The sequence below is a fragment of the Thalassoroseus pseudoceratinae genome (genome assembly GCF_011634775.1).
Lineage (GTDB): Bacteria > Planctomycetota > Planctomycetia > Planctomycetales > Planctomycetaceae > Thalassoroseus > Thalassoroseus pseudoceratinae.
In genome coordinates this window covers 980,414-1,038,084 of record NZ_JAALXT010000002.1, presented here as the reverse complement: position 1 = coordinate 1,038,084, position 57,671 = coordinate 980,414, and the positions used below count along the sequence as shown (strand labels likewise).

43 protein-coding genes (2 of these 43 running past the window's edge) are annotated in these 57,671 nt (G+C 53.3%); 24 read left to right on the top strand and 19 right to left on the bottom strand.

What is annotated here, in order from left to right:
- A protein-coding gene (locus tag G6R38_RS09545; RefSeq protein ID WP_166823461.1) for a spermine/spermidine synthase domain-containing protein crosses the window boundary here: on the top strand, positions 1–42 show its final stretch. 3,117 nt of this gene lie to the left of the window's left edge; the window shows 42 of its 3,159 coding nt (coding positions 3,118–3,159); the start codon falls outside the window, past its left edge; it ends in the stop codon at positions 40–42.
- Positions 43–48: 6 nt separating this feature from the next.
- Here the strand turns inward: G6R38_RS09545 and G6R38_RS09540 are convergent, their stop codons facing one another.
- Positions 49–855, bottom strand: coding sequence for an HAD family hydrolase (locus G6R38_RS09540; protein ID WP_166823457.1), 807 nt, complete (start codon positions 853–855; stop codon positions 49–51).
- A 250-nt stretch (positions 856–1,105) separates the two neighbouring features.
- On the opposite strand from G6R38_RS09540, the gene G6R38_RS09535 reads away from it, so the two are divergent.
- The 4 genes from G6R38_RS09535 (at position 1,106) to G6R38_RS09520 (ending at position 7,548) form a co-directional block, all read left to right on the top strand.
- Positions 1,106–3,013, top strand: coding sequence for an Hsp70 family protein (locus tag G6R38_RS09535; protein WP_166823454.1), 1,908 nt, complete (start codon positions 1,106–1,108; stop codon positions 3,011–3,013).
- Positions 3,014–3,037: 24 nt separating this feature from the next.
- Positions 3,038–4,150 carry an o-succinylbenzoate synthase gene (gene menC / locus G6R38_RS09530; protein ID WP_166823451.1) on the top strand — a complete coding sequence of 371 codons (1,113 nt, stop codon included), beginning with the start codon at positions 3,038–3,040 and terminating at the stop codon, positions 4,148–4,150.
- An 84-nt stretch (positions 4,151–4,234) separates the two neighbouring features.
- Positions 4,235–5,698, top strand: a complete 1,464-nt coding sequence (locus tag G6R38_RS09525) for a sulfatase family protein (protein ID WP_166823448.1) — start codon at positions 4,235–4,237, stop codon at positions 5,696–5,698.
- 5 nt (positions 5,699–5,703) lie between these two features.
- Positions 5,704–7,548: a sulfurtransferase gene (locus G6R38_RS09520; protein ID WP_240928135.1), complete on the top strand. Its 1,845-nt coding sequence runs from the start codon at positions 5,704–5,706 to the stop codon at positions 7,546–7,548.
- On the opposite strand, the gene G6R38_RS09515 is transcribed toward G6R38_RS09520, so the two are convergent.
- Positions 7,536–9,488, bottom strand: a complete 1,953-nt coding sequence (locus tag G6R38_RS09515) for a hypothetical protein (protein WP_166823445.1) — start codon at positions 9,486–9,488, stop codon at positions 7,536–7,538. The two genes, G6R38_RS09520 and G6R38_RS09515, sit on opposite strands and share 13 nt — an antisense overlap.
- 81 nt (positions 9,489–9,569) lie before the next feature.
- On the opposite strand from G6R38_RS09515, the gene G6R38_RS09510 reads away from it, so the two are divergent.
- Together G6R38_RS09510 and rpmF are read left to right on the top strand one after the other, a co-directional pair.
- Complete coding sequence (locus tag G6R38_RS09510) at positions 9,570–9,992, top strand: DUF1294 domain-containing protein (RefSeq protein ID WP_206028521.1); 423 nt, start codon at positions 9,570–9,572, stop codon at positions 9,990–9,992.
- 120 nt (positions 9,993–10,112) lie between these two features.
- On the top strand, positions 10,113–10,295 hold the full coding sequence (gene rpmF, locus G6R38_RS09505; RefSeq protein WP_166823442.1) for a 50S ribosomal protein L32: 183 nt from the start codon (positions 10,113–10,115) through the stop codon (positions 10,293–10,295).
- Between the two features lie 192 nt (positions 10,296–10,487).
- On the opposite strand, the gene G6R38_RS09500 is transcribed toward rpmF, so the two are convergent.
- Positions 10,488–11,834 (bottom strand): hypothetical protein, encoded by a 1,347-nt coding sequence (locus G6R38_RS09500; protein WP_166823438.1) that lies wholly within the window; start codon positions 11,832–11,834, stop codon positions 10,488–10,490.
- A gap of 348 nt (positions 11,835–12,182) precedes the next feature.
- Here G6R38_RS09500 and G6R38_RS09495 point away from each other — a divergent pair, with 348 nt between their 5' ends.
- Both G6R38_RS09495 and G6R38_RS09490 read left to right on the top strand, forming a co-directional pair.
- Complete coding sequence (locus G6R38_RS09495; RefSeq protein ID WP_166823434.1) at positions 12,183–13,037, top strand: sugar phosphate isomerase/epimerase family protein; 855 nt, start codon at positions 12,183–12,185, stop codon at positions 13,035–13,037.
- A gap of 270 nt (positions 13,038–13,307) precedes the next feature.
- The gene (locus G6R38_RS09490; protein WP_166823430.1) at positions 13,308–13,877 is read left to right on the top strand and encodes a histone H1-like repetitive region-containing protein; all 570 of its coding nucleotides are present in this window, start codon (positions 13,308–13,310) and stop codon (positions 13,875–13,877) included.
- Positions 13,878–13,917: 40 nt separating this feature from the next.
- Here the strand turns inward: G6R38_RS09490 and G6R38_RS09485 are convergent, their stop codons facing one another.
- Together G6R38_RS09485 and G6R38_RS09480 are read right to left on the bottom strand one after the other, a co-directional pair.
- On the bottom strand, positions 13,918–15,090 hold the full coding sequence (locus tag G6R38_RS09485) for a metallophosphoesterase (protein ID WP_166823427.1): 1,173 nt from the start codon (positions 15,088–15,090) through the stop codon (positions 13,918–13,920).
- Positions 15,091–15,186: 96 nt separating this feature from the next.
- Complete coding sequence (locus G6R38_RS09480) at positions 15,187–16,650, bottom strand: hypothetical protein (protein WP_166823424.1); 1,464 nt, start codon at positions 16,648–16,650, stop codon at positions 15,187–15,189.
- Positions 16,651–16,983: 333 nt separating this feature from the next.
- Here G6R38_RS09480 and G6R38_RS09475 point away from each other — a divergent pair, with 333 nt between their 5' ends.
- The 4 genes from G6R38_RS09475 (at position 16,984) to G6R38_RS09460 (ending at position 20,451) form a co-directional block, all read left to right on the top strand.
- On the top strand, positions 16,984–17,226 hold the full coding sequence (locus G6R38_RS09475) for a DUF542 domain-containing protein (protein ID WP_166823421.1): 243 nt from the start codon (positions 16,984–16,986) through the stop codon (positions 17,224–17,226).
- A gap of 278 nt (positions 17,227–17,504) precedes the next feature.
- Positions 17,505–18,512: a DUF1559 domain-containing protein gene (locus G6R38_RS09470; protein ID WP_166823418.1), complete on the top strand. Its 1,008-nt coding sequence runs from the start codon at positions 17,505–17,507 to the stop codon at positions 18,510–18,512.
- 75 nt (positions 18,513–18,587) lie between these two features.
- Positions 18,588–19,052: a carboxypeptidase-like regulatory domain-containing protein gene (locus tag G6R38_RS09465; RefSeq protein WP_166823415.1), complete on the top strand. Its 465-nt coding sequence runs from the start codon at positions 18,588–18,590 to the stop codon at positions 19,050–19,052.
- Positions 19,053–19,455: 403 nt separating this feature from the next.
- Positions 19,456–20,451, top strand: a complete 996-nt coding sequence (locus tag G6R38_RS09460) for an HAD family hydrolase (protein ID WP_166823411.1) — start codon at positions 19,456–19,458, stop codon at positions 20,449–20,451.
- A 111-nt stretch (positions 20,452–20,562) separates the two neighbouring features.
- Here the strand turns inward: G6R38_RS09460 and G6R38_RS09455 are convergent, their stop codons facing one another.
- The 4 genes from G6R38_RS09455 to G6R38_RS09440 all read right to left on the bottom strand — a co-directional run bounded on the left by G6R38_RS09455 (position 20,563) and on the right by G6R38_RS09440 (position 28,029).
- The gene (locus tag G6R38_RS09455; RefSeq protein WP_166823406.1) at positions 20,563–22,527 is read right to left on the bottom strand and encodes a family 16 glycoside hydrolase; all 1,965 of its coding nucleotides are present in this window, start codon (positions 22,525–22,527) and stop codon (positions 20,563–20,565) included.
- 145 nt (positions 22,528–22,672) lie between these two features.
- Positions 22,673–23,884 carry a hypothetical protein gene (locus G6R38_RS09450; RefSeq protein ID WP_206028520.1) on the bottom strand — a complete coding sequence of 404 codons (1,212 nt, stop codon included), beginning with the start codon at positions 23,882–23,884 and terminating at the stop codon, positions 22,673–22,675.
- Positions 23,885–24,152: 268 nt separating this feature from the next.
- Positions 24,153–25,511: a DUF1552 domain-containing protein gene (locus tag G6R38_RS09445; protein WP_166823401.1), complete on the bottom strand. Its 1,359-nt coding sequence runs from the start codon at positions 25,509–25,511 to the stop codon at positions 24,153–24,155.
- 91 nt (positions 25,512–25,602) lie between these two features.
- Positions 25,603–28,029: a DUF1592 domain-containing protein gene (locus G6R38_RS09440; protein WP_240928134.1), complete on the bottom strand. Its 2,427-nt coding sequence runs from the start codon at positions 28,027–28,029 to the stop codon at positions 25,603–25,605.
- Between the two features lie 722 nt (positions 28,030–28,751).
- Between G6R38_RS09440 and G6R38_RS09435 the strand changes: the two genes are divergently transcribed.
- The 10 genes from G6R38_RS09435 (at position 28,752) to G6R38_RS09390 (ending at position 45,978) form a co-directional block, all read left to right on the top strand.
- On the top strand, positions 28,752–30,491 hold the full coding sequence (locus G6R38_RS09435) for a purine-cytosine permease family protein (protein WP_166823396.1): 1,740 nt from the start codon (positions 28,752–28,754) through the stop codon (positions 30,489–30,491).
- A complete protein-coding gene (locus G6R38_RS09430; protein ID WP_166823393.1) occupies positions 30,488–31,984 on the top strand; it encodes a mannitol dehydrogenase family protein in 1,497 nt (498 codons plus the stop codon). The genes G6R38_RS09435 and G6R38_RS09430 overlap by 4 nt, the downstream gene beginning before the upstream one ends.
- A 175-nt stretch (positions 31,985–32,159) precedes the next feature.
- Positions 32,160–33,035: an endonuclease/exonuclease/phosphatase family protein gene (locus tag G6R38_RS09425; RefSeq protein ID WP_166823391.1), complete on the top strand. Its 876-nt coding sequence runs from the start codon at positions 32,160–32,162 to the stop codon at positions 33,033–33,035.
- An 8-nt stretch (positions 33,036–33,043) separates the two neighbouring features.
- Positions 33,044–34,192, top strand: coding sequence for a metallophosphoesterase (locus G6R38_RS09420; RefSeq protein WP_166823388.1), 1,149 nt, complete (start codon positions 33,044–33,046; stop codon positions 34,190–34,192).
- A gap of 285 nt (positions 34,193–34,477) precedes the next feature.
- The gene (locus G6R38_RS09415) at positions 34,478–36,235 is read left to right on the top strand and encodes a hypothetical protein (RefSeq protein WP_166823386.1); all 1,758 of its coding nucleotides are present in this window, start codon (positions 34,478–34,480) and stop codon (positions 36,233–36,235) included.
- Between the two features lie 82 nt (positions 36,236–36,317).
- A complete protein-coding gene (locus tag G6R38_RS09410) occupies positions 36,318–39,419 on the top strand; it encodes a tetratricopeptide repeat protein (protein WP_166823384.1) in 3,102 nt (1,033 codons plus the stop codon).
- 273 nt (positions 39,420–39,692) lie between these two features.
- The gene (locus tag G6R38_RS09405) at positions 39,693–41,000 is read left to right on the top strand and encodes a Gfo/Idh/MocA family protein (RefSeq protein WP_166823382.1); all 1,308 of its coding nucleotides are present in this window, start codon (positions 39,693–39,695) and stop codon (positions 40,998–41,000) included.
- Between the two features lie 62 nt (positions 41,001–41,062).
- Positions 41,063–42,505, top strand: coding sequence for a sulfatase family protein (locus tag G6R38_RS09400; protein ID WP_166823380.1), 1,443 nt, complete (start codon positions 41,063–41,065; stop codon positions 42,503–42,505).
- 390 nt (positions 42,506–42,895) lie between these two features.
- Entirely contained in the window at positions 42,896–44,539 is a 1,644-nt protein-coding gene (locus G6R38_RS09395) for a DUF1592 domain-containing protein (RefSeq protein WP_240928133.1), read from the top strand.
- A 50-nt stretch (positions 44,540–44,589) separates the two neighbouring features.
- Positions 44,590–45,978, top strand: coding sequence for a DUF1552 domain-containing protein (locus tag G6R38_RS09390; protein WP_166823372.1), 1,389 nt, complete (start codon positions 44,590–44,592; stop codon positions 45,976–45,978).
- Between the two features lie 119 nt (positions 45,979–46,097).
- Here the strand turns inward: G6R38_RS09390 and G6R38_RS09385 are convergent, their stop codons facing one another.
- The 4 genes from G6R38_RS09385 to G6R38_RS09370 are packed head-to-tail and all read right to left on the bottom strand — an operon-like array spanning position 46,098 to position 49,347.
- Positions 46,098–46,529, bottom strand: coding sequence for an ArsR/SmtB family transcription factor (locus G6R38_RS09385; RefSeq protein WP_166823369.1), 432 nt, complete (start codon positions 46,527–46,529; stop codon positions 46,098–46,100).
- 51 nt (positions 46,530–46,580) lie between these two features.
- The gene (locus tag G6R38_RS09380; protein ID WP_166823365.1) at positions 46,581–47,276 is read right to left on the bottom strand and encodes an ABC transporter ATP-binding protein; all 696 of its coding nucleotides are present in this window, start codon (positions 47,274–47,276) and stop codon (positions 46,581–46,583) included.
- 2 nt (positions 47,277–47,278) lie between these two features.
- Positions 47,279–48,496, bottom strand: coding sequence for an ABC transporter permease (locus G6R38_RS09375; RefSeq protein WP_166823361.1), 1,218 nt, complete (start codon positions 48,494–48,496; stop codon positions 47,279–47,281).
- Positions 48,497–48,516: 20 nt separating this feature from the next.
- A complete protein-coding gene (locus tag G6R38_RS09370) occupies positions 48,517–49,347 on the bottom strand; it encodes a hypothetical protein (RefSeq protein WP_166823358.1) in 831 nt (276 codons plus the stop codon).
- 378 nt (positions 49,348–49,725) lie between these two features.
- Between G6R38_RS09370 and G6R38_RS09365 the strand changes: the two genes are divergently transcribed.
- Positions 49,726–50,463 (top strand): SDR family oxidoreductase, encoded by a 738-nt coding sequence (locus tag G6R38_RS09365; RefSeq protein ID WP_166823355.1) that lies wholly within the window; start codon positions 49,726–49,728, stop codon positions 50,461–50,463.
- 128 nt (positions 50,464–50,591) lie between these two features.
- On the opposite strand, the gene G6R38_RS09360 is transcribed toward G6R38_RS09365, so the two are convergent.
- The 6 genes from G6R38_RS09360 to G6R38_RS09335 all read right to left on the bottom strand — a co-directional run.
- Positions 50,592–51,359, bottom strand: a complete 768-nt coding sequence (locus G6R38_RS09360; protein WP_166823352.1) for a creatininase family protein — start codon at positions 51,357–51,359, stop codon at positions 50,592–50,594.
- A complete protein-coding gene (locus G6R38_RS09355) occupies positions 51,356–52,873 on the bottom strand; it encodes a sodium:solute symporter family transporter (protein WP_166823349.1) in 1,518 nt (505 codons plus the stop codon). Before G6R38_RS09355 ends, G6R38_RS09360 begins: the two co-directional genes overlap by 4 nt.
- 64 nt (positions 52,874–52,937) lie before the next feature.
- Entirely contained in the window at positions 52,938–53,963 is a 1,026-nt protein-coding gene (locus tag G6R38_RS09350; RefSeq protein ID WP_206028519.1) for an amidohydrolase family protein, read from the bottom strand.
- Complete coding sequence (locus G6R38_RS09345) at positions 53,956–55,044, bottom strand: FtsW/RodA/SpoVE family cell cycle protein (RefSeq protein WP_166823346.1); 1,089 nt, start codon at positions 55,042–55,044, stop codon at positions 53,956–53,958. Before G6R38_RS09345 ends, G6R38_RS09350 begins: the two co-directional genes overlap by 8 nt.
- Before the next feature lie 282 nt (positions 55,045–55,326).
- Positions 55,327–56,346: a phospho-N-acetylmuramoyl-pentapeptide-transferase gene (mraY, locus tag G6R38_RS09340; protein WP_240928132.1), complete on the bottom strand. Its 1,020-nt coding sequence runs from the start codon at positions 56,344–56,346 to the stop codon at positions 55,327–55,329.
- 342 nt (positions 56,347–56,688) lie between these two features.
- Positions 56,689–57,671: the 3' portion of a UDP-N-acetylmuramoyl-tripeptide--D-alanyl-D-alanine ligase gene (locus G6R38_RS09335; protein WP_166823339.1), read on the bottom strand. Its footprint extends 427 nt past the window's final position; the window shows 983 of its 1,410 coding nt (coding positions 428–1,410); its start codon lies off the right edge, out of view; its stop codon occupies positions 56,689–56,691.

Genomic DNA, 57,671 nt, shown 5'->3' with positions numbered 1-57,671 from the left:
TCTCAATCAAGCAAAGAACCTTCTGCGAAGGTTGAACCGTAGGGCATCTTAATCGAGGCCGACGAGTTGGGGGATTTGGGCTAAATCGGTGATGACTGCGTTCGGTGTCACGTGTTGTACGCGATCGTCATCAGTGCGAAGGCGTAGCGAACGGGCATCACCGGCGAACAAGGCCGTGCGGAAACCGACCTGCTGTGCAGGCCAAATGTCTTTCAGCATATCATTACCGACATAGAGTGCCTCCTCCGGCGAAATCCCCAACTTGGCCAATGCTTGCTGAGACTTCTCGTAGAGAAACGTTCCTGGCTTGGCTTGGCGATACTGGTAAGAATAAAACCGCAATGCCGGATCGAAGCCGAGTTCGTCAAGATCCGCCCTTAGTAGCGACGGAAACAGATCGGGCGTGAAAAATTGGGCATTGCTGATGATGCCCAATTCCAAGCCAGCATCGCGAAGCGTTGTGAGCGTCGCTGCACAATTGGGCATGGGCCAAGCGGGATTGGCTAACACTTCGTATTCGATAGCGAGTTTCGCAAGCAATTCATCATTCGTTTCGAGAGGAGGAACGACGGATTCCTGTGTCAATCGCTGGAGTGCGTGCTTCCAAACCTCACAAATTTCGACTTCGGGATAGGAAATCCCATTTGATCTCGATTCGTCATGCGACTCCCCAATCGCCTCACGATACGCCCGCTCCACCGCCGCGATGTCGCCCACTTCACGAATGCCAACCGCGTTTAAAGCGTCCTGAAAAGCAGCATGGTGGGAATTATCATCCGCTGAACCAATATCGCCGCTCCCGCTGATGAGCAACGTCCCGTAAATGTCAAACACGACCGCACGTATTCCCCTCATCGGTGATAATCGGGGGGGAAGCTCGGTTGGAATCCGCTCGAGAGGTTGGGATTTGTCGCTGATAATCTGGCGAATCGGGTTCATACCGGGTCCGTTGTCCGACGTCCGTGCTGGCTGGGAGGAAATGATTTGCAAGATCGGCACTGGTTTCGAGGTGACGCCGATGATAGGATGAATCGTCCACATATAGGTGGTTCTTGCACCTTCTACATTGTATCTGGTTTCCAGCCAAACTTGAATCATTCCCATCATGTCGACTACCCAAGCCGTCGGGATCGATTTAGGCACGACTTATTCGTGCATATCGTATCTCAACGAACATGGCGAACCTGTCACGATCGCGAACGAGGAAGGCGAACACTCCACGCCTTCCGTGGTGCTGTTTGACGGCCCGGAAGTTGTGGTCGGCACGGAGGCGTTGCGTCATGCGATTGTGCACCCCGATCGTGTCGTGCAACATGCCAAACGGTACATGGGCGACACCGGGAAACACTGGACGGTCGATGGGCGGAATTATTCGCCAATCGACATTTCCGCGTTCGTGCTGCGAAAATTGCTCAAATCGGCCCAGGATCAAATTGGTCCGATTGAACGAGCTGTCGTAACAGTTCCCGCTCAATTCAGCGATGTCCAGCGTCACGCAACGATCCTCGCCGGACACAAGGCCGGCTTGCAACAAGTCGACATCATCAACGAACCGGTCGCGGCCGCTTTATGTCACGTGTTGGGAACCGAAGGGCTGTGGTTCAGTGAACTGGCCGAAGCACAACGTCTGATGGTTTACGACCTCGGTGGCGGCACGTTTGACCTGTCATTGGTGAAATATCAGAAGAACGAGGTCAGCGTTGAAGCGAGTGTCGGGGATTTGCAACTCGGTGGGATTGACTGGAACAACCAACTGCAAGAGGCCATCGCCAAGCAATTCCAACGCGACTTTGAATTGAACCCGATGGAAACCCCCAACGGTCGGCAGATGCTCTCGTTGGAAGCCGAGCAAGCCAAACGAGCGCTCAGTGTGCGACCGAAGTCTTCATTCACAGTTCAATACGGTGGTCGTCAGAAGAGCTATCAAGTCGAGCAGGCTCAATTCGAAAAACTGACGAAACCGCTCGTCGACCGGACGGCGAAAATCGTCAAGAAGTTGCTCAAAGACCGCAAAATGGGCTGGGCTCATGTGGATGTCGTCCTGACGACCGGTGGTGCTTCGCGAATGCCGATGATTCGGAATATGCTCAAGGATCTCAGCGGTCGCACGCTGAATTCGACGCTCTCGCCCGACCAATCCATTTCGCACGGTGCCACTTACTACGCGGGCATGATGCTCACGAATAGCAAGTTTGCTCGGTCCATTCTCAACGAGGAAGCCACCGCTCGGTTGTCGAGTGTAAAACAACGCAGCGTGAATGCGCGAGCGTTGGGAATCATGATTCGCGATGTCGAAACCAACAAGCGGGTTCCACATTACCTGATTCCGGAAAACACCGCGTTGCCGACGGACCAAACGAAGCACTTTGGAACCGTCGTTCCGAATCAACGACGGGTGAAGCTCCAAGTCGTCGAAAGTGGCACATCTCCAGAACAGCCGCCAGTGGTGTTGGGTGAGTGCCGCATCAATGATTTGCCAGCGGACTTGCCTTCGGGATCGCAAGTCGCGGTGACGATTCGTTACGACGAATCCGCCCGTGTGCATGTGAGTGCGGTTGATGTCGCGAGTGGAAAACGTGCCGCAGCGGAGATCATTCGGCAAGAAAACATGGTCGCACAAATCGCTGCCGATCACCTTGAAGAAGGTTTCTCGATCGACTTAGACAAGGAACTATTGGAGTTACATCCGAAGGCTCAGGATCGCCGCTCGCGGGCGAACCAAGAAGAACGAAAATCACCATTCACTCCCGACCCGAGCGACGATCTCGATAGTGCGGATGAACCAGTTCCGCTCGATGATGATGGCAATCCGATTGACCCTCATCAGTTGTCGGCCGATTACTCCGCTGCACGGAAAAAGAAAACACAGAACGCCAGTTCGCGTCAACGCGTCACTGGGAAGAAGAATGCTCCGGAACGTGGACGAAGAAAGCGCTCGGCCAGTCCACCTCCACCGCCCTCACGCAAACAACGCGATCCCGGCGAAGATGAATTCTGGAGTATTCCCGAATAGAAAACCTGCCAACGGACGAAATCCTTGAAGATCGATCGCATTGAATTGTTTCACGTGGCCATGCCGTTGATTTCGCCATGGCGGACCGCGTACGGGGAAGATGCCGATATCCATTCGGTGTTGTGCCGAATGTCGAGTGGTTCGGTCGATGCCTGGGGTGAGGCGTCGTCGTTGGCGGCTCCGTGTTACTCACCCGAATGGGCTGGAGGCGTGTTCGCGACCGCCCGGAATTGGTTGGCTCCCAGTCTCATCGGTGAAGAGATCACGGATGGATCGCAACTTCAGTCTCGATTGGCGGTCTTCAAAGGCAATCAATTTGCCAAAGCAGTTCTCGATTCCGCCTTTTGGTGTCTAAAAAGTCGCATCGAAAACACGCCGCTGCATCGGTTATTGGGGGCGAGTCGTGACGAAGTTCCAGTCGGTGCGGATTTTGGTGTCGGAGACAATCTCGACGACTTGTTAAACGATATTGCGGGTGCCGTCGAGGCGGGTTTTCCGAGGGTGAAACTCAAATTTCGTCCCGGCTGGGATATACCGATGCTCGAAGCGGTTCGCCATGTCTTTCCGGAAGCGACTATTCACATCGATTGCAACAGCGGTTACACCCTGGCAGACGCCGAGTTGTTTCGCGACATTGATCGCTTCGACCTTGCGATGATCGAACAACCACTCACTTTCGATGACGTGGTCGATCACGCGGCACTGCAGAAACAGATTCGCACGCCGATCTGCTTGGATGAAAGTCTGAATTCACTGCATCGGGCGGAACAGGCGATCCGTTTGGAAAGTTTGCGGTACGCGAACATCAAGCCCGGTCGCGTCGGCGGCCTGACGGTTGCGGTGGCGATGCATGATCGGTTCCAAGCCGCTGGGATTCCCTGTTGGGTTGGGGGGATGCTCGAAAGTGCCGTCGGAAGCTCGATATGCACTTCGCTGGCGATGCTCGACAACTTCACGTATCCGGCGGACATCTTCCCCTCGTCTCGTTACTACGAAACCGATCTGGCCGACCGCCCGCTGGAGTTGAGCGCCACATCTGACGGCACTCCCACCGTGCGTGCTACCGACGATATTCCAAACCCACACCCGGAACGCTTGCGGCATCAAACCGTCCAGCATGCCGTGATTACCCCGTGAGTTTCCCGAGCCGTTGCATCGCGAAGCGGCTCAAATTCGCTACAATGACGGCTCGCACTCGCACCGTTTTGAGGGTTGACCGTCATGAATTGTTCCGTACGGCGTGTTGTTTTCGCGTGCCTATTGCTCGTTTCAACCGGTCTGACGAAGGCGGCTGAAACATCGTCGTCGCATCCGAATATCGTGTTCATCCTTGCCGATGACATGGGGTATGGCGATCCGAAGTGTTACAACGCAGACTCCAAAATCCCAACGCCGAATATCGATTCTCTGGCGACCGGTGGCATGCGGTTCACTGATGCCCACGCCGCTGGGCCGTTGTGTCACATGTCACGATATGGATTACTCACCGGGCGATATCCTTTTCGGACGAACGTGGGAAAGTGGCGGCGTCAACCGTTGATTGAAGACGATCAAATGACGATCGCTTCGCTGCTCCAGCAAAACGGCTATCACACTGCAATGGTCGGGAAATGGCACCTGGGTTTCCACGAGAATGGATATGACAAACCGCTCCCTGGTGGCCCCGTCGATCGGGGTTTTGATTCGTTCTTCGGAATACGAGCGTCAACGGATATTCCGCCTTACTTTTACATCCGTGGCAACCAAGCCGTTCAACCGCCGACAGACCACATCGAAGCCCGCAATTCCAAAGAATTCTGGACACCGATTCAAGGCGAGTTCTGGCGAGCGGGGGGCATTGCTCCGGATCTGGCTCTGAGAGACGTGCTGCCATTGTTCGCCGATGAAGCGGTGGGAGTTATCGAGGACCATGCCGACTCGCCTCAGAAAAAGCCGTTAATGTTGTACGTCGCGTTTCCGGCACCACACACGCCGTGGCTGCCATCAAAAGAGTTTGTCGGTACGAGCAAAGCCAGTCTTTACGGCGATTTCACTGTGATGGTAGACGCCATGGTGGGCAAGATTTTGCAAGCGCTGGACCAAGCCAAGATGACCGACAACACGTTGGTCATCTTCTCCTCGGACAACGGACCGACGTGGTACGACAAAGATGTGGAGAAGTTTCAGCACGACTCCGCCGCTCACCTCCGGGGCATGAAAGCCGATGCTTGGGAAGCCGGTCATCGTGTGCCGTTCATTGCCCGGTGGCCGGAGAAGATTCCAGCAAATTCCGTCAACAATAAACTCGTCTGCTTCACCGACATGTTGGCGACGTTCGCTGCCATCGTCGATCAGGAACTTCCCGAAGACGCGGGTCCGGATAGCTTCAACATTCTGCCAACCTTGCTGGATCCCAACGCCGACACCGTGCCCACGCGACAGTCATTCGCCATGGGTTCCGGGAATGGAATGATGATGATTCGGGACGGTAACTGGAAACTGATTGACGGGCTTGGTTCGGGGGGATTTTCAAAGCCGTCTCGCATCAAGCCGATACCTGGCGAACCGGCGGCACAGCTCTACAATCTCGCGGACGATCCTGGCGAAACGCAGAATCTCTATTGGGAAAAACCGCAGCAGGTCAAACGGCTGATGAAGTTGTTAACGTCCATTCGACGCGGCCAACACCGCCGGATCGGATCGTAATTTCTATGAGTTCAAGTAGTCTTCAGAATCTGAATCGATCGATGGCCGAAGTCGTCAATATCGCTGCCTACAAGTTTGCTGACCTGACCGAACTCGCTGAGTTGCGGAGCGAACTCCGTGCGTTGTGCCAAGCCCAGCGTTTGAAGGGCACAATTCTTTTGAGCCCCGAAGGGATCAACCTGTTTGTTGCGGGAGACCAGTCCGGCATCGATGCGTTACTTGGACGAATTCGAGAGATTCCCGGTCTGACGGATTTGGAAGTCAAAGAAAGCCTTAGCGATGAGCAGCCATTTCAGCGGATGCTCGTGAAGATCAAGCGAGAAATCATCAGCTTTGGTGTTGAGGGGATTGAACCGCACCGGTACACGTCGCCACGGATTTCCGCGGCGGAACTCAAACAATGGCTCGATGAAGGCCGTCCGGTGACACTTCTCGACACACGGAACAATTTCGAGATCGACGCAGGCACGTTTGAGAATGCCGTCGCCATCGACATCGAAAACTTTCGGCAATTCCCGGAGGCCGTCGAGAAGCTACCCGCGGAGATGAAACAACGGCCGGTGGTCACGTTCTGTACGGGTGGCATTCGCTGTGAAAAAGCGGCCCCGTATTTGGAGCGTGTAGGGTTCGAGAATGTCCTGCAACTCGACGGCGGGATTCTCAAGTATTTGGAAGTTTGCGGCGGTGATCACTACGACGGCGATTGTTTCGTCTTTGATCGTCGTGTCGCGGTAAATGAAAAACTCGCCGAATCGCCACTTGCACAGTGTTTCGTCTGTCAGGCGATTTTAACGCCGGAGGATCAACAATCGCCGCTGTATGTTGAAGGACAATCGTGCCCTCACTGTCATCGGTCTGTAGATGAGCAACGTCGCGACTTAATCGCATCACGACAACGGAAACTTGCGGACATCACTCAACCGTTGCCGGGAAGCCAACCGTATACGAATCATCGACCGTTGCGAGTGGCCAGTCAGTTTGACGGCCTTAAAGTTCTCGACTTCTTGGATGCGATGAAGACGCAACTCTCGCGTCAGGAATGGTCCGAAGTCTGCGAGAACGGGCATCTGTTATGCAATGATGCCCCCGTTCATCCGGGGCGAACGGTTCGGTCCGGTGAGATACTGGTTCACGTCATCCCAATGACTGTCGAGCCGGAGATCAACGCGGATATTGAGATCCTCTATGAAGACGATGCCATTGTGGTCGTGAATAAACCGGCTCCGTTGCCGGTCCATCCGTGTGGACGGTTCAACCGGAATTCGTTGACGTACCTGTTGAATCTCGTCTACGCACCTTTGAAGCTACGACCGGCTCACCGCCTCGATGCGGAAACGACCGGAGTGATGGTGTTTTCCAAGACTCGCCAAGTCGCTCGGCAACTGCAACCGCAGTTTGATGAAGGCAAGGTCCAAAAGCGGTATTTGGCCCGTGTGCAGGAGCAGCCGGAGGCAACGCAATTCGACTGCCAAGTCCCGATCAGTGCGGAACCCGGTCCTGAGGGTGTGCGTGTCCCCGACGAAAACGGGCTTCCTGCGGAGACCCGTTTCGAGACATTACAGCGATTGGACGATGGGACAGCGATCCTGCAAGCAACACCGATGACGGGACGGACGAACCAAATCCGCTTGCACCTGTGGCATCTTGGGTTCCCAATTGTCGGCGATCCGATTTATCGGCCCAACCAACAACTTGCCGCCGCAATGACAACCGACTTAGCGAAAAGCCAACTCGGGCTACACGCAGCCGAGCTGAGTTTTGTTCATCCAACGACCGAGTTGAATATGAGTTTCCAGGCGACCGAACCGGACTGGTTTCATAGCCCCGGCGAAGTCGTTCAGTCAGGTTGATACTCGACCCAAAGAGTCTCATCGACCTGACCCGTTGAGACACGCCAAGTTTGCGTTGCTTGCCCATCTACTCGTTCAAACCGGTGAGATTTCGTTTTCGACGTGTCACCTTCGCGCCAGTGAAACGTGACCCGTGTTGGGTCGGTTTTCGGCAGTTGGTACACGAGATGCAATTCTGCCCGGCGATATCGCTTGCCTCCGTCATTGCGAAAACGCACTGCAATGGGACCATCGACTGCATCCAACGGCTTTGAACCGTAACAAAAACTTTGTGACCAAAAGTCCGGGGGTTCATGTCCCCGGCGTGTAATTCGCCAATTCCTGACAAGCGGTTCCCAAGATTGCCCGTCGGTTGTGGAATACTCAATCTGATAGCTCACGTCTGGCGACGGGGGATTGGAAGAGGCCACATGCGCGGCGGCAAAGACTTGCGTGGCCGTCGTGTTTCGAGGCGGTGTCAGTTCCAATGTGAGACGTGGTGAATCGAAATCGCCGGCCGTGCGATGAGCTTTCGCCTGATCCAAATTCGGCCCGGCACTGATGATCGCCTGCCCCGATGCTGCGAATTCAACAGTGGAGCCGTGACTCGTCAGACGGGGAATCGTCGAGGAATTGCATTGGCAGACGGTGACGATTTCCAACTCAGATTCAACCAATCGCTCAGCACGATCATGAATCCGAAGCCAGTACTGCCGATGGCCTTTAACGGCATCGGTTAAGTCCCAGTGCTGCTGCATGGCGTCCTCAGTCTGCCAAGATTGTCCGCGATCCGTCGAGACCGAGATTTGAATTGGAACCGTACTGCGAATGACCAATCCATTTCGACACCCTGGTTCATAAATGCCCCATTCGTGATCACTCGCGGGCGTTGCAGCAATGATGTATGGCGATTGGAACTCGAAGGTCGTGTGCGAGTCCGTTTCTTCGATCACGCCTTCGGTATAATCACCATTTGCGAAGTTAGGACGATACGTGAAGACGGCGTTGGCGTACTGAGCGCGACCGGATTGGTAACCGGATTCCGGAGCGGAGTTGTAGAACATTTCGGGCTGATTGACCCAAGTACGTGCACGTTGTGGCCCCGAAATGCCATCGGTGGGATCGTTTCGCCCCCAAAACACGAACGATTTCCCATCCTCCAGACCGGGTTTCAAAAACCGACGAAAGGTTTCCCCGCGTCGTAAATGAACCATCGGCGGCGGTCCCGCATAGCCAGCGAAGTACTCGGCGGTGCGGTAGGAATCGAAGGCCTTCCAATCGTCGGGATGTAGTCCGCAGACCGGCCAACCATTCTGTGAGGCGTTTCTCGAGGTCCGCCCCCGAAGAACTCGCACATCGTCTTGCAAGTCGCCGATGGAAAGAAGTTTTCGACCTGATTCGTCAAACAATACGGTCGAGACATCGTGATCCAACAGCGACCACTGTCCCGTGCCATACGCAGAGTCTTTGAGAAAGGCTTCAAACGAATTGTGGCCACTCACACCGATGACCCGAGCACGATTGTGCCCAAGCAGATGTTGAATTTCCGCGGTCCACTGGGCGTGCGTCGTGCCGCAGAGTCCGTAGCCATGAGCGAACAGACCCGTCCAGTAATCACGTGTGGCGGAGTCGGTGGAATTGTCGAAACCCCGGTTCCACAGGTCTTCGTGACCTTCTTGTCCATGCCAATAATGAGTGTTCCGCCACATCCACGCGGCGAGCACGCGGTCTTCGTCATTTTTTGGTGCGTGGCCGACCACTCGTTCGAACAGATCGGCCTGAGTCTTCGCGAGCCGATCGAAACTCGAACATGCCAACTCCCCTGGATACCAAGGATGATCGGTGCGAACCTGCGGATCCCCCACCCCTGCCCTCACCGTCGGATTCAGGGTAAAAGCACCGCACCAAGTGAGCAAAGTGACGGTCGCCAACGTGCGTGCAATCGGACACTTGGTTCTCATCTTGGCCTCGTCTGCATGAACTGGAAGACTGGTCTGTCGCGGTTGCCGGTGAAAACGATATGATACCCGTCCACGGTTTCAGTGTACAATCATCGCGTTGGAGAGACGGCTGTGAAAGGTGGGGCGTCGGGTTGGTTCATCGTCGGGGCGGCAGTTTGGTGGGGTTTAGCCACGATTCTGCTGTTACTCCTTGTGGTCTGGGGCGGCATTCGTTGCCCTTGGTTCGTGGCATTGTATTTCGCCGCAACGGTTCTGGTCAGCATCGCGGCGTTCGCTGCATACGGGCTCGACAAGCGTTACGCCCAAGCTGAACGATGGCGAGTCTCGGAAAAAACACTGCATTGGCTCGACGCACTCGGCGGTTGGCCAGGCGGATTGATCGCTCAACAGGTTTTTCGACACAAGACTCAAAAACTGCGGTTTCGCATGGTTTTCTGGCTGATTGTCATCATTCATTTGCCATTGACACTGTACAGTTTGCTCCAGGTTACGGTCGGCGGATGAGGACCGTCCTGACGGAACTCGATGAAATTTCATCACGATGGCTTGACATCACACGTTCAATCAAGGATTTTACGGGTTTCCCGCAAACTGGACTGTACCGATTGAATTGAGGCTGTTCCCATGGCTGTTCCAAAGCGACGCCAATCCAAATCTCGATCTCGTAAACGAAATTCCCATAACGCTGTGACGCCCCCGCAAGTCAGTGGCTGCCCGGAATGTGGTCATCCGCGTCCATCGCACGTCGTCTGTCCGAAGTGCGGTTGGTATATGGGACGCGTACTCGCACCGCCGGCCGACGAATAAGAACCGGGCAAACGAGACCTGCGTCAGTCCACGAAGCGGTCGAAGCACGGTATCAACCCACAATGAAAAAACGGGGCAAACTCCAGCAAGAGTTTGCCCCGTTTTTGTCTTGGCCGAATCGGTGTTCTGTGGAACCCCGTGGCTCATGGTGGTGAAGGGGACTCACCACCCGAGCGGTTACACTCAACCGGATTACTTGAAGATGTCGAACAGGCAACATCCTTTGCTGGGTTCACAGCAGACCGGTTCCGGCGTGCAGCAGGTGTCGACCGGCACTTTTCGGCAGACGGTGCGGGGAATCCGACGGGTGACGTTGTAGGTCACCGTGCGAGGCACGCATCGGGTCCGAGTCTTGTAAGTGCAGCACTCAACTTTGCGACAGACCGTGTAGGGCACTTTCTTCGTGCGAGTTTCTTTGACCATCGTGCAAGAGCGAACGGGAACCGTCTTGGTTCGGCACTCTTTCACGTATCGGCAAGTCGTGTAAGGAATTCGTTTCTGCACACATTGTTTTACCCAAGTGCAGGAGCGAACGGGAACCTGCTTCGTGCAGCACTGCTCGGTGTAGCAGACCGTGGTGTACGGCACGCGTTTGCAGACTTGTTGTTTGACGTAGCGAACCGTCGTGTGGCAGACCCGACGGGTGCCGCATTGCGGGATTCGCTTGCAAACGGTGTACGGAACACGTTTACGTTTGATTTCCTTGCAGTATCGTGTGGTGCAGACTTTCTTTTGAACCGTTTTCGGGCACCAGACGCGTCGACAAACCGTCTTCGTGCAGCATCCACCCGATGGACCGCAGTTGGTCGTACAGGCGTTGTCAGCACAAGGAACACTGCAACTTGGCACGCATGTGCTGACCGGAACTTGTTCGGTCACGGTCTTCCATTCGCCGCATTGCACATCCACCGTGTGCCATTCTTGAACAGGTTTGCAAACCGTGTAGCAAACATCGCGGTACCGAGTTTCCGGCACGGTTTTGTAGGTGGTGCAAGGCACGGTCTTGTAGCACTTGTCGTAGATGGGCTTGCAGACCGAATAGCTCACCGTACGGTAGTGACGTTTGTAGATCGGCTTGCGAACTTTGTAGTTGACCGTCTTGTAACACGTTTTCCAAACCGGCTTACAAATCTTGCAAGAGATGGTCTTGTAGCGTGTCGTGTAGACCGGCTTGCAAGCGGTGTAGTTGACCGTCTTGTAGCAGGTGTTGATCTTGGGAACGCAAGCGGTGTAGCAGACGTCCCGGTAACGGGTCTCGTAGACATTCTTGACGGTCTTGCAAGGAATCTTCTCGATGACGGTGTCGTAGACCGTCTTCGTGCATTGCTCGACCTTGCAGTCGTAAACGGTTTCTTTGACGGTTTTGTATTGCGGTCCACAGCATGACTTCGCTGTCATGTAGTTTCCGCAAGGGGCACACGCTTCCGTAGGACAGCAGTTGTAGCTGGCCGCTCCGCAGTAGCCCGCTTGGGCTTCCGTGCCTGTCGCCAAAGCGATTGTGATCGCCAGCACGACGGGCACCCATTGCACATATCTCATTGATGGGGTCCCTAAATTCGATCTCGATCCGGTTGGTCCACCAAGTTCCATTACTCACTGGAACTCAGTGCATCTGACCTTCCTTTCCTCGTCACCCCAGCCCATCTCACTAAAGTCAACGACGTGCATTTCCTGGTCCGCATTGCTTTCCAACACCCCGTTGTCTGCGTGATCGCTACAACCGCACGAATCGGATGGTGCTCGCAGCGTCTTGGGAGGGGACGGTCATCTCAAACCCATGATCTCACGCACAATTCATCCACTCGGATGCAAAGCAACCGCGAAGGCGTTATCTTTCGCTGTCAGTGCTTGCCAGATGAAATAGAAAAGAACCGAGAGGAACCGCCAATGCGATTTGCTATCTGCCAAGAGTTGTTCGTCGATTGGGACTGGAAACGCCAATGCCAATTCGTCGCGGAATGTGGCTACACGGGAATTGAAGTCGCCCCCTTCACCATCGCGTCGAGTCTCCAAGACGTCCCCGTTGAGACGTTCCAATCCATGCGGAAGGAAGCCGAGTCGGCCGGTCTGGAAATCATTGGACTTCACTGGTTGCTCGCGAAGACGGAAGGCTTGCATTTGACGTCGACAGATGCGGACGTCCGCAAAGCAACGGCTGAATACCTCGCGACCTTGGGCGATGCATGTGCGGAACTTGGCGGTCAGGTGATGGTGTTTGGTTCCCCGCCACAACGAAATCTGCCCGAAGGCGTTTCAACGGAACAAGGGCTGGAATACGCAGCCGAGATCTTCAAGTCGTGCATGCCCCGAATTGCCGATCGCGGCGTGCAGATCTGCATGGAACCGTTAACGACGAAAGAAACGGATTTCATCAATACCTGTGCCGACGCCAAGACGCTGATCGAAATGGTCGATCATCCCAGCTTCGTGTTGCACCAAGATGTCAAAGCGATGCTGGGTGCCGAAAGCGAACCATTGCCAGTGGTCATCGAGAAGTACAAAGACATCACGAAACACTTCCACGCCAACGATTCAAACCTCTTAGGACCGGGGATGGGTGAGACTGATTTCGTCCCGATTTTTGAAGCTCTTTTGAAGACTGACTACCAAGGTTGGGTCTCTGTGGAAGTCTTCGACTACGCCCCCGGAGCGGAAACAATTGCCCGAACAAGTTTGGCAGCCATGCAAGATGCATTGGAGGCTGCTCGCAAACGAATCGCGTCGAATGAAAAATCCGCTTAAGAAAAAGGTATAAATTGTGAGGATTCTCTTGACGGAAACGGTTGAATTGTCTTGCACAATTTCGCAAACACCGTAGGATGATTTTCAATCATTGCAAGACCAGGGCTGAACTTATTGCTGATTGACACTGCAAGGATCGGCACTTGTTGGACGCGGGGGTCCAAACACAAGTTTCGGAAAACCATCTGGCCAAACAATTGCCAACACCATCGGACATTCGTCTCAGCGGCAAGATGGCCTCGTCGATGACACAACAAGGAGCACACTACAGTGGCCAAGAAGAAGGCAACGAAAAAAGCGACAACAAAAGTCGCCGCGAAAAAGTCGCCCGCGAAAAAATCAACTGCGAAGAAAACCACCGCAAAGAAATCGACGGCGAAAAAGTCCACCGCGAAGAAGTCTCCAGCAAAGAAGACCACCGCCAAAAAATCGACCGCTAAGAAGTCGACGGCCAAGAAGTCCACCGCGAAGAAATCGCCAGCCAAAAAGACAACGGCCAAAAAGTCGACCGCTAAGAAATCGACGGCGAAGAAGACCACCGCGAAAAAGTCGACCGCCAAGAAATCAACAGCGAAGAAAACCACGGCGAAGAAGTCGACGGCCAAGAAGTCCACCGCGAAGAAATCACCCGCGAAAAAGACAACGGCTAAAAAGTCGACTGCTAAGAAATCGACGGCAAAGAAAACTCCCGCCAAGAAGTCGACAGCGAAAAAGACCACTGCGAAGAAATCGACTGCGAAAAAGTCGACCGCCAAGAAATCGACGGCTAAGAAAACTCCTGCCAAGAAGTCCACGGCCAAAAAATCCACCGCGAAGAAAACATCGCGTAAGAAGTCTTAGTCGTCGCGGAGACGTTGAAGTCAGTGCACGCACATCGCGTTCAAGACACTTTCGGCGTCGTTGTTGAAGACAAGACAAGCTTGGTCACGGTCGGGCGACAGTTCCAACGGAGCGGAATCTCTCCGGAAAGGCCACGTGAGACGTGCATTAGTGTCGGCTCACGATACCAACTTCCGGCAGAGTGTTTCACGCCTTGCAAACTCGGTGCGTAGACCGGGCCGATGACCGGCAAAATAACTTGGCCACCGTGGTTGTGTCCGGATAACATCACATCCACGTCGTGTCGCTGCGCCCACTGAAAATGATCTGGGGTATGACTCAGTAGAATCCGAAACCCCGTTGAACTTTGCACACTCAACGGCGGATGCTCGCTCATCCAAGGCCACTCCGTCCCGGCGATTTCTAGCCGATGGCCCCGATCGCTCAGTTCACAAACCCGCCCGGAAACATCCTGCCAACCGAGATCACTGACTGCGGTTCGGATAACGGCGGAATCCTGACGTTCGTCGTGATTGCCCAGGATAAAGTATTGTCCAAGTCGACCATGCAACTTGCCAAGCGTCTCCGGCAACCATGACACATGCGAAATATCGTCAAAGAGATCACCTGTGAAAACGACTAAGTCATACGGTTGGTCGTTCACTTCAGCGCACACTTCTCGAAAAAAATCCAGACTGAGTGTCCCAATCAAATGGAAATCACTGAGATGGAGAATTGAGAATCCATCCCATGCTGTCGGGAGACGTGAGCAATGGAATTGCTGCTCCTGAAATTCAACCTGGCAAACTTCATTGAATGGGAGTCGCGCAATGATTCGGTGTGGACCGTTGCCGAGACACCGCGAACCGAGCTTCGTTCGGTAATCCACGATTCGACTGTCGGCTGAAATCTGTGTCGATGCGGGTCGCCGTATCTGCCAGCGGATTGACGAGGCCACCAAACTCAGCAGCCCCACCCCACAAACTCCGGCAACAACACGCCAACCGATTGGCGCTTGCTGAAAATCGGCCTCTTGGAACCAACTTGGACCGAGCCAAACCATACCTAGCAGAGCGATCGGAAATGCAATGATTGCGACGTCGTGCAATCGTTGGGTGAATTTCAACACCCATTCCGGTAAGGCGAGTCCATGGATTCGATTAATGGCCACCGCTTGCAATTCCGCATGACCAGCGGCGAGCAAGATCACGACACAAAAACTAGTGAAGCTCATGGGCGGGACAGGCCGTTGAAAACCGAAACGAGACCAAAATCAATACCGCAGTCACGTTGATAAAAACGGGAACCGCTGCGTTGTGACAATTCAAATTCAGAAGGGCACAGACACTTGGCATTGGATTTCCGAGTCGAAATCGACATTGTCCTGTCGTTCAATTGGGATCACACCGCCAATTCGCACCGTCGCACCATTGGCGAGGACGGTATGCATCCCCAACGTGAAATTCAGAGCATCCGACCAACCAGCGGGGTTGGTAAAGTTGAAATTCACCGTTCCATCAGACGAGGCATATTCGACACTGTCAGAATCTTGGATGGGCACTCCGTAGTGCAATTCACTGACCAAAGCGACGCCGACCACCGCACGGGCATTCGGGTTTTGATACAGCCAATATCCACCACTGACATCCACGAACAACAGCGTGGATTCGTTCAATCGACCGACATTCTGACGACTCTTGGCGTCGTCGACGATAACAGAGTTCCCACGTGTCGGAATATCGAGTTGAAATATCCCTTGCACAAACCAGTTGTCAAACGGTGTGTAGGCAATCCCCAGAAACGGAAACAGATGGACGTTTTCGTTCTTGAGTTCATAAAGAACCGAATCGACGCGGCCTTCACCATCCGCACCGATCGGAATATCAAAGCCAAATCCGGCGGAGATCAATCCGTCATCGGCCACAAGCAATGCCTGTTTAAATAAGAATGTCAGGTTGCCCAACCCGCCGGCAGTGGCACCGACTAAGTCGGAATCAAGCTGCCATTGATTTGCACTCACAGATTGCACGACTTGCACCGAGTTCCATCCGTCAACGAATGTTTTCTCGATCCCGAAGGCAAACCGATCGACCGAGCGATTCACTCGATTCGTACGCAGCGAGACGACCCCACCGATCTCGACAAAATCATAAGTGTCGGCAGCGAGCGCGTTCTCGAAGTGGTTGTAAGAGAATATCCAGCGATCCTGGGGAATCGGGCTGTTGTTTTCGCTGACTTTCTGCCGTCGCACACCACCTGCCAGCGGAATCTGAGCCTCACCATCGAATGTAAAATTCTGCACGGTGTCGACTTCGACGTTGGTCACAACGTCCACTTGCACATCGCGCGGTTGCGTTGTCGTCGAGGAACCACTTGAAGGATCAACAATGGTGACGGTATCAAAGACAGTGACAGTTTCAGTCGTTGTGATGGGAACGATCTGTGTGCCGGTCACAACTGGCACATCGACGGAAAAACATGCTGTCCCTCCGGGCGTGAAAAAGTCGCCAAACATATTGGGCATGCGAGAAAGAGAACGGCCGGTCACACCACGTCGGGAGGCTTGCAGACGTTCAAAACCATTCTCGAACCGGTTCGACCGACTCGCCAATTGTGGAAACGGCGACGTTTGTTGTGGAGGTGTCGTCGGTGGAGGCACGAAGCCGGGGTCATCGGTTTCTGCTTCGCTCTCAGCTTGGGCCAACTGGATGGAGTGGCCATGCTCCGCGTGGGCGATGGACGACCATCCGCAACATCCAAGAGTGAGCATTGAAGCGAAAAAAGCGATTCGCATGGTTGTTCTCGTTCATAGGGTCCGAGCGATTCCATGTTCAGTATCGATCGATCGACCACCCGAGAATCGGCTTCTTTCCTACGCTCCGTCAAACTGGCAAAAACGTCGAATTCGACACAACCAGATTAACCTTTGAAAGTTCCCCAGATCCACATCATCACAATTCGCACACAACCACCTTATCGTCGAGAAGGAACAAAAACCGAACTCGAGAGCCTTAGCCGTTTGGTTGCCTCAAGAACCAGACGCAACCATTGCTTCAACACTCTATTTCGGCAGAATTCGAGAAAATTTGATATCATCATCCAATTTGGCAAGCGATGGAGGAATTTCATGGGATCGGAAACCGACCCGATTGCCTCTTTAACCCCTGACGATGCGATTGTCGATTGGGCGACAGACGTCCCGGAATCGATTCGTGTATTCGAGAAGTTCGGCGTGGATTATTGCTGCGGAGGAAAGTCACTGGACTACGCCTGCGGGCAGCGAGGTATCGAAGTCCAACAAATCGTCGATGAAATTCGGATAGCGGCGAAAAACGCGGTATCTGAAGGTGCGTCGAGCAAAAAACCATGACATTTCGTTCACGTATTCGCCATGATGGCTGATCGCAGTGATATCTAAATGTCGAGCTGATTTAAACCGACAGATAGGCCTTTGTCTCTGTGAGTGGAGGAGGCACATCAGGTTGGCTGACGCTACCAAACCGTCGAAATGACGAAGAGTTCGGAACACGCCCACAGTTGACGTGAACGGCTATTCCGGTTTAATTTACTAAATCTTCAAAAGTCCTTTCGGACTAATTGCCCTCTTTTTCACTTCTTTCTTTCATTAGAAATGAGGAACCAATGAGAATGCGTCCACACACTTCACAAGCACACTCGTTCCGTGTGTCGATTCGCCGCGGATTCACACTGATCGAATTGCTGGTTGTGATCGCGATCATCGCCATCTTGATCGCATTGCTATTACCAGCTGTTCAACAAGCTCGTGAAGCCGCACGCCGCACCCAATGTAAGAACAATCTGAAGCAGCTCGGTTTGGCGTTGCACAACCATCACGATGTTCATGGGAATTTCCCGTCGCGTCAGGGAAGCCCAGCTGGTACGCATAGCCGACTCAGCGGCATGCTTGACTTGCTGCCATTCCTGGAACAGAACAACCTTTTCGATGACATTTTCGCAACGAACCCGCCAGAACCGTGGAACGGCAGTTTTGCTCCGTGGCAGAACGAAATCCCTGCTCTGCTGTGCCCGTCAAGTCCGGAACATCCGGCCGGTGGTGCGATTGGCGACCACAATTACCACTTCTGCTCAGGTGACTCGCATGTAACAAACACAGCGAACCCACGCGGTGTCTTTGGAGATGACTCGTACCTGGCGATGCGTGACGTCACCGACGGAACCACCAACACGATCGCCATGGGCGAGCGAGCGTTTCCACGGGCGGGTAAAGACATCAATTACACCGCCGTTGGATCGAACCACACTGTCCCCGCAGACTGCGCAGCGACTTACGATACCACCACCCGACAGTACACCGGTACGGCTCACACATGGTCCGGTCGACGGTGGAACGATGGTGGTGCTGGTTTCAGTGCGATCAATACCTGCTTGCCTCCGAACTCCCCACAATGTGCTCACAACAACCACGATGCTCAGAACGGCTACTACACGGCTTCCAGTGAACATGCTGGTGGCGTGCAAGTTGTGATGGTGGACGGCTCGGTCCAGTTCGTCAGTGAGAATATTGACGCGGGTAACCAGGGAGCCAGCTCAAGCGGTCTCTCCGGCGTTAGCCCCTACGGTGTTTGGGGTGCAATGGGCACTCGAAACGGCAGCGAAGTTGTAACGTTGCAGTAGTCGAAAAAATTGCTTTGGACGCGGTCTGTGGATAGGCCGCGTTTTTCTTTTGCGTGACATCGCTGGGGAGAGAGTATGACGGTCCGATCGATAGTGAATTGGGCATTCGCCACATTAATCGTTGGTAGCTTGGTGGGATGCGGCGGAGCAACTCAGGATGAGTGGACCGAAAAACGTGAGAAGGTCGTGCCGGTGAGCGGAGTTGTGCTGGTCAACGGCAAGCCGATCGAGGGCGCCACGGTCAATTTCCACTCGGAAACCAAGGACGTCACTGCACATGGTCGCACAGACGCCCAAGGGCAGTTCGAGCTGACAACCTACGAAGCCGCTGATGGTGCAGTCCCAGGCAAGCATAAGGTGACGGTGAAGAAGCACGAGGTCAAAACTGTTCCAAATCCGGAAGACCCAGAACTTGGCCCGATCTCATCGGAAGAAATCTGGCATACACCAAAGGTCTACGGTTCCATCGGTACCACACCGCTGACCTTCGACGTGGGTCCCGAAGGCAATTCTGACGTTGAGCTCAAACTCGAGCAGTAGAACCTCCACATCTATTGATACGCATCATGAATTCGATCGCGTAACAATCCCCCCTCGCAAATGTCGATATGCCGCGTTTGCGGGGGACAAGGATGCCGATTCACCAACCTGGCGACCAATCAGCCGGAACACGCATCCCCTCCAAAGACGCATCAAAGTCACACCGGAAGATTCTCGAACCGGAAGTGGCTTCAGGGCGACTCAGCCAGTTCTATGCGTCTCGCAAAACACTACTAATCTCGTTTCAGCAAATTTCATTCAACTTGTGAAGCCCCTGCTTTGGAGACGATTGGGCGGTGGTATAATCTCCACGGTAATTATGCACGATTTGTGTGCTGCTTGACGACGGACGTCGGGTATCTGGTCAATGAGAATTCACTCAAGCGAGGAGAATGCTACCCCAATGAAATCGTTGCTACTAAATCTCAACTATGTCTATGCGGTGTTGGTTACGCTCTTTGTCACGGCGTCTTTGGATGCCGCTGATCCACTTCCATCTTGGAACGAGACCGGCACCAAACGAGCTATCATTGGTTTTGTCGAACGTGTGACAGACCGACAGAGTTCGGACTATGTTAAGCCGGAAGCTCGGATCGCGACCTTTGACAATGACGGCACGCTTTGGAGTGAACAACCTTATTACTTTCAAATTGCCTTCGCGTTTGATCGCGTCAAGGCGATGGCATCAAAGCATCCGGAGTGGAGCAAGAAACAGCCGTTTAAAGGTGTCTTGGAAGGAGATCTGAAAGCAGTCATGGCAGGCGGTAAGGAGTCGTTGCTGAAACTCATCGCTACCACTCATTCCGGTATGACTAGCGAAGAATTCGAGCAAGAAGTGACGGATTGGATTTCCAAAGCAAAGCATCCTAAGACCGGAAGGCTTTACAAGGAGATGGTATTCCAACCGATGCTAGAACTGTTGACTTACCTGCGTGCGAACGGCTTCAAGACTTACATTGTGTCAGGCGGAGGTATTGAGTTTATGCGTCCCTGGACGGAAGCCGTCTATGGAATTCCCCCAGAGCAAGTGGTCGGCAGCAGAATCAAGACTCAGTACGAAATTCGCGATGGTCAACCGGTGATCGTTAGTCTTCCTGAGGTCAACTTCATCGACGACAAAGAGGGCAAGCCAATCGGAATCCATTACCATATTGGTCGACGCCCCATCTTTGCAGCCGGGAATTCTGACGGTGATTGGCAAATGCTGCAGTATACGACGATTGGTCGATCGCCAAGTTTCGGACTGATCGTGCATCATACCGATGCAGAACGTGAATGGGCGTACGACCGGAACTCGCACATTGGTCAACTCGACAAGGCCCTTGCCGACGCCCCACAACAGGGGTGGACCGTGATCGATATGAAAAAAGACTGGATACGAATCTACCCTGAAAAGTGATGAACTTGGAACCTCGTCAATGCACGATATGATTGGCCGACTTGCGACGATGAAATTTGGCTATCGCCTTGCCATCGTCGTAGGTCGGGCGGAATCGCGAGTCCTGTCATCTTACTTTTTTGGCGTTTGCTTGGCTTTTTGAGCTCTAAGCATGGCCTTCACACGTGCTTCTTCTTTCGCTAGCGCGGAGCCCGTCACCGGCATTGGTTCGAAGTATTGTTCAGGGATAATCTCTTCGTCTTGCGGTATCTCCCGCCATCGCAAATTGCGATACCAGACGTCATGGCCATGATCTTGCAGCCACAGCTGGCCGTTACGTCCTGTGAGATCACCACCACGGGCAGCGAGCAACTTAACGTACCAGTTCCACTTCGGGTCTTCATAGTCGAAGGACAAGACTCGTTCACCATTGAGCCAATGTTCGATCACACTTCCCTGACAGATAACTCGGGCGGTGTTCCATTCTCCGACGGCCCGGGTGGCATCTTTCGAAGGAGCCATACAGAAAAAGAGCGAGGCCGCCGCCTGTCGTGCATTCTCGCCGTAGGGACTGCCGATATTATCGAGCACCTGATACTCAACTTGTCCCGGCCGGTAATACACACCGCTGTTACACCCCTGGGAAACCTTCCAGTCGAATCGCAGTTCAAAATCATCGGGTACAGTCGCTGCGGTGTAGGTCAACGAACCACCACGCGACTTTCGGTAGAACGCCCCATCCTCAATCACCCAGTTCCCCGAATGGTCCCATCCGTCGAATGTCTTGCCATCGAAGAGTGACGTGAAGTCTGATTCCGGCTTTGTCAAGCGAGCCAGCGGGCGACTGATCAGAATCTTGAGTTGCGATTTTGGCCCTTGAATTTGCTTCGCCAGGATGTCTTCTTCCGTGAATCGAGCCATCAGGATTTCCCCATCGGTAGCTCGATTGCGATCATAAGAAATATAGATGGTGCCATCAGGAGCTTGGAATCCGTCTGGATACGAGATTCCTTTTCGCTCATCGAGGACAAGCCCACCATGCCAAGACTTTCCTTCATCATCCGACAGCCAGGCACTCAGTTGCACTCGCCCCTGATGGGAATCGATTTGGTCACCATGCTTCACTAAGAGAATACGACCAGAATGGAGACGTCGGACGTGAAACCGTGCGTTCGGTTGGCGAATGGCTGGCGGTTCAGACGCCTTGGACCAAGTACGGCCACCATCCGTGGACACTGATTGCATAATGCCTTTCCGTGTCCGTGCCAACATCCACAGTGAACCGTCCTTCCGTTCAACGATCATGTGTTCGTGCCAGTCAGGATTCGGGAAGGTCGCCATTCCACGCCGCTTCCAAGTTTCTCCGTTGTCCGTCGAGATAAAAACATTGGCTCCACGCATCGGGTCAAGCTCGGAGAAGCATCCTTTGAACGGTCCGAACCCGCCGCGTTGATCGAGCGAAATTGGCAACATCCATTCGCCCGTCGAGAGTATCGTTGGCTTGTTGAGTGTAACTCCATGCCAAATGCGTCGCGGGGCTGACCACGTGGGCTCGTTGGCATCCGGATTGTCACATCGAGTCATCCACACGCCGGCTCGCCCGTCGAACATGTCCATTGATTGATCGAAAATCAGCCACAGGCGTCCCAACGGGTCGGTCCATAGATTCCCAACCAAAATACTTCGCGGTCTGGGCAACTCTTTGGCGTGCGAATCAACCACCAACCGTGGTTTCGACCATGTCCGACCGTCATCATCTGATGTCGCCAATACGAAGTAAGCTGCCGGACTGTCACCACCAGCAACCCAGCAGGCCCGCAATCGACCACCCGGCGTGCGTTCGATGCCAATCGTCATGCCATAGTCTAAATTCTCATAGTCGTACTCGGGCAGAGGCGATGTATTCAGGACGGGAGGAACGAGGGCATGGTCTGCCACTTTCTCCATCTTGGCGATTCGTGTTGCTGTTTTCTGATCGGTATTCTGCCTCGGCGATTCGGCGAGAACCAAGTTCTCACCGGCCGAAAGACAAGCCACATCAGAGACGGCGACGAAGACGAATGACAAAGCAAAACAGAGAACGCTAAGAAGTTTCATATGGTCGATGAGTCCGAGAAGTCCGGGTGCAAAGTAGGTTTGAGTTGTGGGTTACGTCTAGTGACTTCGAACCCGCGGCCGGTACACAACAACCGATGTCGTTACCTGACGCCCGAGCGAAGATATTTGCGGAAGCCACTTGGTCTTAGTACTTCGGGAAGATGTCGGGAGTCGGGAAGCGTTCTTCTGGGCTGCCACTTCCGAGGTATTCCTCACGGGGCACATTGACGCGAGGCCAGTTGCCTGGGCAGACGCGAACCACTCGACCAGGGCGGATGCCTTCGATAATAAGGTCGGTCTCGAATTGAATCTGAATACCGCTACTTCCCAAAGGAATGTCGTCCTCCGTTTGGATCACGTCGAGAATGGAGCCCTTCGACGCCATGTGCGAGGGGCCGTATGCACCATGAGTGTGCTTCAACGTATTCTCAACAGCATTCATCATCGCTGAGCTTCCTTTTTTGAAGTCAGCGTAGAGTGATTCATCCATCCCACCGAACAAGGTCGCGGACACTTTGGCCCGGCCGAATTTTCCATACTCGACGGCATCGACGACAGCAGGCATCCAACGACTTCGGACAAACGCTTTGTGTGTCTCCGTCTGTTGTTGAGCCGCACGTTGCATGGCGGTGTCATCCAGCCAGATATCCGAAATATGGAACCGCGTAAACACGCCGCCGGGAGTGGGCTTCCAAGTGATCCCGAGAAACACAGGCTGACCGTCGAATGCTTTCTTGCCTTCGCTGGGCCAGACTTTTTCAGCGATCAAATCGTCAATTCCCAGACACTCACGCCCCCGCCAGATGCGGGTGGCAGCATCGAAGGTCATCGCTTCCTCATTCGCGTCACCGTCTCTGCCATCTTTCGTTGCCCGACTAGCGACAATCATTCCTTGATTGTTCTTAATCTCCAATTCTTTCAGCTTCCAAACTTTGCCGACACGCTGACAGTAGCTGGGCTCGTCCTCGAGCAGGAGAACATGATTTTCCGCAGGAGCCGTCCCAGCACCGCTATAGCCTGCATTCTTTTTACGGTTGTTGACCGGCAACACCGGCACCGACGATATTTTCGGATCTGGTGGGAGAAAAGCCCGAGCGTGCAGCACAGTACCGAGGGGTACATCACGAAGATCCGCCGGTGCACCATGGTAGCGAACGATACCGTAGGGAAGCATCGCAAATGGATGCGGGTCGTTCCGGTAAAACATGCCTGCACCTTCGATCCGAAGGCTGCCGCGACGATTGGCATGATCCACAAATACGAGTTCACCTCGATAAGAAAGCGCCTGGTCGATTGGAGGGAACTTTCCGACCTCGGGCCGATACGGTTCGTCCTCCGCGATCGCAACGTTTGTCATCAGAAATAACAAAATACCGAGACCCAGCCCGCAACATTTGCTAGACAGCGCAAAGAATGGGACGGTTCTTATTCTAGAGTTCTCAATTAAACTAGACATCGCGTTCCGGTATATTCAAGGTTATTGATCTAGGAGAAAGTATCACGTGTTTCTATGTCCGCGGAGGACGCTCGAATGCCTCGCCAGCCCTGTCCGACTCGTCTCACCTCGATGCTAGTGAGAACATAGGGTTGAGATTTCGTTTAAGAGCACACTCGTGCCATGGGGTCTACACATCGATCGCAGTGTTACTGTCACCGAAGTTGTCGGTCTCGACGCCCATTCGTTGGGCCATTGAGAGCAATAGGTTGCTCATGTGGGCGTTTGAGTTTGCAGGGCGACTACAGAGACCGTAATGCTGACTCGGTTTATCGAGTCGGTAACCTTCGAAGTGCCCTTGATTGAAATCGAGATGCCGACCATGCTTAAGACCGAGGTCCGAACCGCCTGCGAGTACCAGGGGTAAGTTGGCGTTGCCGTGACTATGACCATACGACATGCCACTCCCAAAGAGTGCCATTGTCGAACCCAGAAGCGGTTTGCCGTTTAGGTCTTTCGTCTCTGAGAGTCGCGTCAAGAAGTAGCTAAACTGCTCAATGGCGAAGGTATCGTAGTTGGTGAGCTTTTCCATATAGCCCACGTCGCCGCCATGGTGGCTCAGCTGATGACGCGATTCGGTAATGCCAATTTCAGGAATTGCAAACGCATCCCCTTCGCCGCCCAAGCTGAACGTCGCGACCCGCGTGACATCCGTTTGGAATGCGAGCAAGATCAGGTCATAGACCGTTCGGAAGTAATCGCCCGCTTGAGTTTTCGGGATGTCGCGGTTGGTCCGTTTGCGGTCGGCCTCGGCGATGTCCGGGAGTGGGGTGTCGAGCCAGGTGTCGGCTCGTCGCGTGCGAATCTCTGCTTCACGGACCGAAGTCAGGTATTGGTCGAGACGTCCCTTGTCCGCGGCACTCATCTTCTGATTGAGCTTGCGAACTTCCTCAAGGTTATCGTCAAGAACACTTGCTTTGCGACGCAGGGCTCGTCGTTGAGCGGTAATGCCTCCTTTGGGTTCTTCGAACAGAGCCCGAAAAATCTCACTGCAACGACGCATCGCCGGAAGTTGAACACCGTCAGCCGTCCAAGCGAGTGATCCTTGCGTCAACGCAATCTCCATTGATGGGTACCGCGTGTGCTGTGCGGTCACCTCGGCCATCTTTTGATCCACCGAAATGGTATTGCGATCCGATGGGCCGAGTTTTCCACCAGTTAGCCAAACCGAGATGCAGTTATGGTGATGGCTAATCGCTCCCGGATGGTGCAAACCGCTAATCGGCGTAATAACCTCGCGGTGTTTTTCCAAGGGCTTCAGCGACCGAGAGAACTCATAGTCTTTCCCCGGCGTCGTGATCTGATAGTTCAGTGAATGGACGCCGTTCGCAAGGTAGATGAACGCGCTTCGTCGCGGCGTATCGGTTGTTTGTTCCGCCGCACGAAGTGGAACCATGCACTCCAAAAACGGAAGTGCAATGCAAGTCCCCATCCCCCGCAAAGCATGACGACGGTCGATCAACCAAGATTGGGATAAGTAGTTAGCCATCGATTGTTAACCTTTGAGCATGAAGCGGATTGTTGATAACCGCCAGAGATTTGATTTTTGGTATACTGCGAGGGAAAGTTGCCAAACCCCGCTACCGTTTCTTGATAAGATCAGACAACGCCACCGCACGCACGATGTCCTTCAAGCGATAACCTTCTCGTTGGGCTTCGCTGACAATCATCTGGATATCGTCTTTGTCGTCCACAGTGAGAACGCGACGAAGGGCATATGTGCAGAGGTGTTCGATCAAGGCGTGCGTGAACTCTTCACGGTCGTCGAGTAGCAACTGCTTGAATTCTACCACATCGGTGAACGGACGCCCGTCGGGCATTTTGCCGGAGGCGTCGACTTGGGGATCGTCTCCGACGCCCGTGAGTACCCGCTCATGGGTTCGCCATTGGCCGATGGCATCGTATTGATCGAACGCCAATCCGTATGGATCAATGTTTCGATGGCAGGCGGCACAACTTGTGTTTCGAGCGTGGGCTTCGATTCTTTGACGAACCGTAATTTTGTTTCCCTTGGGCGGGATCGGTTCGATCGGGTCCACGTTGGCGGGAGGTGGCGGCGGTGTTTTGTTGAAGATCGCCTCACTGACCCAAACGCCACGGTGCACCGGGCGGTGACGTGTGCCGTCGGACGTCAATCCGAGCACGGCCCCCATTGTCAGAAGGCCGCCACGATGATCGTTCGGCCCCAGAGACACACGTTGAAAGCCGTTCGCCTTGGGTTCGGGAAGGCCGTAGAAATCACACAGCCGAGCGTTTGCCGTCGTCCAATCGGAGTCGAGAAAATCCTCGATAGGCAGATTGTTCGTGAACATCTCACGAAAATACTCAACCGGTTCGGCTCGCATGCTTGCCTCGAGCCAATCGTCGTATTGCGGATAAAGTTTTTTGTCCGGCGGGAACATACCGACGCGGTGCAGCTGCAACCATTGTCGGGAAAAGTCATCGATGAACCGATTGATTCGACTGTCGGTCAACATCCGGTCCACTTCTTGTTCCAATCGACCGCCGGTCAGGGCATCGTCTTTCGCTGCCTGCAACAGTTTGTCGTCGGGCATTGAACTCCAGAGAAAGTACGAGAGTCGCGAAGCGAGTTCTGCGTCCGTGACTTCTTCGCGTGGCTGAGGATCACCCTCGACAAGGTAGATGAAATGTCGGGAAGTCAGCACGCCTTGCAACGCGATTCGATAAGCGTCGATCGGCTTTTCACCAGCCTCAAGTTCCGCATGGTAGGATTGCAGATAGTTCTCGAGTTCCCGCATCTCGACAGGTCGCCGCCAAGCTCGTTCGGCAAACCGCTGCAAATGCTCCGCGACGACCTCGGGCGTGGCGTCTTCCGGTGGTAACACATCGCTTCGTCGGGATTTCTCGGCTTCAGTGACCAATGGTCCTTCCCATTCGATCCAGTCGAGAAGCACGGTCGAAAAAATCCCGTTTCCGTCGCCATCGAACATCTGCGGAGCATTGGGGTTCAATAACGCTGTCTCGCTGCTGTGCGTGAAGACATACGTTCGGCTGGCGAGTGCATTCCGAAAGGCCGCGCCACCCCGTCGATCCACAATATCGGTCGCCACTACACAGAAATGCAGCGTGGTTGGCATTTCGAGGAACACCTCGAACTCGTAAATCCGTGGCTCATCCTCAGGAGCAGTTACATCGAATTCGATAAGGCCATCGACCGTTTCCTCGCTGGTTCGCACTCCGATACTCATGTGGGCCGGTTGGCCGCCGGGCGGTCGAATTCCACTGGCCTGAAGCCGCAAGCGATAGAGTCCGCTGTGCTCCGGACCAGTTTTTCCGAGCCAGTTGGACGCAAGTGCGGTCTGAACTCGTCCCGGGAAGTGAAGAAAACGCAACGGACGCTTGATGCCAAATCGATCCAACGTCTCCTGCTCTTTTTTTCCGCCGCCGTAACGCAAATCCGCGGCCGTCTTTCGGATTTTGCGAGGCTCAGCGGAAACCGTCGGAAAAGCCCGGTCGAGCACGATGTTCGCCGCCCGGTAATATCGATCCACGTGGGACGGCGAGAGCGAAAGCTGCGACCCGATACGTTCGAAACCATGCCACAACGTGTCCTCGTTCAACTCGCCAGGTTTTGCCGGATCGTAGCGTACGCCGAGCAGGTCGTAGACCGTGTTCTGATATTCCTTCCGACTGAGCCGATAATGAGCCACCGGTGGTCGTGCCGCCATTCGCGCCGCCCGGCCTTCTTGAAGCCGTGAATCGAGACTCGAAACGAACTCGACCAATTCATCCTCGGTGGGCTGCGGTTCGCCATCGGGGGGCATCTCGCCACTGTTGACCTTGTCAAGCGCTTCCGCCCAATGATGCGTGTCCAATCCCGCTTTAAAATTTCGCGAAAGCTGATCAAAACGAATGTCGCCCTCCTCATTCTGCGGTCCGTGACAACGGATGCAGTGTTTCTTGAGAAAGGTCTCGAATGGTTCCGCGGCCGAACCGGACAGCGTCAAGCTGATGAACGCAAAACCGACAAAACAGCCTTTCGCCAACAAACGAGGTCTCCAGACCCGAGAACTCCAGGATTTTCCACAATCACTTCGAATTTGGTTATTCAACATCAATCATCTCACTTGTCGTTTGAAGAACGCGGCCGAGGACGGCAAGGTGACCGTACTGAACCGGTATATGCTAAGATACGTTCCATCGACCGAGTTTGCCAATCATCAGGATGAAACCGCCCCTTCAACGCCGTCACGAACCCGATATCCGGGACCACTTGGCAGAAGTGAGAAATTGGCAGAAGTGAGAAAATTCGACCTCGGCCCCAGAACCATCGTGCCCACAGAGAGCTGGAAGACACACGTTGGACAACATCGTTGTTATCGAACCCATCCACGGACGAACTCTGTGAGAACCGTTTTTTGCTTGCGGAACGAGCAAACCGTGTCGTCATTCGTCACCGGAGAAGAGAAAGGAACCCTCCATTAGCCGAGCATTTTCGACGTGTTTGCCGTATCATCTTCGATGCCAGACCAATGGTGAAGCCGATCATTCGCGTGAACTGCTTAGTAGTCCTGCGTCGAGTTTCAAGACAACGTAGATAAAATCCTAGGCCGATGACTCTCTTGTTGAGGCCAAAATTATTTCCCATCTTGCATGACAGTCCGAAGCACCAATCGAAGCTTTGGCATCAAACTCCCAAAACGATGACTCCATCGCTCCGTCTTTTCATCAAAACTTTGCGAACGAATCAAGACAGGTCAGATACTGTATGTCTACCGCATCCACACCCCAGACTCCTAGCGTTGCCGACCTCGAACCAGAACAAATCCCAATCGGTAAACACCAACTCCATAGTTGGCCGCATTTCCTTGGACTCTACGCTGGCGAGCATGTGGCGGCGACGGAGTTTGTGATTGGAGCGACTTTTGTCGCACTGGGCGCCACGACGTCCGATATTTTGATCGGTTTGTTGATCGGCAATCTTCTTGCGATTGCCAGTTGGACCCTAATCACCGCACCGATCGCCGTGCAAACACGTCTCAGTCTCTATACGTACCTGCACAAAATTGCCGGCGATTCAATGACCAATCTCTATAACTGGGCAAACGTCCTAATTTTCACTGTAATTTCGGCGGCGATGATAACAGTTTCCAGCACGGCGGTTCGACTCCTGTTTCGTATACCGGCTCAGTTGCAATGGTACCCGACTGACAGCACGTTCGTCCTAATCGTCTTAGGGGTCGGGATAATTGTTGTGCTAGTCGCTATGTACGGGTTCAACGCGGTTGCAGAATTCTCTTCCATATGTGGACCGTGGTTGGTCGTTATGTTTACCGCTGGGGCGTTGGCTTTGATGCCCGCTTTGGCGGAATCGGTCCTCGGGCGAACGCAGCTCGCGAGTTTCAACGACTTCATCACCATCGGCGACCGTTCGATTTGGACAGGACTGAACAGCGATGGTCAACCAGGGGTCGGGTTGCTCGAAGTCATCGGCTTCGCTTGGGCCGCCAACACGCTAACTCACTTCGGTCTGATCGACATGGCACTCTTTCGCTATGCCAAACATTCGCTCTACGGACTCTGCACAAGTGCTGGGATGCTCTTTGGACATTACATTGCATGGATTGCTGCCGGAATCATGGGGGCTGGAACCGCAGCAATTCTCAAGTCGTCGATCGTCGAACTTGATCCTGGCGACGTGGCCTTTCAAGCTCTCGGGTGGTCGGGGTATGTCATCGTCATCGTGGCCGGTTGGACCACAGCCAATGCCAACCTGTATCGAGCGGGACTAGCGGCACAAGCAATCTTCTACAACCACTCGCGAATGAAAGTAACACTGGCAGTCGGCTGCACTACAGTAATTGTCGCCTGCTTCCCATTTGTATTCAGTCAGATGCTTCCTCTATTAACGTATGCGGGTTTACTTGTCGTACCTGTTGGAGGAATTGTTTTCGCTGAGCACGTGCTTTTCCCTCGCTTGGGAATGACACGGTATTGGGCCACCTATCGAAAACTTGACCATAGTATTCCAGCAATCGTTTCATGGATTGCCGGTCTGTTATTTGGCTTTGGACTAGGTTCACTCAATGTCATGTCGTTCTTCTATCTATTCCTACCAACTTGGCTCTTCACGATTGTCTTGTACACCGTGATGGCCCGATTCTACGGGGCTGCTAGTGCGTACCCGGAAGAAGAAGCTGCCGAGCAGGAATTGAATGCGAACATTGCAGCCTATCATGCTCGCGAGGCTGAAGAACATCAACATCCGACTGGAAGTAAAGGTTTGTTCTACCGAACCCTACGAACGATCGCGTGGATCTCATTGACAGTTATCTTGCTATTGGCGCTGCGTGTGATGTTCGCTAGTCCTAACATGCAAGTTTACAAAACCAATGCAGACGCGTTTCACACCTGGGGATTCGTCTGCACAATCATCTACTTTGGCTCGGCGTATTGGGCGCTGCGTCATGAGAAATCGTTAAACGTCCAACAAGGTGAACCGTCGTGAGCCATCCTATTAAATTAAACCAGGCTAATCTGTCAGCGTTGCCGAAAGCCGTTGAACGGCCCACTTATGATCGCAGTCAAGTCCGGACTGGCATTGTACACGTTGGCGTGGGCGGATTTCATCGGTCGCACGAGGCGGTCTATACCGATCAGTTGTTGCAGACAGGCGAGGCGAACAATTGGGGCATTTGTGGAGTCGGCATCCGCCAAGACGATCGGCGAATGAGCAATATTCTCAGTGAACAAGACGGTCTCTACACCCTAATCGTCAAACATCCCGATCAACAGATTGACACCCGTGTCGTGGGATCAATCATAGACTTCGCCTTTGGTGCCGATGATCCTGAATTAGTCCTAGCAAAGATGTCGCATGCAGACACACACGTTGTGTCACTAACGGTCACCGAAGGCGGCTATAACATCGACACTGACACGGGTGACTTTGATTTCGACAACCCTGATGCCCAACATGACTTGGAACATCCATCGCAACCGCGACTAGTCTTTGGGTATCTAACGGAATCGCTCCGTCGTCGTCGCGACCGGGGACTCCCGGCATTCACCGTTTTGTCCTGTGATAACATACAACACAACGGTAATCTCACTCAGCGAATGCTACTTAGCTTTGCTCGGCGACAAGACAATGAACTTGCCAAGTGGATCGAAACGCATGTGACGTTCCCTAACTCCATGGTCGATCGCATCACGCCAGTGACAACAGACAGAGACATACACTATCTCGAATCCGAATATGGGTTCCGCGACCAATGGCCGGTAACGTGTGAGCCATTCTGTCAATGGGTCGTTGAAGACAAGTTTTCGTGCGGTCGCCCGGCGTGGGAACAAGTCGGTGTACAGTTCGTTCCGAATGTGGTGCCCTACGAAACAATGAAACTGCGTTTGCTCAACGCGGGACATTCAGTCTTGGGGATACTAGGAGCAATTCACGGACACGAGACTATTAACGACTGTATCGAAGACGAGCGATTTGCTCACTATCTACGACTATTTATGGACATCGAAGCGACTCCGACGCTGGAACCTGTTCCTGGAATCGATCTGGATCAATACAAGAACAGTTTGATCGAACGATTCGGCAACCCGAATATTCGGGATCATGTCAGTCGTATATGTTTGCAAAGTTCTAGCAAACTACCAGTATTCCTACTACCAACTATTGAAGCGAATTTGAACGAGGGCCGTAGCATTGACCTTGCAACACTCGTGATCGCCGCTTGGTGCTTGTATAGCGATCGACAAGTCAACCAAGCTGGTGAACCACTTGACATTGTTGACGACATGAAGGTGGAATTGCATGCGGCAGCTAGTCGCTCTCGTGAAGACAAGCTATCATTTATCAAATTGAATTCAGTGTTCGGCGATTTGTGGCAGAACGAACGTTTTTCCTCGGTCTATAGTAACCTGATCAATCGCATCTATTTGGGAAATGACATCGTCGCCGAAATGCATCGTCTATCGACTCAACATCGGTAGAATAGAATCGAAACCGGTCAAAACAGATTAAGTCAATCATGTCGCTTTGATTTGCCGAAAGCCGCGTTGTTTTTTCTCGACCAAGCTTGTGGTTGTAGATGGCGACGGTGGACGTGTGAAATCGTCCGTGTAACAATGTGCGGCTGTACGAACACCTCACTGGGGATTCACGACGATGAAGTTTTCACGACGCCAGTTTTGCACGGCTCTTGGTGCTGCCGGGATATCCGCTTTCACTCTTCCGAGCATTGCTGAGGACAAGAAACATCCGCCGCTGCGAGTGATCGCTTACAATGTCTACGCTTGCAAAGGTTGGCCCGCCGAGCGGCCGTTGGCGAAGAAGGCGGTCGCGAAGGGACAGATGGCCGAGCGTCTGGCGATGGAGTTGGCATTGTATGAACCGGATATCGTCAACTTCTCAGAGTCGCCGAGTGAAGCGGTTGCGAAGGAAGTTGCCAAGCATCTTGGCATGAACCATGTTCGTTTCCCGAGCGGCGGCAATTGGCCGGGAACGCTGCTCAGCAAGCACGAAATCACCGACTCCGAAAATGTGCCCCTCAGTTACGAGCGACCGAAAGATCTGTTCACACGGCACTGGGGTCGAGGCACGGTCAAGTTACCCAGCGGCGAACCGTTGATTGTTCATTCGGCTCACCTGTTTCCGGTTGCCGATCCGACGGTCCGACTGAAAGAGATTCGGGCCATGTTGGGAGCAATGAAAGAGGACCTCGACTCCGGCCGTTCGATGCTGCTGATCGGTGATCTCAACCACAATCCCGATTCCGAGGAATACGATCTTTGGATTGAGGCCGGTTGGATTGACACCTTTGCGGAAGCGGGTCAAGGCCAAGGGCTGACAATTAAGGCCGACGATCCCAAACATCGAATCGACTACGTAATGGCGACGGGCCCGATTGCGAAGCAAATCACGGAATCGCGGCCGCTCTTCGAGGGAGCATTTCGCGTGAACGTTGCTGATGCTGAGTCGTTTGCTCTCAGCGATCATCTGCCCCAGTTAGCGGTGTTTGATCAATTGGAAGGCCACCGTTGAGGTTGTTCATGAGACTGCTCCTGACACTGATTTTGCTTCCGCTTGCTCAGGAAACTGTGGCAGCGGGAGAAATCACCCGCATTTGGCTCACGCACCGATCGAACGATCCGAGTAAGATCGTCGTGAATTGGCTGAGTGACCAAGCGGGCGATTCCACCGTGCGTTTTGGCCTGTCGAAAGAATACGGTGAGTCGGTACGGATTCGGGAAAATTCGACGCTGCATCATGTCGAAATTCCGCTTCAATACCGAAACGCGATCTACCACTACTCGGTCAGCACCGGCAATCAACATTCAACGGATGCCTCGTTCAAGGCGTATCCGACGGATGTGTTACGCGTTGCGGTGGTTGCCGATTGGCAAGGCAAACCCGATCTGTCCGCCATCGACGCAGACGACGTCCATCTGCTGCTTACGGCTGGCGACAATATTGCCCGACTTTGGGACAAGTGCGGCGACGGCACCAAAAATTGTATTCTGCCATATGTCGAGTTGATCGACACCTACCCCGAGCTTTTCCGCTCCACGCCGATGATGCCGGTGCTGGGCAATCACGATCGGGAGATACGCCCTCGCGGAAACAAACCACCTGCCGAACCGGTGTACGATGTGGACGCAACAGCGTTCCGCCGATTCTTCGAACTTCCGGGCGACGAGTGGAAATGGCATTTCGACTTACCCGAATTTGACCTGAGGCTGGTCGCCCTGGACTTCAACCATACGTCTGACTTCGGCACGACTTGGCAGACCTGCCACGCTTTCGATGAAGAATCAGAACAGTTCCGTTGGTACCAGGCATTGATGCAGAAGCCTCTCGGCTTTGTTGTCACCCTCTACAACGAACAGAACGCCAGCATTCGTCGCCGAGCTGGCGGTCAATGGCATGAGCTGTTTCGTCGCGGAACTGCGTGCATCACGGGCTTCGGTTACTATGCCGAACGCGCCGAGGCGGACCGCTTCCCTTACTACAATACCGCTCTCAATGGGCGAGGCAATCAGTACCCCGATCCCCAATCGAAGTTTCTTGCCGGCGAGGATAGTTACGTCCTGCTGACCGTGAAACACGACGGTCCAATGACGGTGGAAATCAAGAATTTGAAAGGGACGGTGTTGGATCGTCAAGAATTCGAGCGTGGCCAGAAATCTGCGTTGCGTTAGAATTCCCGCAGCGAATCCACAATCACCCCCTTCCCGTCAACCGAATCGATCCGCACTACTCAGCGAACGTGGTCGTCGACGATTGTCGCATCGGACATTCTGGATTCCTTAGCCGCAACAAAATATGCCGATTGTTGCCGACACCATTGACTCTGTATACTGAGACAGGGCACGGGGGATGCTCGTGCCCTGTCTCAGCTCTGTGTATGCTGCCCATTGGTTGCATCGCCCGTACATCCGTTGTCATTGATGAAGAGTCGTCACCTTCTTGGATTGTTTGCGTTCATGAATCCTCATCAACGTGCTTGGAAACGTCTGGCCTGTTTCGTGGTGATTGCAGTGGGATGGGTCACTGCGTCGGTTTTCGCAGGGACACGGACTTGGGACGGAAAACACGACACGAGTGCCATCGCCGTTCGCGTGGCGTACTTCGTCCCGGCGGATCGCAAACCACTCGCAGATTGGCGAGAACGGGTCGACTACTTCTGCCGGCGGATCAGACTGTTTCACCATCGGGAGTTCACAGGCCAATCCGTCTTGACCACCCACGTGCATCCCGAGCCGTTCGTTTCCAAATTGACGACCGAGGAACTCAGAGCGGGTGACGCAAATGCGATCTTTTATCGCACGCTTCGGGAAACAGAGAGCCGACTCAAAGACGCTCCACTGCCGGAGAAAGCCTTTCCGATTCTGTTGGTTCTCAGCGAAATCAACTGGCGGCCGCTTGATGATTTCTATCGACTTCGTCCGCAAGATGGGCAATTGGTCTTTGAAGGCAATTACAACCGGGGGCAACATTTCCCGGGTGCGACCGCTGGCGGGGCGAGAGCAACTTACTTTGCGAAAGAAGGGAAAGGATGGGGTTTGGTCAGTGCCGATGGTTGGCGGGTGCCTTATCGAGGTTCTGACTGCGTTGTTTACCATGAAGGTTGCGGCCACACGGTCGGGTTGCCCCATCCAGAACCGGGAAATGGCTCCGTCATGAGTCAGGGCCAATACCGCGGTTGGCTAAGTGAATCGTGGCTGGACAAGGAACAGAAGTTGAAGTTGAGATGGGAACCGACAGATGCACCGTCCGACTCTCAGACCAAGTTATTCACGGAGTTCACAGCCACACCACAGCCCCGCGTACCGAAGCCAGGAGAACCCGTCCATTTGACTCTGACATGGCCGGATGATGTAGAAGTCAAACGCGTGCGAATGCGTTACCAGACTTCTGTGACCGGGCCATGGGTCGAGGTTCCCCAGAGTTGGTCAAAAGCGGAACCGGAGCTGGCTTCGATTGGCACATTTGATCGGCCCACACCGGTCAGCTACCGCATCGATGCGGAGTTGGTCGATGGAACCCGTGCGGAATTGTGGGGGTATTTTCAAGTCCGCAGCGATCCAAAGCAACTACCGTTACCGGCGAGGCCATCTTCGGATTTGCTTGCCTCTGCGGATCCGGAAGCGGGCAAATCCAATCGTGACGGTTCGCCAGTCAAGGAAATCGACCTGCTGAAGCTGATTGATCCGACGTCATGTTGGCAGAACGGAATGTGGTCGTTGGCCGAGGGTCGGTTGCTCGGTCCGAAACAATTTGGAGCACGACTGCAATTGCCATATGTCCCGCCGGAGGAATATCGATTGACGGTCATTGTCGAACCGCTTGATCCACCGAACGGTCTGATTCTTGGTCAGCGGTCGGGCAAGCAACGGTTTGTGGCCTTGTTCAACTACATGGCAAACGGGAAGACCTTGAGTGCCCTGGAAAACATCGACGGCCAAAACGTCGGCAATGCCACGACGCGGACCGGCTCTGTATTTCGCAAAAACCAGCTTTCGCAAGTGATTGTCACCGTCACGCGGAAAGGAGTCCTAGTGAATGTTGACGGCCGGAAGATCATCGAATGGAAGGGAGATGCGGACCGCCTGTCTCTCTCGGATTACTGGAAGACACCGGACGAGCGAGCACTGTTCATCGGGGCTTACGACTGCCGATACCGCTTTCACCGGATCACACTTGAGCCATTGAGCGGTGAGGGCACAGTCACTAACGATTGAACGTCTCACGCGTTCTCTCAAGAAATTCGACTCTACGTGAAGCGACGAAGAGATGCATCGTCAAGAATCTGAGCCGAGACAAATGAACCTGAATGAACGGTTCGAAGTCTACTTTTTCCGCGACCTCATCATTTCCAATATCCGAGAGTTGCTGAAGAAATGCGAACTCCCCAAACAATGTGCGGTCTGTGATACGGTCACCGGGGAGTGTGTGGACGTTCGCGTCACGAATGATGTTTTCGGCTGCGTAATACCGCTTCGGATCTGCAAACGCTGTCGCCGCCGCCCACCATTCGCGACACCTTCGCAACATCTTCAGCGATTGAAAAAACTCTTTCAATGGGGACGGAAGGCATCCACTCAGCAGGAAGAGAAAGCCGTCGAGCTGAAAGACTTGCTGTCGAAAGTCACGATTTACGGGCTGCTGCTCCAGATCTTCCCGTCCTCCGAACTCACGCCACTCGCCACTCGATTCTACTGGGACGGGGAACCTCGGTTTCAGCGGTTTGACGAATCCGTGCGGCGACGCGAAGTCGTTCAAAGTTTGTTGCCCGACGCATCAGAACATTGGCCCGAGATTCCCGAGGTGATCTGCCGAGCCCTCGGCTATTTGACGCTGAAGGCAATTGACGATGTGTACAGCAAGTCTTCCGTGAAGACAAACGGACTCATCCAAGTGGCGGTCGCGTTACTCCCGGGCCGACGTCTGGAATTTGAACTTCAAGAGAACGCAATCGAAATTGCCCTGCTGCTCGAGCCGATCAAATCGCGACTGCGGCAGATTCCCACTTGGCCGGTCGATCGACCATTTCTGTTTTGTGTGCAACGCGACAATTCTTCTCCAGAGGACCGTGCTCAATTTCAGGTCGATCCCCCATTTGCGACTTGGTACCGCCAGTTACAAACACAAGATTCCGTCACGCCGCTGGACGTGGTGACTCGTTATTGCCACATCGAACCGGTTACATCGGCCGTCGAAGCCACCTCGACGAACACGCGAGCGTTCCTTTCGCATTTTCCCGATGAGCCTGCCATGACTGCGCTCCACTGCACGATGTTGCGTTCGGAGAATCAGTTTGAGGAAGCGTTGAAACTCTATCGCCAGATGCAGCAGACGGAACCGGAGAATCCATTCTGGTCGGCCGCGGAAGTCGAAACCTATGTGGAAACGGAAGAGTGGGAACGTGCGGCTCAAAAGTCGGTGGAGTTTCAAACCGCGTTTCCCGAGGACCCCACGCCACGGATCATGCTGTCACAATGTCAGCGACACTTGGGTCTCGAAGATGAGGCGAGACAGACGATCGAACAGGGTATGCGAGAACTTAAGCATGGCGACTTGTATCTCGCCAAAGCCCAATTGGACCTCGCCGACGATGCCACTGATGCCGCCTTGCGAACACTGAAGCTGGCGATCTTCAAAGACGCGAACTACGGGCCGGCCTACCTGCTCCGGGCGAAGATCCGATGGCAGGAAGAAAACGACACCGACGCCGTGCTGTCCGATCTTCGAGAGTTTCACCGTTGCTCCACACGAACGATTGACTCCACGGAACTCGAATTGACCGCGATGCGTCAAGCAGATCGCACCGCCGAAGCCGAAACGCTCATCGAGACATTGGTTTCCGAAAACCCACAGTCCCACGAGTTACTACTCTGCCGAAGCCGCTTCCGTGCCGCATGTCGCAAAATGGAGTTGGCACTCGACGACTGTCGCAAAGCCATCGAGATTTCCCCCCAAGACCCAATCGCACGGTTGACGAAAGCGGAATTCCTCATCGTTCAAGAAGAAATTGACGAGGCGTTGGAGGAAATTGCCCATGCGGAGTCTCTTGGTTTCAAAACCCCACAAACGAAACTCCTCAAGAGTATTTGCCTCATTACTCGCGAGGAGTTCTACGCCGCCGGAGAGTTGTTGGAGGAAGTCATCGAGGAAGCACCGGAATATGGGCCCGCGTATTTTTATCGGGCTCGTGTGCATGTGGCGAACGACGAGGACGAAATCGCCGAACAGGATTTCAGCGAAGCCATTCGGTTAGACCCCGTGTGGCCGGAACCGGTGATCGAACGCGGCTACTCCCGGATTCGGCAGGAGAACACAACGGAAGCGAAACAGGACTTCGAGGCCGTTAAAGAGATGGCCCCCCACGAGGCAGCGGCTTACCACGGTCTTGGACTCTGCTACATCATCGAGGGGCGAAAGGACTTGGCACGACCGGAAATCGACAAAGCACTGGCGTTGAATCCGTCACATAGTCACGCTCGATTTTTGCGGACGGATATCTTGGCGGAAGCGAACGAAATCGAAGAAGCTATCGCGGATCTCAACGTTTTGCTGGATTTTGAAACCAATGCACTGCCCGCGTTGGAACGGCGTGCCTACCTTCATCTCCTCGCGGGAGAATTCGAGAAAGCCAAGCAAGATTACGATCGGCTTGAGAAACTGAACCCGGAATCCGAAGCCTGGAAAGTTGGGGGCAGCGTCGCCAGAGAGTTCGTATCGCAATCGGGTGATGAACCTCCCGAGACGGATGACGCGACCGATGGGGAAGACCTCGTCAATTTTGAACTGTCCTTTCAACGTCACTTGATGAAAGCCATCGTCTGCAACCGCGCAGACGACTACGACACTGCGATCGAGGAAGCCACCATCGCATTGGGACTCATGCCCGATAGTGTTGACGCCCGCCGGGTTCGTGGTGGTTCATATTGGTACAACGAGCAATTCATTGAAGCCCTGGACGATTACAAAACGGTGCTGGAAAATCCCGAGGAAGCCTCTCGTCATGACTACAGCGCGTGCGGACAAATCTTGGCCGAAATCGGTGAGTTCACAGACGCAATGGGATACATCGAAGAATCGGTGAAGCGGGCGCGAGAATCGCACGATGCAGCAGGCTTGGCCTACAGTCTGAATGGCAAAGGCCGAATCTTGACGGGGTTAGAGCGTTTTGAGGAAGCGGAACAATGCTTCTCCGAATCGCTCGAAGCCAAACCCGAGAACGCTTGGCTACACTTCAATCGCGGCTTGTTCTACCTACAACGAGCCGACACTGAAAAAGCGTCCGCCTGTTTCGAACTTTCGTTGACCGTCGATTCACCGGGACTCCCTCCGAAGAAACGAGACCGAGTGCAAGGTTTCTTGGAGAACCTCCAGAACGGCAGCAACGACGGCGACGCCACCTAGCCTTCCTCACAGTTGACGCTGCGTGAAACGGCGTCGATTGCACGCCATGTTCCTTCCATGTCATCCCCACCGACAATCCGAATTATTGCCAGTGGCGAGTACGATCGCATCGAATAAACCGTTAACATATCATAAGAGTCCGATGATTGGATCAACGTAGAACGTATTACGGTCTTCTGTATCCGTTTTGGACGCGAACAAGCCACTGCTTCCTGACCACCACAAGACACGACGCAATACGATCAACAATCAATTGCCCCAGGAGCGCGACCTATGACCCCACGAACCGATTCAACACGCCGAGAGTTTCTTGTCAAAACGGCAGCCGCATCCGCTGCAGCTTCCATGTTTACAGTGCTTCCGTCCCACGTAATGGGTCGCGAGGGCACTTCGCCGAACGAGAAAATTTCTCTGGGTGTCATCGGCATCGGTCCACGTTGCACATACGACTTGAAGTCGATGCTAAAGTTCTCGGATGTCCGTTGCGTCGCAATTGCTGACGTGCAGGCGAAACGCCGGGATGCTGGCAAGAAATTAGTCGACGGTCACTATCAAAACAGTGACTGTGTTCTATACCGGGACTTTCGCGAGTTGCTGGACCGCAAAGACATCGACGCTGTTCTGATTGCGACAGGGGATCGTTGGCACGCGGCGGCTTCGATCCTCGCGGCCAAAGCCGGCAAAGACGTCTATAGCGAGAAACCGTGCGGCATCACGATTGAAGACTGCCAAGAACTTGCGGACACTATGCATCGTGAGAAGCGCGTGTTCCAAGCCGGTACACAACGCCGGAGCGTACCGAACTTTCAGAAGGCCGTGGAAATGGCTCACTCCGGCCAACTCGGCAAGTTGCATACAATGCATGCATCGATCTATACGCCGGTGCTCGATAACACTTGGCTACCCGCAGAACCGCAACCGCCACGCGACGTTGTCGATTGGAATCTTTGGCTCGGACCGGCGGCATGGCGTCCCTACAACGAGAAGTACGTCAACGGAAAATGGCGTGGACAATGGGATTTCGATTCCGGCGCGCGACTGCTGGATTGGGGCGCGCATACCGTCGACCTGTGTCAATGGGCCAATCAAGCCGATGACACCATGCCCATTGAATACGAACCGACAGAAGAAAACATTATTTGCCGTTATGCGAATGGCGTGAAACTGGTCATCGATTTCCTTGAAGATCCATTTGGGGATCGATCACCGCACTACATAACACGTTTAGGCACCTGCCCTGTGCGTTTCGTGGGCGATGAAGGGTCGGTCGAAACCGGAGACAGCGGCGAAATTGTCGCCAAACCAGAATCGCTCGCCAAAGAGCTTGGCTCCCAATACAAACGCATCCGCGGTTTGGATGTCACAGCTCACTCGCGCGACTTCTTTGACTGCATTCGTACTCGGGAAAAGACAGCGGCAAATGCAGACGTCATGCGGCGATCACACATTGCTAGCCACGCAGCAGCCATTGCCTGGATCCTCGGACGCAAACTCAAACTCGATCCCGTCAAAGAAGAATTCATCAACGACGCCGAAGCAAACCTCTTGCGTTCCCGCGCGGCACGCAACTGGGAGGTCTAGTAGCGTGTTTAAGTGGTTTTGATCACCTGTTTCATGAATTGCCTATCAGCAAGGAAAAACTCGTGGCTCGATTGATGCTTCGAACAACCGTTATCGTTTTTGTGCTGTTCTCTAGCATCAGTCGTGCTTCAGAGCCTCCAAACATCCTGTTGATTACGGCAGATGACCTGGGAACTCAGCTCTCTTGTTACGGCGATCCAATTGCCAAAACGCCTCACATTGATGAGTTGGCAAAGCATTCCGTTCAGTTTCAGACGGCGTATGTGAGTCAGGCTTCCTGTAGTCCGTCGCGTTCGACGATGTTCACCGGATTGTATCCGCATGGAAACGGTCACTATGGACTGGCAAACGCGAATGTCGGTTTTCAACTTCACAAAGAGTTATACAACGATTTGTTGCCGAATGTCCTGAAGCGGGCCGGCTATCGAACTGGCATCATCGGCAAGCTACACGTGAATCCGGAAAAACAATTCCGATTCGATATGCGGCAGCGTGTGGGATTTGGCAGTCGACAGGTCAAGAAGCAAGTCCAATTTGCACGAACTTTCGTGAGTAAATCAGGCGATCAACCTTGGTTTCTCATGTTCAATTTGTTTGATCCGCATGTGGCCCGAGACCGACTAGCAAACGGTGAACGCGGACCACAGTACTTTCCGGACCAAGTTGATGGCCTGCCGAAATCTATCCTAACAGCAGACGATGTTGCAGCATGGCCATGGCAGCAGATTGATACCCCCGCACAACGCAAAAAAATTGCCGGGTATTATAACTGTGTGCATCGGATCGATGCTGCGATTGGAATGCTGAATGACCTGTTGCACGAGACAGACCATTGGAACGACACACTGATCATCTTCTTAGGAGATCACGGACCACCATTCACTCGGGGCAAAACGAGCTGTTATGAAGCGGGACTCCGTGTGCCATTCCTGACTCGTTGGCCAGGGGTTTCACAACCTCATGTCTCTGACCGTTTGGTCGGCAGCATTGACATCTACCCCACGATCCTCGAAGCGGCAGGTATCAAACTGCCACAGCGACTCCATGGTCGCTCGCTCAAACCTGTACTAACACCTTCGAACTCGACTGATTGGCGAAAGACTTTGGTTGCGGAATTCCACTACCATGGCGCATCACCGTTCTTCCCGAGACGAGCGATTACCGATGGTCGGTTCAAATTGATCCACAACATCCGTGCCGGTGAACTATCAGCGTCCCCGTCCGTTGACGGCGACCGAGCAAATGTCATGGCGGAAAAACTCGACCCAAACCATCCCGCTCGTATCGCTATGGAGCGTCTCAAAGAACCACCAGAATGGGAACTATATGATCTTGAGAGTGACCCCATCGAATTTATCAACTTGTCAGATGATCCATCGATGGACAAGGAATTACAGCGTTTGAAAGACGCTCTCAAAACCTGGCAAAAGCAAACGCACGACCCGTTCACGGACCCAGAGTTCCGTAAAACAGTCGAGCAAAAATACCAGCTTTCATCGAACTAGGTTTGATCTCGCTTTGACATTACGGCTAGAGCGTTAGCCCGTATGATTGCTGGTAAACCAGAATTGGTGCACTACGAACATTAGTATCTAGAACGGTATCAATTGAATTCTCGTATGCGAAAATCAACTGCAACTTTCTGCTGCGTCATCGTCGTGTTCATGGCCAAAACGTGTTTTTCACCCAGCACATGCACGGCTGAGAACACCGCAAATGAGACTTTGACTACACAAAAAGCAGAGGCCGAGACGTTCTTCAATAAACGAGTCGTCCCGTTTATCAAGACTTATTGCCTTGATTGTCATCAGAATAGACGACCGACAGAGGCCGGACTGAGTTTTACTCCCGCGCTGAGCACTCCCGGACATGCGGCGTTCAGCGAAAAATGGAAGATGTCTGCCGCCAGGGTGAAAGCTCACGATATGCCGCCAGACGGTTTGGACCAACCGACGGCGGAAGAACGTCAGATGTTCGCAGAGTGGCTGGACAAGATTAAGTATCTCAGCCCCAAAAATCCCGGGCCATTCGTGATTCGACGGCTCACAAAGACGGAATACGGAAATACACTACGCGATCTGTTAGGCGTTGATCCGAACATTGTTGATAGTCTTCCGGATGAGGTAAGCGGCGCAGGATACTTAAATTCACTCTCGCCACTTCAGCTTGAGCAATACCTTTCGATTGCCGATCAAGCACTTGCCGAAGTTTTTGGACCAGACAATCCCCAACCCACAGACCTGCAACTACGACTCTTGGGCGAGCCTCCTGGCAAGGACGATGACACACGAATAGTAACTCAAGAGATCGCCAAGTCACTCGCGAAAAAGGCATACCGTCGTCCGCCAACCGATGCAGAAATCAAAGTCCTAATGGACGTCTACGACCTAGGCCGACGAAACAAACTTGAGCATCAAACTGCCTTGCGATTGATGCTCAAGGCGATGCTTGTTTCTCCTCAGTTTCTCTTCATCACTCCAGCGGATGAGTTTCGCGACGAAGCGACGATTGTTCCGCTCGACGACTACCAACTCGCATCGCGGTTATCGTATCTGCTATGGGCCACGATGCCAGACGATGAGTTGATGGCACTCGCCGATTCCAAGAAACTACATGAGCCAGCCGTCCTCAAGAGCCAAGTCAAACGAATGCTCGACGACCCTCGTTCGCGAGCCCTCTTCGACGGCTTTGGAGCCCAGTGGCTTGGACTTGGCGACTTGAAAACGAAAACGTTCGACCCGGAAAAATTCCCGCAAATGACGAGCGACATGCGTTCGGCGATGTACGACGAAGTGCGTCTGTTCTTCCAAGATATTGTTCGTGAGAATCGCAGCGTCGCGACGTTTCTTGATAGCGACTACACATTTCTCAACGAAGACCTCGCCAAGATCTATGGGTTGCAGGAGTCGATCATCGGACCTGACATGAGAAAGGTTCAACTGGCCGATAAAAACCGTGGTGGCATTCTGGGCATGCCGGGGATTCTTGCCGCGACCTCATTTCCGAATCGCACGAGCCCGGTCATTCGGGGTGTTTGGGTGCTGGAACAGGTCCTCGGCGATCATGTACCGTCGGCTCCCCCCAATGTGCCGGCTCTGGAGAAACAGGATCAAACCTCGGTTGCAGAACTGACACTCCGCGAGCGTACCGAATTACATCGCAAAGATCCGGTCTGTGCGAATTGCCATCGATTGCTCGATCCGATCGGATTTGGTCTCGAAAACTTCGACGCGATCGGCCGATGGAGAAATCAAGACGAACACGGTCATGCGATTGATGCGTCTGGTGAACTTCCCGGTGGAAATCATTTTTCGAGCCCTCACGAATTAAAGGCTATCATCGCGAAACGACTTGATGACTTTTCACGTAATTTCGTTGAGAAGCTGCTAGCCTACGCGTTGTGTCGAAATCTCGTTGGATATGATGAGATAGTTGTCGACGACTTGATGCGTGAGATCGCCGAGGATGACTACCGAATGCAGACACTCATCACGGCAGTCGTCACGAGTTATCCATTTACGCACCGCCAGACCAAGTAGAATCGCTCAAGCTAACTTTAAACTTTCTGTTCGGATAGAAGACTAGACTTATGAGCAAGAATACAATCATTGATCGTCGAACTTGGCTCAAAGGCGCAGGTGCCGCACTTGCCCTTCCAATGTTAGACGCAATGGGCTGGGCTGAGGCTAGCGACAAGAACGCATTCAAACCGCCCGTCCGACTCGGATTTATGTATATGCCACATGGCGTCATCATGGACGAGTTTTGGCCGAAAGATGCGGAGAGCTTCCTTTCGAATCCACCATCAGCGTTAGAGTCCTTACGTCCGGTTCTCGACAAGTGTCTGATGATGAAGGGGATTGCGGGTGTGCCGAACGGTCCTTACCGTGGTGCCCCCCACGCCCTCGAACTTTCGACCTGGCTGACTGCTGCACTGCCAAATCCTGCGAAACGCGATGAGATTAGTATCTCCATCTCCGCCGATCAGATCGCCGCCAACGCATTAGGAGCATTCACCACACTGCCATCCTTGGAACTGGCGACCATGCCGCAAACTTGGAAGGAAAACCAAGCGGGTTTGAATGAGGCCTACTATTCTCACTGTAGCTTTCGCTCACCGACCCAGGCGGTCCCGGCAGAAATCAATCCGCGAAACGTCTTGAACCGCTTGTTCAACACAAAGGAACAAGGCGGTGGAGCAGCATCCACAGGAATCAGTCCTCTAGACCGAAGCATGTTGGATCTTGTGCTAGGCGGAGCGCGGGATCTGAGACGCAACTTAGGGCCAACCGATCAACGAAAACTCGACGAATATCTAGACAGCGTTCGCTCGGTGGAACGACGAATTGCCGCTATTGAACATCGCCAAAAAGAAGCAGCATTGGAAAAAGCGGGTGTTCGTTCCAGTCGTCGTCACGAGTCAGATTCTCCTCCAATTGAGATCAAAATTCCAGAAGGCGACAAACGCAGCGAGTATATGCAGGTCATGTGTGATCTCAACGTTCTCGCATTTCAGACCGATACCACACGCGTTTGCACCTATATCGGTTCCACTCCGAATGGAGCGTCCTACCCGGAACTGGGCTTCACCGACAAACACCATTCGACAACGCATCACAATAACCAGCCCGAGAAGGTCAACAAGGTCGCAGCCATCACGGCATTCAACATCGAGCAGTTTGCCTATATGGTGAAGAAGATGGCCAGCTTGCGGGAAGGTGATGGCACGTTGCTGGACAACTGCATTATGATGTGGGGTTCCGGTCTCGAAGATGGCGACCGACACACTCGTGCGAACTTACCGTTCATCCTGGCTGGAAGTGGGGGCGGTGCTATCAAAACGGGTCAGTTCCTGCCCGACGTGAAGGGCAATCAAGGTGACTTACTTACCACCATCTTAACTTGCATCGGGATCCCACTGGACCGCCCAATCGGAATCGCCAACAAACAAATCACAGAGATGACCGCGAACACCTAGGGAATTAGGGAAGACTCTCTTTGAGTATCCGTATTCGCCCGACCGACGCTGGGTTGTCTCATGTAGAGACGACAGCTGTCGGTCGCTGTGACCGCTAGTTGACAATCCACAGAATCAATCTACGAACAGCAATGTCCATCTTGATCCAATGCGTCTGCACGCGACTCATCGACCTGAAGTTCCGGAATTTCCTCGGAGCACAGTTCAAGACACTTTAGCAACTGTTCATGAACCGCAGACACTGGTTTCGCCAGCGAGTAGTGGGTCCATTGACCTTCTTTTCGCCCCACGACCAATCCCGCGTTGCGTAGACGAGACAACTGCTGAGAAACCCGTGGCTGCGGCAACCTCAAGACGCTGACTAAATCGCCGACGCAGGTCTCGCCACGTAACAACAAGTGCAACACTCGCAATCGCGTACGGTCCGAGAATGCCTGGAACAGTTCTGGTATCGTGTTATCGGGAGGGTCAATCGACGACGTGCTAACGGGTGCTCGATTACGAGAGACCTTGCGATCAGATCTTGAATGAGTCTTGGTGTTGTTAGCCATGCCGACCTCTGGCGTTATGCGTCCGTCGTCGATTAACCTTGCCCGCAAATGTTATGCGATTCGTGATGTCGCTGTCGATAGCAACTCACCCACGAGCCGCCCTTCAGTGAGGCGGACCATCCGTTTCGCACGCTTCGCAGCATTGGGGTCGTGAGTAACCATGACGATCGTACGGCCTTCTTCGTTGAACTCCTCGAAGAAGCCAATCACCTGCGAAGCCGTCTCCGGATCGAGGTTGCCTGTTGGCTCATCAGCGAGTATGACCGCGGGATCATTGGAAAGCATGCGGGCGAGTGCGACCCGCTGTTGCTGCCCCACGCTCAACTCAGTCGGTTTGTGATGCATGCGATCGCCTAGTCCAACTCGGCGTAGTAATTCTTCAGCCCGCGAGTGTTGCTCAGACTTCGGTACAGATGCCAAGAACATCGGTATTTGCACATTTTCCAAAGCCGTCAGATACGGCACTAGATTGAAGGTTTGGAATACATAACCGATGTATTGCTGACGCAGCTCAGCTCGTTGGTCCGCCGTACGATCATAGACCGAATGACCATCGAGTGTAATGCGCCCTGAAGTCGGCGATAGCATCCCCCCCAGCATCAATAGGAGTGTGCTTTTGCCACTCCCACTAGGACCAACCAGTGATACGAAGTCCCCTCGCTCAATCTCAATCGAAGCATCGATAAGCCCAGGGACTTTCTGCTTCCGAAGCGTGTAGTTCTTGCTGACATGTTCCATGCTCAACATGGCTAAATCTCCCGAAAGGTTGTGACAGGGTCGAGCATAGCAGCCCGTCGAGCTGGAATGTAACTAGCGACCAGAGCAACGCCCACGGAAATTGCAATTGCCCACAGGGAAAGCATTGGCATTGGCAGCACAGGGACACCGGCAAGCTTTGGCCCTAGAGTGACGGCTAACATAGTGCCGATAACAAAGCCTCCCACACCACCTGCAAATCCCAAGACTAAGGCTTTGGCAAGGAACAATCGTTGAATGAGTCGCGACTGTGCTCCCATTGCCATGAGAGTGCCAATTTCTCGACGACGCTCCGAGACATTCGCAAACATAAAGTTTGCAATACCCGCCCCGCCAACAACGACAATAATCGCGACAAATATCAGTGAAAGCCGCTCCATCATGTGATGGACTTTGACCTGAGTATCAACGACTTGCTTGATAGTCACCACCTTCGCGTCGGGGAGCAACTCATTCACCCCCTCGACGAGCCCGGCAGAAATCTCCTTGCAACAACCAACAACTTCAATGCAATTGACAACTGGCCCTTGGCCCGTCAGGTCCTGTACTTGGTGTAGATGAGCAAAAATTCGTGAGTCATCAACAGTGCCAGTTTCTGGCAAAACAGCAATGACCTTGAACGACTCGCCGAGAAGTTCGACACTCTCCCCTTCCATCAATTGTTGGGTCTCAGCCAGGTCAGAACCAACCAAGATCTCGTCCTTGGCAAGATCTTTGATGACTCGATTCCGCACAAGATCTTTCCGGTCTTCCTGAGCGTTTTCGGTCTCCAACTCCAACGCCCCACAGCCAATAGGACGTGAAAAAATCCCCGCACCTGCCCAAGCCGCCTTGGCCTGGAATTCACTCTTCGGCAGTATGCCTGTCAGCGGATACTTGCGCCCGTGTAGCTCAACGGGAACACAGAGTTTTGGTGAGAGATTATCGACTCCTTGCAACTCTGATAACGTCAGCCGCATGACATACTCTTCAGGAATCACTTCCTGATGCATGTCAGCGGCATAGTAGTCCTGAAGTGAAACGGATTTCGGCAAAATCAATACGTTTGCGCCGAGGCGATCGAGTTCAACCGCGACCGCTTTTTCGGAATAGAAAGTAATATTCTGAATAGCAACAACGGTGGTGATGCCCAGCAGGATTCCCACAACGATCGTGAGCATCTGGCCTTTGCGTTCAAATAATTCGCGCCACACTAGAGTGCGAAGATTCATAATGTGAACTCCTTCTCGTGTTATTTCCGTTGAGGTGGGCACTGACCACCAGGACAACCGCCCTCCGGTCCACAAGTTCCGCCGGGACAGCAGCCTTGCATAGCCGCCTCGATTGTTTTGATCAACTGCGTAGCCGTGACAGCACCTGTCATCTTGCCAATCGGATGCCCTGCCGGTGAGACTAACACCGCCACCGCCTCGTTTGAGTTCGGTTTGACTTGAAGGCTCGCTAGAAACGCATGCTCACGGACATCGGCGGGATCAATTTCGATTACCTCGGTGGCAGCGCCAAAACGCCTGTCAGCTTTGATGCCAATCGCAGCCTGCTTCAGGGAGTCGCGATGTGCAGTCACTGAATTGTACACGCAAATCAACGAAAGTTTCTTCTGCTGCATAGCTTTGAGACATGCAGCGGTCCCCGCACTGACGAGCCCCTCGTGAAGTTGTTCTCGCGACGCCTTAAGAAACCATGCTTTGGTGACCGCACCATTCGGCGCTACCGCAATAATGAGTGGCAACGGCGCCCGTTCCACATCAAATCGTTTCACCGTTTCCAACTCATGCGGGTCGGTCACACGGACACTAACCGTGTTCACCCGTAACTTCATCCTCGAAGTCGCTTGCTGAAGATTGGTTCCCATTCGTTGAGTGGCGTCGTCATTGTTTCGCCAAAATAGGACATAGGTGAAACACCCTTCTTCGGCTGAGGTTGCCAGCATACTCAACGCGGGACTTCCAGAGGCGCCCTGCGAATCTTCGGCCTTGTGATTCGCGTGGACACCAGCATACATCGCATGGACTATGCAGATCACCAAGATCCTCACTTTGCCGTTGAAAAACCTGTTAGCCATCTCAGACTCCTTCCAAGAGCAACGAAAACTGTGCCCACCTACACACTAAACAAACGATCGTCGTGCAAGGTCCAATTCCGGGTCGCTCAAAGAAAGACGATCTTCCCCAGCGACTACGGAATTCCAGCCACAACATCGAATCTCATTTCCCGACCGACATTGATGGGTGCGAGCGAACTATATCGCATATTCGACCATACGCATATACGAATTTAGTATGAGTCCGAGAATCTCACGATCCGCGTCGGCTGCTCACACCGATTGAGCGTGCAGATCAGATGACGATCACCTAAGATGGCGACTTCCAACAAGATATGGTTTCCTCGTCAACTGCCAGATCATTCACTGGGTACTCTCATCGGTGAAAAGGCTGAACGTATGACTGCAACGACTAAGACGGCAATCGTAACGGGTGGCTCAGGTGCAATTGGCAGCGAAATTTGCCGACGTCTTGCGTCGGACGGATTCAATGTCGTTGTCCATTACAGCACGGACCAACGTTCTGCCGAATCCGTTGTCGCTGACATCGAGTCTGCGGGCGGCACTGCATTTTCAATGGACGCGGATGTTCGCCAGGAGTCGGAGGTCACACAACTATTTGCCGAAGCGATTCAACGGTTTGGTGGTGTCGACGTGGTGGTCGTGAACGCAGGAACGATCACGAGCGGCCCAATTGCCGAATGCACCATGCAGGATTTTGATCAGGTTCACGCAGTCAACTCGCGTGGTGCCTTTCTAACGATTCGCGAAGCAGCGCGACACGTGCGAGACGACGGCCGGATCCTATTCGTTTCATCGCAGCTTGCGGAACGGCCTCGCCTCGGTACGGGCATCTACTCTGCGACGAAAGCCGCCATCGATGCCATGTTAGTTTCACTCTCCAAAGAAGTTGGCAATCGTGGGATTGCCGTCAATAGTATCCGCCCTGGTGCGACTAGCCCAGGTATGGTCGATCAGCGTACCGAAGCCGAAAAACAAGAGTTTGCTGACCTATCGGCATTTGACCGACTCGGAACACCAACCGATATCGCAGCTGTTGCTTCGTTCTTGGCTAGCAGTGAGGGCGGCTGGATAACTGGTCAACAGATCCGAGCTGATGGCGGGATGTCCAATTAGTTGCATTCGACGAGCCGCGTGACTCCAGACGATCAGAGTCCTAGCAGAGCGCCCGCCGATTTCGTTCGCTACGGAAACCTATCACAGCGGGCCGGTGCTTCAGTCATTCGCGATCGACAATGTTGGTATTAGGATACGAAATCTTTGTAACTGTCACCAAGCGGTTGAGAGAGTAAGGATTGAATCGTCGCTTCGAGGTTGGTGACGATGGCTTGAAACAGTTTTTCGCCGGTCTCGGCGGTTGCGAGATCCGGGCGTCCAGTGAAACCGGCTTGCGTCCGTTGAGTCATATCGCGGCTCACAAAGATGTCTCCAACTTCGCTCGGTACGAGTTCGCCTGCGTTGCTACAGAACTGTTTGTCAACAAGTTCCGGCCGAACATGAAGCATCAACGCAGTTTCAAACTCACAAGCATGACCGACGAACTTGTGATCACCTTTCAAGAGTTGCTCGCGTTCGGCGACGGCAACATCCCAGTAACTTCCAGCTGCGATGACTGCGTTCTGGTACATTGGCTGCAACTTCCTGGCGGCGACTCGCATCGGATCCACGTTGCCACCATGCCCGTTCAAAAACAGAACCCGCGTGAACCCGTCATCGAGCAGAGACACGGCGATGTCGCAAAGCACCGTAATATGCGTGTCTAAATCGGCATCTAATGTCGCACCAAACCGCAGGTGATGGGAACTTGCTCCGAGCCAAACAGTGGGTGTAACTAACACCTGTGAGGGCAGTTCTTGCTCCGCCGCTTCAGCAACCGCCGTACAAAGAACCGTATCGGTGCCCACAGGCATATGTGGACCGTGCTGCTCGACAGCAGCAATCGGCACGATGACGAGGGTTTCTTGACGATCAACTTTCGCAAGTTGAGTCGCGGTCATTTCCATGTACTTCATGAGTTGTCCATCTTTCTTTTGAGAATATCAAGGTATGTGTATCGTGTTTGTGGAGCGGTCCCAAACAGGCTAAGGAAGTATCCCAAGAACATCGCCATCCCAAACCCGACAGGCCAATACCACACGGAATACCAGTCTTGTGTGTACATCAAGACCAAGGTCAAGATCGTTGAAACGATGACACTCAACAATACTCCTCGCGTGGTTGTACGACGCGAGAACAATGCTAATAAGAAGATCGCAAGCAACGGCCCGCCAAATGCGGCAGTCAGTTTCTTGCCGACATCAAACACGTCGTCGCCAAGTGTTTCGACATAGCAGGCCAGTGCGATTGCGAGACCACCAATGAGTACAATCAAGCCACGGATGAATCGAACTTCTCCACGTTCATTTGTCGGCCGCCAATGGGGGACAAGACGATCACGAAAGTCCACGATCAAAGCCGTTGTCACTGAATGCACACCGGAGTCAATACTCGACATAATTGCTGCCATCAATGCTGCGAGGAACAACCCCGCCAATCCTGCAGGAAAATGGAGTTGGACAAACTCCGGCAAGGCTCGATCGGCCAGAGTCTCGTCCGCAGCCATAGCTTCGGCAAGAGATCCGCTTGCAAGATCGGTTGGGTTCTGCGCGTAGTACGCAAATAGACCGACGCCAATCATTAGTAGACCCGGTAGCACAATCCACATTGCAGCCAAGTTCAAGGCTGCTCCCCATTGCGATGTTCGTTCGTTCTTAGACGACAAATACCGTTGCACCGCAACTTGATCGACCCCAAACGCAGATAGCCCTTCCAAAAACACGCCGATGAGTATTGCCCAGCTACCGTGCTTGAGTGTCAGCGACGGGGAGAAATCGACGACTAGGTTTTTTCGGTTCGCGAAGTAAGTGTCGAACAACTGACTAGGACCGAAACCTGTCAACTCCATGACGAGACCTAGAGTCAGTAGGATTGTCACTGCGAAAACGACAAACTGTAGGACGTCAGTCCACATGACAGCCCGCAATCCACCGAGCATGGTGTAGCCGATGGACACAAGACCGAGCACGATAATCACCGCCGTCTGTGGCACTTCCATCACGCTGGAAACGACGACTGATGCGGCATAGGTTGCCGACGCCATCCAGCCAATTCGCAGAAAGATGAACAGTCCGCTTGCGAGTGTGCGAACCGAAACATGATACCGCATTTCCAAGTATTCGTAGGCCGTCTCGACTCCCAAACGAGAGTACACAGGGATGAACACCCAGACCACAATCGGAGTCATAAATGTAAAGGCCACGAGTGACAGGCCGATACGCAGACTATCCCCAAATGCTGCCGAGGGATAGAAGACAAAACTATTCGAGGAAAACAGCGTTGCCATCACACTCAACCCAACCGGGATCCAGCCCATCGAGTGGCCGGCTAGGAAGAATTCTTGTCGCGATTGGTTACGCCCGAAAACAAACCCCAGGCCAAGCATCAAAACGAGATACCCAGCCACAGTCACAAAATCGAGTGGATGCACGAGACCCTACAAGGAAGAAGTCAAAGATATGGATGAGACGATCGTTACGAGTCAACAACGGCTGCTAAACTCGGCCTGGACGATCTACCCATTTGTAGGCCGCCTTCGCATTGACTGAGAAGAACTTGCGAAGTGCCGAATCACCTTTCTCTGTGGCGTACTCGAACACAAGTCGCTGTAACGTCTCGTAACTTGCTGCCCGTTCGGACACCGGCCAATTACTGCCGTAAATCACACGATCGCTTCCAAACGCATTCCAAACAACATCGATATAGGGACGATAGAAATCTAAGTCCGACGGTGGAGCAGCCTTCGTCCTTCGAGTAGCACCTTCGACGAGTGCAGAGATTTTGCAATATACATTTGGATGCTTCGCCGCCGCACGAATTCCATCTCGCCATTCTTTCGGTGGCGGCGAATTCGTGATTGCAACGTTGCCGATGTGATTCTGCACGATCCGCAAATCCGAGAGCTTACCGGCCAGTTCTGCGACGACAGCGGGCGTTTCCGGTCCGCCGTTGACGTCGAGCGCCAAATCGTGATCTGCTAGTAACCGAAGATCGTTCAAATTGCCGTTCGATAAGAGGTTCTTCAACAGCTTCACCGAAATGCGAATCCCACGAAACAGTCGGTTTGCTGCGAACCGTTTTAGATGCTTCGCAAAGTCGGCTTCGCCCGGCGTTAGGTTTCCGACAATGCCGACGATAAAAGGATCATCCTTGGCAAGATCGAGTAGCCAAGCGTTGTCTTCAACCCAAGGGCTTGCCTCGACAATGACCGTACCCGTGACCGGCCGGAAGGTCTTCAACTCCTTCAGATGCCGAGGCAGAACCGTTCGATAGAGCGATGATTTCTTCGGCGGCCACGGAACGCCCTCCGTCCGAGTCGGATCATAGAAATGCGTATGGCAATCGATGATTTCGAGTTGCGATTCTCGATCAGCGGCGGTCACGATTCCGGAACGGACTCCGCCGAGAATGGCGGCGCTCCCGAGCAGAACTTGTCGGCGTGTGAGTTGCGAGGTTTTCATATCGGCCAGAATAGATGGATATCCAACAAGATTCCAGCAACCCGCAAGTTCTCTAGCCATCTGCTGATGATTTGGTCAGGCTGAGAATCAATCCAACGGAGATAAAACTGACCAACAGATTGCTACCACCGTAACTCACAAGTGGATGAGCAATCCCCTTCGGTGGAACCATGGCGGTCACAACAGCAACGTTTATTGCAGCCTGCAACACAAGCTGGGCGATGAGAGTCTTACCAGCAATCGCGGAAAAACTGTGAGGTTCGCACCGTTCCAGCAGGCGAAACCCGGTCAGCAGAACACCCAGCCAGACGGCAACCAATCCCAACGTACCAACGAGACCAAGCTCCTCCCCAACCACCGCAATCACGAAATCCGTGTTTGCCTCAGGCAGAAAACTCAGCTTCTGCCAACCATTGCCGATCCCGACGCCATCAACCCCGCCCGCCCCCAATGTCATGAGAGACTGTTTCAGTTGATACGGTGCGGAATCGAAATCCGTCCAAGCTCCGATGAACCCGCGGATCCGTTCAAGCTGATACGGCCTCAGCCCCACTCCAAAGCCCAGCACAAGCCCACCAAACACGCAGCCAAATATGAAGTTTCTCAGAGGCCATCCTGCGAAGAACAAGCACAACGACCCGCTAGCCATCAGGAATGCGGCGGTCCCCAAGTCCGGTTCGACCAGCACAAGTCCACCAACTAGACCGATTGGCAACAAGAAAGGTAACGTTCCCCAAAGCCAATGCCGCATCATCTGTGTCCGCGTCGTTGCCAGAGAGGCCAGCAAGAGAGGAAGCGTAATCTTCGCAAACTCCGATGGTTGCAACGAAATACCACCAGCCCGTAGCCAACGTCTAGCTCCATTGACTCGGACACTAAAACCAGGAACCAAAACCGCGACTAGCAACAAGACTGTCCCTGCGAACATCCACGGAGCCAGTTGTCTCAATCGACTCGCAGGAATGCACGAACACCCTAGGGCGGCAATGCCCCCCAGTAGAACGAACACGGCATGACGGGACAAATAGATTTGATCGGCTTCCGTCGGCCATGACGTGACGCTCGCACTGTGGACCATCAATAAGCCACAGCTTGCGAGAACTGCAATCAGTGAAAGAAACAGGCTTCGAGTCGCGTCCATAACAGATCTAAACACGTCGCCAGACGAGTTCGAGAGCTCACCGACATACAACTAAGACGAGATGATCACCAAAGCTGAACGAACGTCAGCAAATTGAAGGGATCAACATCCGATTCCATTTTCATAAAAGGGCGAAGCCGGCGAGACTAGCAATCAGCTAGCCAAGCCGGCTTCTATTCCCTCTCTCCCTAACGACACATCAAATTTCATTGAGATCAGTCGCCACGACTCGAGAACCTTGCGAATCGATCGATTCTCGTGGCAGCATGGCACTTCATTATCCTATCGAATCAACAAGGTACCAATCCCGACAACAACAAGGACTGCGGACGCAATCCAAAACCTGATCACGATTCGAGTTTCAGGATCGCCTCGAAACAAATAGTGATTGTGTAATGGACTACAGAGTATGATTCGTTGACCAGTGAGCTTATAGCATCCGACTTGCAGAATCACACTCATCGCTTCTACAACGAAGACACCTCCGCAGATGACAAGCAGAACTTCCTGACGTGCGACCACCGCTGCAAACGCGAGGAGTGAACCGATTGATAGGGATCCCGTATCCCCCATAAAAACCTGCGCGGGATGACAATTGAACCACAAGAATCCAAGCAACCCGCCCAACATCGAACTCATGAGCACGGCAACCTCACCGCCCCCACTCACATAAGGGACAGTCAGGCGATTCGCGAAGAATTGGTTGCCCGCAATGAATGTCAGACCGACAAACGTTGTCGCCACACAGATCATGCAGCCACTAGCAAGACCATCTAACCCATCTGTCAAATTGACTGCATTCGAAACGCTGACGGTCACGAATGCCGCCCAAACGACCAGACCGATTCCGAGTGGTATTCGGTGTCCACCAAACGGCCAGAAGAGACTTGCCTCTGTTGAATGTTGCCGTTCAGCGAGGTACAGCAGGACCGCAACAGACAGAGCAATCCCCACTTGGACCAATAGTTTTTGTTTGACACTCAGCCCGTTACGTGACGTCTTGAGCTTCGTCCAATCATCCCATGCGCCGAGCCCTGCAAATGCTAAAGCCACGACCAACCCGATTTGAATATAGTGATTGAGTAGATCTCCCCAAAGCAGAGTCGCTATCACAATCGCAGATATGATTAGCAAGCCACCCATTGTCGGCGTTTGGTTCTTGCTAGCTTGAATTTCATCGAGACGAGTGGAGTCACTTCGGACCGGTTCACGAAATCGCTGCTGCAGCCAACGAATCGCTGCGGGACCGAACAACAGCGTAAACAAAAACGATGTCAACGTCGCCAACACGATTCGAGCCATCAGAAAGACGCTAGAACCACTTGCTGTCCCCTCCAGCTGCCATATACTGCGTGCATAGTCTTGAAGCAACCAAAACAGCACGGAGGGAACCTACTAGATCAAGGACAAGAGTTAGCAACTTCAGTTGTATCCCCGGATGCCGGGAGTAAGCTCCCGACATCCGGTCTTTAGATTCTGTCGTCAAGCGGTAGATGGAGTGATCGACCCAGTAACCACTTGGTCCATTACCGATTTGCTCGCACTCAAGCGAGTTGAGCGTCACGTCGGATCCCCGCAAACCCATACGTAAACGACAAAATCTAACAGGTTAGTTTCGACATATCCAGTTGTATTCAGTTTGTATTAGGCTGCTTTTGCGAGGTTCAAATTCGAACATAGGAACTGATATCGTAGGAATTCAACAACCCGTTCCATTCGCATTCCTCGCGAACCTTTCACGAGGACGACGTCATTTTGGCTAAGGCTGCCTGCAAGTTGTTTGCATAGTTCCGTTAAGGAGTTACTAGCATTTGTTCGCATCGAAGGGAAGCCCTCTTCGACGGCTCCCGCGACAATATATTCTGCATCCACGCCATATGTATGAAGTTGATCGATTCCGCTAGCTGCAATTTGCCGTCCTAGCTTCTGATGGAAGGCCGCTGACCGATCGCCAAGCTCTAACATGTCACCGAGAACGAGATGCTTTTGCGCTGAGAACGGAGCATCCCAATCTCTCAGCAATCGACATGCAGCCAACGTCGATGTCGGACTGGCATTATAAGTATCGTTGATGACGGTCCAGCCGCCGAACCGTTCGACTTGGCAACGCCCTGGGATTGGCTCAATGTTCAGGAGCCCTTCGCGGATCGCATTTGTTGACAAGCCAAATTCTCGACCAATCGCAACGGCGATCGCGGCGGCTTGAGCGTTGTGTTTGCCAGCTAGGGGTACACAAAACGTTTCTTTGCCAACCTGGAACTCGGTCTGCTCGTTATTCAGTCGAACAGATTCAATCTGTACATGATTATCAGAGTTCTCACCGACGTATAGTGTTCGACAGCTAAGTTTTTCGACTAAGCTTCTTAGCTTCCGGTTATCACCGGCTACGATGGCAAGCTCGTCTGACTTCAAGGAGCTGACCATCCTGGTCTTTTCTGTATAGATTCCCTGTAGACTTTGAAAACCTTCGAGATGAGAGTTGCTGACACCGGTGATCACACCGATCGTCGGCTGACAACACGAGACCAAATCTTGCATTTCTCCAAGTGCCGACGCACCACACTCGACGACGGCGAACTGATCGTCAGGCCGAATATTGAGAAGTGTATAAGGCACACCAAAATGAT

Coding starts and splice junctions, on each gene's coding strand:
- rpmF (WP_166823442.1), top strand. CDS start 10,113: ATGGCTGTTCCAAAGCGACGCCAATCCAAATCTCGATCTCGTAAACGA.
- G6R38_RS09535 (WP_166823454.1), top strand. CDS start 1,106: ATGTCGACTACCCAAGCCGTCGGGATCGATTTAGGCACGACTTATTCG.
- G6R38_RS09410 (WP_166823384.1), top strand. CDS start 36,318: ATGAACCTGAATGAACGGTTCGAAGTCTACTTTTTCCGCGACCTCATC.
- G6R38_RS09525 (WP_166823448.1), top strand. CDS start 4,235: ATGAATTGTTCCGTACGGCGTGTTGTTTTCGCGTGCCTATTGCTCGTT.
- G6R38_RS09375 (WP_166823361.1), bottom strand. CDS start 48,496: ATGAATCTTCGCACTCTAGTGTGGCGCGAATTATTTGAACGCAAAGGC.
- G6R38_RS09540 (WP_166823457.1), bottom strand. CDS start 855: ATGAGGGGAATACGTGCGGTCGTGTTTGACATTTACGGGACGTTGCTC.
- G6R38_RS09515 (WP_166823445.1), bottom strand. CDS start 9,488: ATGAGAACCAAGTGTCCGATTGCACGCACGTTGGCGACCGTCACTTTG.
- G6R38_RS09420 (WP_166823388.1), top strand. CDS start 33,044: ATGAGACTGCTCCTGACACTGATTTTGCTTCCGCTTGCTCAGGAAACT.
- G6R38_RS09480 (WP_166823424.1), bottom strand. CDS start 16,650: ATGCGAATCGCTTTTTTCGCTTCAATGCTCACTCTTGGATGTTGCGGA.
- G6R38_RS09415 (WP_166823386.1), top strand. CDS start 34,478: ATGAATCCTCATCAACGTGCTTGGAAACGTCTGGCCTGTTTCGTGGTG.
- G6R38_RS09465 (WP_166823415.1), top strand. CDS start 18,588: ATGACGGTCCGATCGATAGTGAATTGGGCATTCGCCACATTAATCGTT.
- G6R38_RS09360 (WP_166823352.1), bottom strand. CDS start 51,359: ATGAAGTACATGGAAATGACCGCGACTCAACTTGCGAAAGTTGATCGT.
- G6R38_RS09520 (WP_240928135.1), top strand. CDS start 5,704: ATGAGTTCAAGTAGTCTTCAGAATCTGAATCGATCGATGGCCGAAGTC.
- G6R38_RS09395 (WP_240928133.1), top strand. CDS start 42,896: ATGTCTGCCGCCAGGGTGAAAGCTCACGATATGCCGCCAGACGGTTTG.
- G6R38_RS09405 (WP_166823382.1), top strand. CDS start 39,693: ATGACCCCACGAACCGATTCAACACGCCGAGAGTTTCTTGTCAAAACG.
- G6R38_RS09470 (WP_166823418.1), top strand. CDS start 17,505: ATGCGTCCACACACTTCACAAGCACACTCGTTCCGTGTGTCGATTCGC.
- G6R38_RS09345 (WP_166823346.1), bottom strand. CDS start 55,044: ATGGACGCGACTCGAAGCCTGTTTCTTTCACTGATTGCAGTTCTCGCA.
- G6R38_RS09385 (WP_166823369.1), bottom strand. CDS start 46,529: ATGGCTAACAACACCAAGACTCATTCAAGATCTGATCGCAAGGTCTCT.
- G6R38_RS09435 (WP_166823396.1), top strand. CDS start 28,752: ATGTCTACCGCATCCACACCCCAGACTCCTAGCGTTGCCGACCTCGAA.
- G6R38_RS09500 (WP_166823438.1), bottom strand. CDS start 11,834: ATGAGATATGTGCAATGGGTGCCCGTCGTGCTGGCGATCACAATCGCT.
- mraY (WP_240928132.1), bottom strand. CDS start 56,346: ATGGCTCGAATCGTGTTGGCGACGTTGACATCGTTTTTGTTTACGCTG.
- G6R38_RS09450 (WP_206028520.1), bottom strand. CDS start 23,884: ATGACAAACGTTGCGATCGCGGAGGACGAACCGTATCGGCCCGAGGTC.
- G6R38_RS09460 (WP_166823411.1), top strand. CDS start 19,456: ATGAAATCGTTGCTACTAAATCTCAACTATGTCTATGCGGTGTTGGTT.
- G6R38_RS09365 (WP_166823355.1), top strand. CDS start 49,726: ATGACTGCAACGACTAAGACGGCAATCGTAACGGGTGGCTCAGGTGCA.
- G6R38_RS09445 (WP_166823401.1), bottom strand. CDS start 25,511: ATGGCTAACTACTTATCCCAATCTTGGTTGATCGACCGTCGTCATGCT.
- G6R38_RS09380 (WP_166823365.1), bottom strand. CDS start 47,276: ATGTTGAGCATGGAACATGTCAGCAAGAACTACACGCTTCGGAAGCAG.
- G6R38_RS09370 (WP_166823358.1), bottom strand. CDS start 49,347: ATGGCTAACAGGTTTTTCAACGGCAAAGTGAGGATCTTGGTGATCTGC.
- G6R38_RS09425 (WP_166823391.1), top strand. CDS start 32,160: ATGAAGTTTTCACGACGCCAGTTTTGCACGGCTCTTGGTGCTGCCGGG.
- G6R38_RS09475 (WP_166823421.1), top strand. CDS start 16,984: ATGGGATCGGAAACCGACCCGATTGCCTCTTTAACCCCTGACGATGCG.
- G6R38_RS09390 (WP_166823372.1), top strand. CDS start 44,590: ATGAGCAAGAATACAATCATTGATCGTCGAACTTGGCTCAAAGGCGCA.
- G6R38_RS09455 (WP_166823406.1), bottom strand. CDS start 22,527: ATGAAACTTCTTAGCGTTCTCTGTTTTGCTTTGTCATTCGTCTTCGTC.
- G6R38_RS09495 (WP_166823434.1), top strand. CDS start 12,183: ATGCGATTTGCTATCTGCCAAGAGTTGTTCGTCGATTGGGACTGGAAA.
- G6R38_RS09485 (WP_166823427.1), bottom strand. CDS start 15,090: ATGAGCTTCACTAGTTTTTGTGTCGTGATCTTGCTCGCCGCTGGTCAT.
- G6R38_RS09350 (WP_206028519.1), bottom strand. CDS start 53,963: ATGGCTAGAGAACTTGCGGGTTGCTGGAATCTTGTTGGATATCCATCT.